Origin of the sequence: Chitinimonas arctica, from assembly GCF_007431345.1 — a bacterium.
In the GTDB taxonomy this organism is placed as follows: Bacteria; Pseudomonadota; Gammaproteobacteria; order Burkholderiales; family Chitinimonadaceae; genus Chitinimonas; species Chitinimonas arctica.
Window position 1 is genome coordinate 1261039 of record NZ_CP041730.1, and the last position, 57405, is coordinate 1318443.

The window sequence follows — 57405 nt, forward strand, 5'->3', positions numbered from 1 at the left end:
GATGGGGGTGGAATCGACCAATACCGTATCGCGGCTGGGATCCATCCGGGTGGTGATGGCCCAGATCACTTCCTTCCAGTCACGGGCATCCACGTCGTCGTCCACCACCACGATGAACTTGGTGTACATGAACTGGCGCAAGAAACTCCATACCCCGAACATCACGCGCTTGGCATGGCCCGGATAGGCTTTCTTGATACTGACGATGGCCATACGGTAGGAGCAGCCTTCCGGCGGCAGATAGAAATCGACGATCTCGCTGAACTGCTTTTGCAGGATGGGCACGAACACTTCGTTGAGCGCCACACCCAGCACGGCCGGCTCGTCCGGCGGCTTGCCGGTATAGGTGCTGTGGTAGATCGGGTCCTTGCGCGTGCTGATGCGATCCACCGTGAAGACCGGGAACCAGTCCTGCTCGTTGTAATAGCCGGTATGGTCGCCATACGGACCTTCCAACGCACATAAATAGCCGCCCACTTCCTTCATGGGCACGCCGGTTTCGCTGCTGCCGCTCCAGCCCTTGGCGGCGCTTGGAATATGTCCTTCCAGTACGATTTCGGCGCTGGCGGGTACCTGCAGATCGTTGCCCAGGCATTTGACCAGCTCGGTCTTGCTACCGCGCAACAGGCCGGCGAACTGGTATTCGGACAAGGCGTCCGGCACCGGCGTCACCGCGCCGAGGATGGTGGCTGGGTCGCAACCCAGCACCACCGAGATGGGAAAGGGCTGGCCCGGATGCTTGATGGCGTGCTCGCGAAAATCCAGCGCGCCGCCACGATGGGCCAGCCAGCGCATGATCAACTGGCGGCGACCGATCAATTGCTGGCGGTAGATGCCGAGGTTCTGACGTGCCTTGTGCGGCCCGCGGGTGACCACCAGGCCCCAGGTGATCAATGGCGCCACGTCGCCCGGCCAGCAGTGCTGGATGGGAATACGCCGCAGATCGACCTGTTCGCCTTCCCATACCACATCCTGACAAGCTGCCCGCTTGAGCAGCTTGGGCGTCATATTCAGAACCTGCTTGAGGATGGGCCACTTTTCCCAGGCGTCCTTGAGACCCTTGGGCGGTTCGGGCTCCTTCAGATAGGCCAGCAGCTTGCCGATCTCGCGCAAGGCGCCCACCTCTTCCGCCCCCATGCCCAAGGCAACGCGGCGGGGCGTACCGAACAGGTTGCCGAGCACCGGCATATCGTGGCCAGGGACATTTTCAAACAGCAAGGCCGGACCGCCGGCGCGCAACACCCGGTCGCAGATTTCGGTCATTTCCAACTGGGTGGAAACCGGTGCCTTGATGCGCTTGAGTTCGCCCATGGCTTCAAGCTGGGCGATAAAGTCGCGGAGGTCGTGGTATTTCATGCGGATAGTTTCATTCTCAGGGAGATATCAGTTTTAAGCAGGCAAGCACGGCTTTGCCACGGTTGGCCCTAGCGGGCTGCCCACTCCAGCAAGGCATCCAGTGCGGCTTGGCCGTATTCGGCGCGCGGATGATTGATCAGGCCGACGACGACCCAGTCGCGGCCGGCGCTATCGCGCACATAGCCGGCAACGGCTTTCACGTCGTCCAGGGTGCCGGTCTTGATACGGGCGGAGCCTGCCAGCGAACTGTTCGGCAGGCGCTTGCGCATGGTGCCGTCCAGTCCGACGATGGGCAGGCTGGCAGCGTACTCGGGCGCGAATGGGCCGGCATGCCCCAAAGCCAGCACACCGGCCAGATGGCGCGGGCTGATGCGGGCGATGCGCGAGAGGCCGGCGCCGTTGTCCATCACCAGTTCGGGGTAGGACTGGCCTTTTCGATTCAACCAAGCCTGCAAGGCCAGGTCGGCCGATTGCTGGCTGGACAGGGGTATGGCGGCGGGATTGGCACGGGCGTATTCGGCCCCCAGGGTCAGGTAGACTCCCCGGGCCATGGTGTTATTGGATAGCTTGTTGATATCGCGTATCAACTCTCCCAGTGGCGGCGAATACTGTTCCACCAAAAGACGGGCTTGGGATGGCAGCGGTGCTTCGCGGGTGCCGCCGACGATGGCGCCCCCCAGTTCCGTCCACAAGCCACGGACCAGCCGATCAGCGAACTCGGCCGGCTCCAGCAGCCCGAGATAGCGGCTGCCGTGGCAATGGCGTGGGAAGCGGCCCTGCAATGCGATGGCAAGCCGCCCGTCGGCATGTTTGACGATCTCCGGGCGGGCCCAACCTTGCGTCCAGCTCTCGCAGTCGCCATCCACCAGCTTCATGCGGCTTTCCGCCTGCACGCCCGCCAAGGGTGGATCGATACGCACGCTGACCCGCTTGGCATCGGCCGCGATATCGAATCGCAATGCCTTGAAGTTGAGCAGTAGCGCATCGGGTGCGACGTTGTAGGCGCGCTCGGCCTGCTCATCGATCGCGCCATCGGCCGCATCGGCATCCGGGCGGAAATAACTGCGATCCAGCAACAGCTCGCCACTCACTTGGCGCACACCGCGCGCCCGCAAGTCGCGCAGGAGCAGCCAAACGCGTTCATAGGTCAGCTTGGGATCGCCACTGCCCCGCAGATAGAGATTGCCGCGCAGGATATCGCCATCGAGCTGGCCGTCGGTATAGAAGGCCGTGCGCCATTGAAAGGTCGGCCCCAGGGTTTCCAGTGCCGCCAGGGTGCTGAGCAATTTGATCGTGGAAGCGGGATTGAAAGCGGTATCGGCCTGATGTTCCAAGCGTGCCGGCCCGCCATCCACCGGCAGCACCACCGCACCAAGCGCGCCGGCGGGTAGCTTGGCGGCCTTCAGGCCGGCCAGCACCGGTTCCGGCAACGCTGCCAGGCCGATTTGCTGCATCAGCAAACAGAGCCAAAGCAGGCCCATCAGCGGTTTGACCATCCTTCCTCCTATCGGCCCAGTCGGCCACGATTCGTCCGCCCCGTCAAAGTTCCAGCGGGTCCACATCGAGGGACCATCTTACCTTAGCGTTCCGCTCGCTTCGCAGGCGCGGCATCCAGGCGGCCAGGAACGCACCCAGCCGGCTGCGGCCGGCCGATTGCACCAGCAACTGGGCCCGTTCGCGGCTTGCCAGCCGCATCATGCTGGCCGCCACGGGGTCCCACACGGTGACCTCACTGCTTTCCGGCGCCAAGGCCACGGCGCGATTCAGGAAGGCGATGGCCTCGGCCAGGGTGTCGGCTTCGGCGCGCAGGACGGCTTGATGCAGAAAAGGCGGGAAGCCGGCCAGTTTGCGCTCGGCCAGCTCGGTAGCAGCGAAGGCGGCATAGTCGTCCGCCAGCAGTGCCTGGTACAACGGATGTTCCGGGAAATCCGTCTGGATCAGCACCTCACCCGGCTTGTCGGCCCGGCCAGCCCGGCCGGCCACCTGTGCCAACTGGGCATAGAGGCGTTCGCTGGCGCGGAAATCGGCCGAATACAAGCCGCCGTCGGCACCCACCACGGCCACCAGGGTCAACGCCGGAAAATCATGCCCCTTGGCCAACATCTGGGTACCGATCAGGATATCGATCTCACCGGCGTGGATAGCCTTGAGCGCGGCTTCGAAGCTACCCTTGCGCCGCATGCTGTCGCGGTCGATGCGCTGCACCCTTGCCTCGGGAAACAAACTTGCCAGGGTGGCTTCAAGGCGCTGCGTGCCCTGCCCCACAGGCTTGATATCGGCATTGCCGCAACCGGGGCAAGCGGGTGGAAAATGCTGCTCCCAGCCACAGTGGTGACAGCGCAGCCGCCGCTCGCGCAAGTGGACGGTCAGGCGTGCCGAACAGCGGGTACAGGCCGCCATCCAGCCGCACTCGCTGCAATGGATGACCGGGGCGTAACCACGCCGATTCAGAAAGACCAGCGATTGCTCCCCCCTCGCCAGGCGCTCGCCAATCGCGGCCAGGGTGGCGGCATGCAGGCCATCCTGCAGCGGCTGCCGACGCGTCGGCAATAGGCGCATGCTGGGTGGCTGGGCGCCGCTGACGGCGCGCTGGACCAGATCCAGGCGCCGGTAGCGGCCTGCCACGGCGTTCTGCCAGCTTTCCAGCGAAGGCGTTGCCGAACCCAGCACAATGGGCACGCCCGCCAGCCTGGCGCGATAGACAGCGATATCGCGGGCCGAATAGCGCAGGCCATCCTGTTGCTTGAAGCTGGCGTCGTGTTCTTCGTCCACCACTACCAGACCCAGCCGTGGCAGCGGCGTAAACACGGCCAGCCGCGTACCCAGGACGATTGCCGCTTCGCCACGGGCAGCCCGTACCCAACCGGCAGCGCGCTCGCCATCCGCCACGCCGCTATGCAGGCTGACGATCGCGGTGCCGGGAAAACGGTGCCGGAAGCGCGCTTCCAGCTGCGGCGTCAGATTGATTTCCGGTACCAGCACCAGCGCCTGCCGGCCGGCCCGCAGGATCGCGGCGATGGCGTGCAGGTAGACCTCGGTCTTGCCGCTACCGGTAATGCCGCGCAATAGATGGCAGGCAAAGCCTTGTCCGGCGGCAATGGCGGCAACGGCCGCCGCCTGCTCCGGGTTGAGCGCCGGGCCAGCCGCCACTTGCAGCGTCACCGCCGCCAAGGGCACCGATCGCAGCTTGTCTTGTGCCAGCCACGCCTGCGCCAGCTTCCAGGCGGACGGCGCCAGCGCGCGTAGTTCCGCTTCGCTGCGGGGCTGCGCCAGCAGGCCAGCCACGCGCCGCTGGGTTCGGGCCTGCGGCTTCAGCGAAGCCATCAGCGCATCCGGGTCACAGGCCTGGTAAGCGCAAGCCGGCGGCACGCGGAAATAGCCAACTTCGCGAAAGCGGCCCGGCAGCGCCGTGTGGACGACTTGTCCCAGCGGATACTGGTAGTAGTCGGCGCAAAAGCGCAGCAGGTCCAGCACCGCGGCCGACAAAGCCGGGAGATCGTCCAATACCCCCTCGGCCGGCTTGATCTTCAGCGACGGATCGGCCGGCAGTTCGTCCACTTCCAGCACCAGGCCCACCAAGCGACGATTACCGAAGGGCACCACGACCCGCTTACCCACCATGTCGAGCTCGGCGGTTTCGGCCATATAGTCGAACAGACGGGCAAGCGGAATATCGAGGGCAACGCGAAGGTAGGGCATCGGGCGGTATGGACCTTGGTTTGACGAATCGCGTGTCAAGAAAACAATTTTTAAAACCGATAAATCGAGTTAAATGCCCGTAGCTGCTAGGGTTTTTGGTCTGTCCACAATTCCTGTGGATAACTTTGTGCGCAAGTTTGGGGAAACGCGCTAAACCCCGGATGCATCAAGCGATGCATTGACTTGCTCAAAATTTGAGCAACAAAAAAACCCGTTTATTATCAATTAGTTGTCAAGTCGGTGGCATTTTACCCTCGTGCCATGCGGGACTTGACAAGCGAAAAAGCCAGATGGCATTTCATTGTGCATAACTTAGCCTGCATTGCGGTGGCGTCACTTCAAGAACATCGCCCAAGTCATTGTTTTCTCTGATCCGCGGCCCACCTTATCGGCGGCGGCGGATCAACTCGGGTGCCGCCGGTAAACTCAGCCGGCAAGGGGCGCGCGTGAAAGACGATGTACCGCCTCGCACAGGGCAGCCACATGCTCCGGCGGCGTGAACTGGGAAATACCGTGACCAAGATTGAAGACGTGCCCGCTACCCTCGCCATAGTTGGCCAGCAGGCGGCCGACTTCCGCTTCTATCGCCGCCGGCTGCGCGAATAGCGCATTGGGATCGAGATTTCCCTGCAGCGCTACCTTGTCGCCTACGCGACGGCGGGCATCGCCCAGGTCCACTGTCCAATCCAGTCCTACCGCATCGCAACCGGAATCGGCGATGTCTTCCAGCCACAGGCCGCCACCCTTGGTGAACACGATCACCGGCACCCGGCGTCCATCGTGCTCGCGCTTGAGCCCCGCAACGATGCGCTTCATGTAATCCAGCGAGAACGCCTGGTATTTGCCGAAAGCAAGCGTGCCGCCCCAGCTGTCAAAAATCTGTACCGCCTGGGCGCCTGCTTCGATCTGCGCGTTCAGATAGGCGGTCACCGTCCTGGCATTGATATCGAGGATATGGTGCAGCAGTTCCGGCCGGTCATACATCATGGTCTTGATACGGCTGTAGGTGGTGGAACCACCGCCTTCGATCATGTAGCAGGCCAAGGTGAAGGGACTGCCGGAGAAACCGATCAAGGGCACCCGCCCGGCCAGCGCCTGGCGTATGGAGCCAACCGCGTCGAATACATACTGCAGCTCGGTCATATCCGGGACGGCCAGGGCACGAATGGCCGCCTCATCGCGCAAGGGCCGCTCGAACTTGGGTCCTTCCCCTTCCTCGAAATACAAGCCCAGGCCCATGGCGTCGGGCACGGTGAGAATGTCGGAAAACAGGATCGCGGCGTCGAGCGGAAATCGTTCCAGCGGCTGCAGCGTAACTTCGGTCGCGAAATCGCGGTTCTTGCACAGGTCCAGGAAGGAGCCGGCCTGTTTACGCGTGGCGCGGTATTCCGGCAGATAACGGCCCGCCTGGCGCATCAGCCATAAGGGCGTGTAATCGGTGGGCTGGCGCAGCAGCGCGCGCAGGAAGGTATCGTTCTGGAGAGGAGACATCGTGTTCTTTCAATGCGCCAGGTAAAGGGGACCGAACGCCAGGCGTTCATGCCGCCACGATCCCGGCGGTGTCAATCAGGCCAGCCAGCCCGCGTCGCGGGCGGCTTCCAGCTTGGGCAAGACGTATTGCCATAGCGAAGGGGAAGCTTCCTGGATCGGCAGGTTCTTGCGCAGCACCTGCTCGAAGCGCACGCCATGCTCGCGCCAGCTTTGCCCCTGGTTGGCCAGGTTCTGCAGCATGGGCAGGAGCCGGTCGCAGGCATAGGCGAAACGGCCATCGGCGGTATCTCGGTTTTCGTACTCGCGCCACAGCGCGGTGAACTCGTCGCGCTGGGTCGGCGGCAACAGGCCAAAGATACGGGCGGCGGCGGCTTCTTCCTTGTCGGCCTTATCCAGCGAGGCCGTCTCGTCATACAGGAAGGTGTCGTCCGCATCGATCTCGACGATATCGTGCAGCAACAGCATCTTGACCACCCTATCCACCTGGATGGCCGGTTCGGCATGCTCCGCCAGCAACATGGCCATGACGGCCACGTGCCAGCTGTGCTCGGCCGAATTCTCCAGCCGGCTCATGCCGACCGGACGGGTGCGGCGCAAGATGGCCTTGAGTTTGTCGAGCTCGAGCAAAAAGCTCAGTTGGGATTCAAGCACGCTGTTACTTTCCGATTTGATCGTTGACCCATTCCACCGACGGACGAATCAAGCTGACTTGGTCCAACTGTCTTTCAGGCCGACCGTACGGTTGAATACGACCTTGCCACCCGGCACATGATCGTGCCGATCGGTAACGAAATAGCCCAGCCGTTCGAACTGGTAGCGGGTCTCGGGCGCTGCGTCGCGTACCGCCGGCTCGACATAGGCCGTCAGCACCCGCAGCGATTCCGGATTGATGAATTGCTTGAAGTCGACGTATTGGCCATCTTCGCCGCGCACCGCATCCGGACGGGGCTCGGTGAACAGGCGCTCGTACAGCCGGACCTCGGCTTCTTGCGCATGCTCGGCACTGATCCAATGGATCACACCCTTGACCTTGCGACCCACCGGGTTCTGACCCAGGGTGGCCGGATCGAGCGAGCACTTCAATTCGACCACCGTACCGGCGGCATCCTTGATCACTTCGTCGCACTTGATCACATAGGAATAGCGCAAACGCACTTCGGCGCCCAGGGTCAGGCGCTGCCAGCCGGCCGGCGGCACTTCGGCGAAATCTTCGCGCTCGATATAGATATGGCCCGAAATCGGTACGTCGCGCTCGCCGAACTCCGGGTGCTGCGGGTGGAATGGCGCCGAGCGCGATCCGGTGACACCCGCTTCATAGTTGCTCAGTGTGACCTTGATCGGATCCAGCACCGCCATCACCCGCGGCGCTTCTGCTTCCAGCGTTTCCCGTACGGCGCCTTCCAGCAGACTGTAGTCGATCACGTTCTCGCTCTTGGAAACACCGCAGCGTTCGGCGAACAGCCGGATGCCCGCCGGGCTGTAACCACGGCGGCGCATACCGATCACGGTGGGCATGCGGGGATCGTCCCAGCCGCTGACCAGGCCGTCGGTCACCAGTTGGTTGAGCTTGCGCTTGGAGGTCAGCGCATAGAGCAGCTCCAGGCGGGAAAACTCGATCTGCTGCGGATGGCAGCCGATGCTGATATTGGCCAACACCCAGTCATACAGTGGACGGTGATCGGCGAATTCCAGCGTGCAGAGCGAATGGGTAATACCCTCCAACGCATCCGAGATGCAATGGGTGTAGTCGTACATCGGGTAGATGCACCATTGATCGCCCGTACGGATATGGTGGGCACGGCGGATCCGATAGATGACCGGGTCGCGCATATTCAGATTGGGCGAGGCCATGTCGATACGCAGGCGCAGCGTCTTTTCGCCATCGGCGAACTCACCCGCGCGCATGGCACGGAACAAGGCCAGGTTTTCCGCTACGGGGCGGTCGCGGAATGGGCTGTTGCGGCCCGGCTCACCGAAATTGCCGCGATATTCGCGCATTTGTTCGGCGTTCAGTTCGCAGACGAAGGCCAGCCCCTTGCCGATGAGCTCCTCGGCATATTGATATAGGCGTTCGAAATAGTCGGAAGCCCAGCGGACCTGACCGTCCCATTCGAAACCCAGCCAGTGCACGTCGGCCTGGATGCTCTGTGCGTACTCTTCCGATTCCTTTTCCGGATTGGTATCGTCGAAGCGCAGATTGCACTCCGCCGCCAGGCCGCGTGCCTTGTAGTCTTCCTTGATGCCGAAATTCAGGCAGATCGACTTGGCATGACCCACGTGCAGGTAGCCGTTGGGCTCGGGCGGGAAGCGGGTGACGGTACGCTGGTGCTTGCCGGAGGCCAGATCGGAATCGATGACGGTACGGATAAAATTGGTGCCCACGGGGGCATTGGTATCGGGAGCGGAAGAATGATTCGACATAAGCGCGGCAAGCCATTGTATTTGTGCGAACGACGATTTTAACCGATTCGCAGGGCTACGCTCTAAACATGAAATGCATCGCCCTCATCAAACACAGTCCAGCCCAGCGTAACGTTACCAGGCACACACCTTTTGCAGCGCTTCCCATAAACCCCAGACATGCGCTCAACCGGGCGGGGACATTTCCTACCCCCGCCGGGTACTTTGCCACCCACCTCACTCCCACGCGGCCCCCTGATGGCACCGTGGAAATCGCGTAGCACCGAGGCGTAAGCAATTTGTACCGTCTGGTATGGCCCTTGCTCAAGCCTCCCTCCGGCGGACAGCTCCGCTGGCCGTGGCAAATGAAATGGCGAGGCAAGCATCATGTGGGCAGGTCGTGGAAATTCCGGGAAATCATCGGACGGGTCAAACGGTTCGGGTGGGTCGAGCGGATCAGGTGGTGGCGGACGAGGCCGGGGCGGCGGCAGCCCGCAAGCCAGCGGTGGAGGCCAGACTGGACAACAATCTCTAGCACAGACAACTACGGGTAGCGCATCCCCCCGGGCAACGACTGTCGGCGGGCCGGGCGGCGGTACCGCCGGCTCCCCTAACCAGGGCGTCGGCGCCGAACCCAGTCGGATGAGCTATGCAAGGGCCGCTTCCAGCCCAGGTTCAGGCGGCCCGGGAGTATCCAGCATGGGCGGGGTTGGTTTCGGTGGCGGCGGCTCCCGCGGACGGAGTAGCTCGCCAGGCCCACAGCCTTCGCTATCGTCAGCCGGCGGCAGCTCCCGGCCCAGCTTTGTACCGCCGGTGAGCAGCTCGGCAGGCTCTACGCTTGCTGCGAGCAGTAGCAGCACACGCACCAGTTCGCCGAACTCCGGCGTCAGGCGCGGCAGCGGTGCAAGCAGTTCGGGCGGCCCTGGAGGTGGCATGGAAAGTTCGGGCCAAGGCACCCTTTCGACTCCATTGACTGCGCCGCACCAAGCGAGAGCATCGCGGTGGCCGCAGGTGGGCAGTGGATTGCTCACGCCAATGCACGGCATGGGTGCTGCCCCCAGTAGCGGCAGCATGGCAACTGGCAGCGCCGGAGGCCTGTCCAGCATGGACGGGGTTGGTATCGGTGGTGGTGGCGCCAGCGGACGGAGTAGCTCGCCCGGTCCACAGCCTTCGCTATCGTCAGCCAGTGGCAGCTCCGGGCCCAGCTTTGCACCCCCGGTGGGCAGCTCGGCAGGCTTTATGCCTGCCGTGAGCAGTAGCAGCCCTAGCACCAGTTCGTCGAGCTCCCGTGTCGGGGGCGGCGGCGGCGGCGGTGCAAGCAGTTCAAGCAGTTCAAGCAGTTCGGGCTACCTAGCGTTCCCTCAACACGGCTTCCCAAATGCTCAGACATTTCGTGATGCAACACGGCCATTGGCGCAGCTGGCGCGAGACGGCATCGTGTTTGTTTCTGGCAGCTCTGTCACCGGACGGAGCTTCCGCAGCGGAAACCCTTTTCGAGAGGGCGGTCCCCGCAACGAGCGCAGCGACATCGACGTAGGTATCGCCTCGCCCACGTTGTACAGCAGTCAAGATGTAGACAAAAGAAGACGCACAAACGGCTTCCCTTTGCGAGACACCCCGCTTGGCAATGTGGAATTCCAGACCAATCATGCTTACAGGCCGCACCCGATCGGCCTGAGGGTCTATAACTCCGCGACCGTCGAAGGCGCGGTTGGTGATCGGCCCGTATTGATCCGCGCCCACACCCCTCCCCATTTGCGCGGTGACGAAAGCGGTGGAAGTGGGAACAGTGGCAGCAGCTCCGGTGCGAGGCCAGCGACCATGGGGAGCACCAGCAGCGGAAGCGGACGTGGCACGGCCGGCAGGTCGGGCGGCAGCACAGCGCTATCGCCCATGACAGGTGCCGGCCAGGGCGGCGGCGGGGCTGTTCCGGTTAGCACGCCGGTTAGCACGCCGGTTAGTGCATCGAACCGTTGGAACAGTGCCGCTAGCGTGCGCGTGCTCAGCGCCACGCTTGCCGGCGGCGCGGTAACCGGGGGCGCATCGAGCCATACCGGTGCAGGCGGCTCCAGTAGCTCGGGCGGCGGCCACACCCAACAGAGTGCAGGGCCTGGCAGCCATTCGGGCGGCGCTGGATAAAGGGGCGCCTCGGCCGAGCATAAGGCAAAACATTGCGAGTACGCGTCGGCCACAGCGCAAAGATTCGATTCATAGCCCGGCGGGTTTTAACCGATTCGCAGGGCTACCCTCTAAACATGAAATAGACAGCGCCCATCAAGCACAGGCCAGCCCAGATAAAATCCCACTTGAATGGCTGGCCCATGTAGAACATGGCGAACGGCACGAAGACCGCCAGCGTGATCACTTCCTGGATGATCTTGAGTTGCGCCAGGCTATAGACGGTGAAGCCGGTGCGATTAGCTGGCACCTGCAGCAGATACTCGAACAAGGCGATGCCCCAGCTGGCGAGCGCAGCGATGTACCACGGCTTGGCGGCCATATCCTTGAGATGGGCGTACCAGGCGAAGGTCATGAAAATATTGGAACAGACGAGCAACAATACGGTCTGTAGGCCGGCGGGTAGATTGGCAAGCATCGTTAGGGAACGGCCAGGGCGGCGAGTCTGATAAAATGAGGAGTTTGCGTTCCCACTCAACTTCCGTCCAGCCGATGCCCGCTTTCCGTTTTATATCTTTACTGCTGAGTATCACCCTATTGGCAGGTGCGCATGCCGGCGAAGCCGACGATATCGCCGGCAGCCTGACGCGCGGCCAGGCCGACGAGGCGCTGCAGTCGGCGGACCGGGCATTGCTCAAAGCCCCGCGCGATGCGCGGCTACGGCTGTTGCGCGGCAATGCGCTGGCCCAGCTTGGCCGTAGCAACGAAGCCATCCAGGTCTTTAGCTCGTTGACCGTTGACTACCCCGCCCTGCCCGAGCCTTATAACAATCTGGCGGCGGTGTACGCCCAACAAGGCCAGCTGGACCGCGCCCGCACTACACTGCAGATGGCCTTGCAGACCAACCCGGCCTATGCCACCGCCCATGCCAACCTGGCCGACGTATACGCCAAGCTTGCCGCGCAGTCTTATGAAAAGGCCTTGCAGCGCGACGTGGTCGAACGTCAGAACGGCCAGGTCAGCACACCGGCCAGTCCCGCCTCCTCGCGCCTGGCGCTGGTGCAGGATCTGGTCAGTCGCAGCGCGGCAACGGCCAGCAGGCCGGCCGAGACCAGACCGCCGGTCCCGCCTGCGATCGTTACCAAACCACTCCCCACACCAGTTGTCGTTGCTGCCACCAAACCGGCGGCCACCCCGGCGGTTGGGGTAATCGTGAGCAGACCGGAGCCGAAACCGGAGCCGAAACCGGAGCCGAGACCGGAACCGAAACCCCTCCCCAAACCGGAACCCAAGCCCGCTACCGTCGCACCCGTCGCCAGCCCGAACGCCGGCAAGGAAGCCGAGGCGCAGATATTGGCCGCCGTGAATGGCTGGGCGGATGCCTGGTCGCAACGGCGGGTCGGCGGCTACCTGGCAAGCTACGCGAAAAGCTTCAAGCCCGGCGGCATCGGTCGCAGCGCTTGGGAGCAGCAGCGGCGCGAACGGATCGAGGCGGCCAAACGGATCGAAGTGAAGCTGGCCAACATTCGCGTCAAGCTGGAAGGCGACACCGCCACGGTGCGCTTCGTACAACGTTACAAGTCGGACAAGCTGGAAAACTCGACCACCAAGACCTTGGTCATGGAGAAAAACGGCAGTCGTTGGCTGATCAGAGAAGAACGGGTAGGATAGATCTCCATGCGCCGTTCCTGGCTGAAAATCGCCACCTGCCTTTTTGCTGGCCTCTATCTTGCGCCCGCCGCCAACTCGATGCAGTGGCCACGCGGCGCGGCGGCGCCGCTGTCGCTATTGCAAAGGGCCCCGGCACAACTGGCGCAAGCCAAGCCGGAAGAAGTGATCGTGGCGGCCCTCAATGCTATCCGCCAAAACCGGCTGAGCGAGGCTGACCGCCTGGTCGATGCACTGCTCGACGTCCGCCCCAACTATCGCCTGGCCCACCTGCTCAAGGGCGATTTACTGATGGCCCGTGCCCAGCCGCTGGCAGGCATAGGCAGCGCCCCCATCGTCGACGACAAGCTCAACGACTTGCGTGAAGAAGCCAGCGTGCGGATGGCGCGCTACAACGCCCCACCGCCGCTGAATGAAATACCTTCCAATCTGTTGCAGCTGACCAACGGCCAGCGCTTCGCCGTGGTTGTCGATGCCAGCAAGTCCCGCCTCTATCTGTTCCGCAACGACGGTGGCGTACCGCGCTACGTGCTGGATTTCTACGTCACCATCGGCAAACTGGGCTTCGACAAGTCGCGCGAGGGCGATCAACGCACGCCGCTAGGGGTGTATTTTGTCACTGGCCATTTGCCGCGTGAACAACTGGACAAGAATTACGGCCAGCGCGCGCAACTGTATGGCGTAGGCGCTTGGCCGATCAGCTATCCGAATGACTGGGACAGGCAACAGGGCCGCACCGGCAGCGGTATCTGGCTGCACGGCGTGCCTTACGACACCTATAGCCGGGCGCCCAAGGCATCGAACGGTTGCGTCGCCATGTCGAATACCGATATGACCGCACTCGGTAGCTATCTACAGGCCAATACACCGGTCGTGATCGCATCGTCGGTGGAATGGCTCTCCAGCGAGGTCTGGCAACAGCGCCGCGAAGCCGCCCTGAACAAGCTGGAGAACTGGCGCCGCGATTGGGAAAGCCTCAATGCGCCCCGGTACCTGGCGCATTACGCCGGCGATTTCCGCAGCGGCAACAATGACCTGGCCAGATGGAAGGCCCAGAAGATCGCCGTCAATGCCGGCAAGCAGTGGGCCAGGATCCGCCTGGAAGACCTCAGTGTATTCAGCTACCCCAGCCGCGAAGGCAATCTGCTGATGGCCGATTTCGCCCAGGATTACAAAAGCAGCAATCTGGAGAACCGCAGCCAGAAGCGCCTGTATTTCCGTCGGCAGGCGGATGACTGGAAGATTATCTATGAGGCAGCGGCGGGCTGAGTGTCGGCCCGGCCTTGGGAATCAGTGTTTCCCTAACGACCGTTCTTCGTAATCTGTAAGGTGAAGAACTGGTTAAACTGCCTTTTGTCGGAAATTTAAGTGCGTTTGTTAAGCTTTGTGCAAAATGACCTGGCCTCCGGAGCTTCTCACCCGACAGCAGGCTTCCATTTCACTTTACACAAATCTTATTTCAATATATGAAATCCATTCCCAGACGCGCAGCAATTTTTGCTCTGGTTGGCATACTTGCAGGGTGCGCAACAAACAGCTTTAGTACTAACGCCACTCACGGTCCATCAATTCGAGGTTCGAAGGTATACGCATATTCCTTCCTCGATCTGCGTGATGGGGACCTCGGACCGACGATGGTTGCTCAATTGCATTTACAGCTTACCCAGTCGCTAGCGAGTGCGGACGTTTCCCTAAAAGTTATTCGCTTAAAGGATAGTGAAGCCGGCAGGTCGTTCGCCTTCGCGCATTCAGGGTCCAGTATTGAGTCGAGCTTTGCTATACGACGAACGATAGAGAGCAATTTGCTTGAAGAGAGAACGCACGGTACAGATTACAGATTGATTATCTTCCCGAGCAGCATTGAACTTAGCGATCGCTGGAAGCGCTACACTATCAACTGGGATCTTATAGACGTCAAGACGGGAAGAAGAGTGTGGAACAGTTCGTCGGTGGGGAGGCACTGGACAATGTTGTCGATCGATGAAGACCCCGAAGTGCGCGCCAAAATAATTGTGGATGGCGCCATTGCAGAGTTCAAGAGAAGCGGGTTGATTTAACGCCTGCAAGGGGTGCTAACAAGCAGCCGACCGGAAACCTGAGTACTTCCCCCCAGCTCATACATCGCCATTAAAAATAGTTATCACTTGTACTGGAGCAATTCCGACCGCGCAGCGGTGTCAATACCCCCTCTCTGCACCCGTCTTCAGCGCAATAGATCAACGATGGCGCTTTCAACAAAAAAGCCCGTCGTGTGACGGGCTTTTTTGTTGAGCAATGGCTGGGTCAGATCACCAAACCACCATCCACCGACAGCACCGCGCCATTGATGTAGCTGGCATCATCGCTGGCCAGGAAGAGGTAGACCGAGGCGATTTCTTCCGGCTGGGCCAGACGGCGCATCGGTACCTTTTCTTCCATGGCCTGGATCACCTTCTCCGGCATGTCCTTCAGAATCGGCGTCGCGACGAAGCCAGGGCAAACGGCGTTGGTGCGGATGCCGCGCTTGCCCAACTCCTTGGCCCAGGTCTTGGTGAAACCGATCACGCCGAATTTGGCGGCGGCATAATTGGTCTGGCCGAAGTTGCCGTACAGGCCCACCACGCTGGAGGCGTTCAGAATCACGCCGGCGGCCTGTTCGATCATGGTATCCACCACTGCCTTGGTGCAGTTGTAGACGCCCTTGAGATTGATATCGATCACCCGGTCGAACTGGTCTTCGGTCATCTTGGTCAGCTGGGCATCGGCGACGATGCCGGCGTTGTTGACCAGCACATCGATGCGGCCCCACTTTGCCTTGACGCCGGCGACCATCTCGGCGATCTGTTCCTTGTTGGTGACATTGACCACATAGCCGATGGCTTCGCCGCCAGCCGCCACGATTTCGCCGACCACGGTGTCGATGCCGCCTGCGTTGAGATCGCAGACCACGACACGGGCGCCCTCCTTGCCGAAACGCAGGGCGGTTGCATGGCCGATGCCGCTGGCGGCACCGGTGATAATGGTTACTTTGCCGGACAAACGCATAATTTTCTCTCCTTGGAGCTGGCCGTAAGGGCCGGAAACAAACCGTTCAAAAGCACAAGGGGAAACGCAGCACCCCTTCTGGGGCACTGCGTTTCTGTCTTCTCCATGCTTCTTCTTTGTCTTTATCCGGTTGAGCGGCCTTTGCGGCGACTCGGCGAGACGGTGGCTGACGATCGCCACCGGCCTGATTGCCCGTTATTGGTTCACGAGCGCACTGAAGATGTGCGCGCATGATAGTACGACGAAACTAGAGTGACAACTCTAAGAAAGATTCTTTTCATAAGCGTTGCCATCCTGTACGCAAAACACAACAGTATAGTTAAAAACTATTATTGCAGACCCTGGCTGGCCAAATACTCTTCATACCCACCGGTGTAGTGAACATAGCCACCATCACCTTTCAATTCAAGTATTTGGGTCGCCAGCGACGACACGAACAAGCGGTCATGCGATACGAACACCAAGGTACCCTTGTACAGTTCGAGCGCCAGGTTCAGCGACTCGATGGACTCCATATCCATATGGTTGGTCGGTTCGTCCATGACCAGCACATTCGGCTGCTGCAGGATCAGCTTACCGTACAGCATGCGGCCCTTTTCACCGCCGGATAGCACCCGCACGCATTTCTTCACATCGTCGCCGCTGAACAGCAGCTTGCCGAGGATGCCGCGTATCACCTGGTCGTCGTCGCCCGGACGGCTCCACTGCTTCATCCAATCGAACAGGGTGTCGTCGCTGTCGAAATCTTCTTCATGGTCCTGTGCAAAGTAACCCGGCTCGGCCTTCTCCGCCCACTTCACGCTACCGGCGTCCGGCTTGAGCACTTCGACCAACATCTTCATCAGGGTGGATTTACCCACGCCATTGCCGCCGATTACGGCCAGCTTCTGGCCCGCCTCGAAGATCAGGTTCAGGTTCTGGATCAGCGGCTTGTCGAAGGACTTGGACAATCCAGCCGCTTCGAAGGCTTGCCGATGCAGTTTGAGCTTGTCGTCGAATTCGAACCGGACATAGGGATTCTGGCGCGAGGAAGGCTTCACCTCGACCATGCCTTCCTTGATCTTGTCCGCCAGCTTCAAGCGGCTGGTCGCCTGGCGCGACTTGGACTTGTTGGCGGCGAAGCGGGATGCAAAGGCTTGCAGTTCGGCCACTCGTTCCTTGGCCTTGGAATTGGCGCCCAGCTGGCGTTCGCGCGCTTGCGTGCTGGCCAGCATGTAGTCGTCGTAGTTGCCCGGATAGATCTGGATGGTGCTGTAGTCCAGGTCGGCCATATGGGTGCAGACCTGGTTCAGGAAGTGACGATCGTGGGAAATGATGATCATGGTGGAATTACGCTCGTTCAGCGTCTCTTCCAGCCAGCGAATGGTGTTGATATCCAGATTATTGGTCGGCTCGTCCAGCAGCAGCACATCCGGATCGCTGAACAGCGCCTGCGCCAGCAGCACCCGTAGCTTCCAGCCCGGCGCGACTTCGCTCATGGGGCCGAAATGCTGTTCGATAGGCACACCCGCGCCCAGCAACAAGGCGCCCGCGCGTGCCTCGGCATCGTAGCCGCCCATCTCGCCGAACTTCACTTCCAACTCGGCGGCACGCATATAATCATCTTCGGTGGCGTCGAGATTGGCGTAGATCGCATCCTTCTCGTGCCGGCAGGTCCATAGCTCGCCGTGCCCTTGCAGCACCACGTCGATCACGCGCTGATCTTCATAACCGAATTGGTCCTGCCGCAACTTGCCAAGCCGGACGCCGGGGTCGAGACTGACATTGCCTGCCGACGGTTCGAGGTCGCCGCCGAGGATCTTCATAAAGGTGGATTTGCCCGAACCATTGGCGCCGATCAAGCCATAGCGGTTGCCGCCGCCGAACTTGACGGACACTTTTTCGAACAAGGGCTTGGCACCGAATTGCATGGTGATATTGGCGGTGTTGATCACCTTGGAGTACTCCCAGAAGGCGCCCTGATCGGCGCCTGATACAAAAATAAAAAACCACGCATAGCGCGGTGCGGCAAAATTGCGTAATTTTACCACAGCAGCCCAATCCGACCGTCCGGTGTAAATCGGCTGCCGCCCAATAAAAAACGCCCAAGACATGTTCGATTTCAAAGGCCTTATCGACGCGCTGATGCGCCGCGCGCGCGAAGATGAAGAGGCCGGCCCTACCGCCACCCGGATGCTGATCAATTTGCCTCGCCACGAGACATTGATCGTACTGACCGAGATCATCAAGGCGCTTGCCGCCCTGAACCGCAATCCGCGCATTGGCCTGAAGGACCGCTACCGCGCGGTGCAGGCATTCGACGAGAAGGCGCGCCCCCTGGCCGCCCTGCTGGTGAAGGTATTTCGCGGCGAAGAACACATAGACACCATTCTGCCCCAACAAATTCAGCCGAGTTTGCTGGCTTGCTGGAAAGAGCTGGCGTCCGCCTACAAGCTTTGCCTGAAACAGCACGCCCAATCGCCTAGCGCGCGCTTCGCAGGCGACGCCGAGCTGATCACCCTGCGTGCCCTCGCCTATTACGCCGAACAGGCCAAATGGGCCTATATGCGTTACTACGATGCCGAGCCGCGCATATGGCGCAGCTTGAACCGGCTCTACCAGATCGCCGAAGCGGCCGGCTTTTCCAGCAAACCCATCGCGCCCTATCCGGACGTTGCCCCGCTCAGCGTCGGCCGGGTCTATCGCCATGCGCTGCTGCTCAAACTGGCCGAACCGGAACGGCGTCGGGTCGAAGAGCTGTGGATGATAGACGGCTGGGTGGACGGTTGGCTGGAATATGCCGCCCTGGAAAAAATCATCCGTCCGCGCGACCAGACCTTCGCCATCAACCTGGACGAGCCCAAGCCGCCGATGAAGCTGCGCCGCAATATGGTGGGCGAACGCTATCGCTATCTCGATACCGAACCGCTAGCCAATTACCTGGGCGAGCTGGCCAGGGAAGCCGGCCGCGGCGGCAAGCACCATGACCCGGCCGAGGGCGACTCGCTGACCCGCCTCTATACCGACCTGGCGGTGGTCTATTCACGCGAGGGCCAGGCCCGCTCGCGCCGCAGCGAAAGGCGCCACAAGGAACGGGAAGCCGGCGCCGCCGTCGGCATGGACCATATCGGCCGGCTCCTGCGGGAGAACAGCCAGACCGGCTGGGAAAGCTGGATGCTGGGCGATGAGAGCGCCAACGGCCTGGGTGCGCACTATAAAGCGCATTTCGACGACAAGATGACAGTGGGCGAAATCCTCGCCTTGAAAGACGAACACGGCATCTGCCTGGCCGTGGTGCGCCGCCTGCACAAAACCCGCGAAGGCCAGATCAAGGTGGGCGCCGAACGCCTGGCGAGCAAACCCGCCGCCGTGCTGCTGGAAGGCCCAGCCGGCAAGCTGCCCGCCCTTTACTGCGCCGAATCGCCGCACGGCCGCATGTTGCTGCTGCAACGTCATGGCTACCAGGTCGGGCAGATCGTCAACTTGAGCGCTGGGGGTAAAAGCTTCAGCATTCAGTTGGGGCCGACGCTGGAGATACTGCCGGAATATGTGCTGTGCGGTTTTACGGTGCTGGCCAAAACCTAAGTGTTGGGTTCGGTGTTCCGCACAGACTTACTCGTCCCAAGCCACCACCCGATCCCGCCCGGTATGCTTGGCCCCATACAAGGCCTGGTCGGCACGGGCGATCAAGGTATCGATTCCCACCTGCGGTACCCATTGCGCCACGCCGAAGCTGGCCGTCATCGCGATCGGGCCGGCGGGCGTGGCGATGCGCAGCGTGGTGATCTTGGCACGCAGGCGTTCCGCGACCTCCATGGCCGTGGCCAGGTCGGCGTCGGGCAGGAGGGCGACAAACTCCTCGCCGCCGAAGCGCGCCAGTACGTCCATTTCGCGTAGTTCGCCGGCCGCCGTACGCGCCAGCATACGGATGGCCTCATCGCCGGTTTCGTGGCCGTACCCGTCATTGATGCGTTTGAAATGATCGATATCGAAGATAAACACCGACAAGGTTGCCGATTGCCGATCCAGACGCTTGAACTCGATATCGGCCCGCTCCTGGAAGGCACGCCGATTCAGCAATTGCGTCAGGCTGTCGGTATTTGCCAGCTCCTTCAGGCGATCCACCAACTGCTGCCTTTCTTCCAGGGAGTCGAACAGAAGGCGATTGGCGGTATCCAGCATAAGCGTACGGGCGCTGACCTGCTCTTCCAGCGCAGCATTGAGAACCCCGAGCTTGGTCTGTTCCGCCCGCAGCGTGTCAATCAAGCGCCGGAACGAGCTGGATAGCTGCCAGGTCTCTCGGAATGCCGTTTCCGTGGGGATGGCGGCATCGTCCTCGCCACGGCGCAGCCGGTCGGCTGCATCGCTCAGTTGCATCATTGGCCGAGCCATGCGGCCCGCCAGCAAAACGCCGAACAAGGCAGACAGTACCGCCATGGCGACACCGGCCATCAGCACGATGCTTTGCAGACACCCCACCGGCACGTTGGCCAACCGTTCCAGGGAATGGGACAGTAGCAACGACATCAGCACGGATATCGAGGCGAAAGACAGGGCCAGCGTGGTGCGTAAGGATAGTTTCGGCATGGACTCCCGCCGCGAGGGCGTCGTCTGGTGGCAGGCTACTTATATAGACAAGGGATCGAACAGGAGTTTGCCCATCCATACTTCGTCGACCACCCGGCCGTCGCAATGCAGGGAGCCACGCTTCACGCCCTCCTCCACGAAACCCGCACGTCGATACAAGGCACGGCCGGCGTCGTTGTGCGCCATCATCGTCAGTTCCAGCCGCCATAAGCCAGCCTGCCGTGCCCAGGCTTCCGCGGTGGCGAACAGGGTCAGGCCTATGCCCTGGCGCCGGTGCGCTTCGGCAACGCCGGCCACGATATAGCCGCATCCCCAGCTCTTGCGCGCGGCGCCGCCTGCCACCGAGATAAATCCACCCAGTTTGTTGTCGACCAGGGCCAGCAGGAAGCGATGGTTGTCATGCTCGGCGAAACGCCGGAAATTGGCCGCGACCTCGACGACGGTACGCTGCGCATATTCTTCCGGCGTCACCAGCATGGTGTCGGCGCCGGCGATCAGTTCGGCGAAGAAATGGCGAAAATCCGCCGCGTCATCGGGCTGGGCGGGACGTATCAGCAACATGCGCTTCCTCCGGCTTGCAGGGGCAACTTCCTGCCACTTTTTTTGGGTGCCGGCTAAGACTCGTCGCCGGCCAGTAGCGCCATCAGTTCGCCGGCAGGCGGAAGCCAGAACGCAAAGGCAGCCCCTTCACCGGGCCGGCTCTGCGACAAGATACCGCCATGGTGGCGGTGGATCACTCGCTGGGCGATGGCCAGGCCGGTGCCGCCACCGGTAAAGCCGCCTTCGCCCTGAAAACTCTGGAAGGGTGCGAACAGCCGCTCGGCGGTGGGTGCGTCGAAGCCGCTCCCGTTGTCCTGTACCACGAATTCGCGGCGGCCCGCATTCTGCCGCTCGAACAAGGCAATGCTCGGCTTCGCCATATGCTCGGTGAAACGCCAGGCGTTACGCAGCAGGCAATCCAGCAGGATGCGCATCAAACCGGGATCGGCATGCACCACCAGATGGGGGCTGATGGTCACTTCCATTCCGCTATGCGGATGCTGGTTCTGCAGGTCGGCGACGATTTCCAGGGCCAGCTGGGTAAGGTGGACCTTGCCGACATTGAGCGGCCGCAACGATATCTTGGACAAGCTGACCAGGTCATCCAACAGCCGCCCCATCCGCTCGGCGGCGTTCAGGGTACGTTCCAGGTAATCGCGGCCGGCGTCGTCCAAACGGTCGGCATAATCTTCGCGCAGGATGGAACCGAAGCCATGCACCGCCCGCAGCGGTGCGTTCAGATCGTGCGAAACCGCATAGGTAAAGGCTTCCAATTCGCGCATCGTGCGCTTCACATGCTCGGTACGGGCCGCCACCCTGCCCTCGAGCTCGGCATTGAGCCGCCGTACCTCCACTTCGCGGCGCAAGCGCTCCAATTCCGCCGCCGTGCGCCCCGCGAACAGCTCCATCAGTCTGCGCGCCATGCTGCCATCTTCGTAGGGCTGATCGTGCAGCACGGCGATCAGGCCCAGCATCGTGCCATCGGATGCGACCAAGGGCACGCCCAGGTAGCTCTGCACCGCCAGGTCGCGCAGGAGAACCGCATCCGGGAACTGTTGCTGCACATCGCGCGGATACGAACCCTCGTGGCCGGCCAACACTTCGGCCGAAGGGGTGCCGGCGAGGGCAAACTCGCGCGGTTCACTCTCCACGCCCTGTACGCTCAGCGCCAGCGTACGGGCATGACTAGCCGAGCCGGCGGGAAAGGTCTCCAGCACCATGGCGTAGCGCACACCCAAGGCCTGGCAAAGCGCATTGGCCAGGGCGCCGAGAAAACCACGGCCAACCCGGTTGGCGGTACTGGCTTGCACCTGTTTGACCAGCAGGTCGAAACGGTGGCTGATGCTGACATCCTGGTTGATACCGGCCATGCGCAGCGGCTGGCCGGCGGCATTGCGCTCCACCCAGGCGGTGCCGTGGATATGGCGCCAACCGCCATCGGGCGCGCGCACCCGAAACACGGTGTCGTAGGGCCGCTCGCCCCGCAATGCGGCGCCCACTTCCTCGCTGACCTTGAGCAAATCGTCGGGATGCAGGAGCGCCAGCCAGGCATTGCCGTCAAGCTGGGCGCCATGGGCCAGGCCGTAGGCGCGGTACATGCCATCATTCCAGATCAAGCGTCCGGCGCTGACTTCCCAGACGAATACCCCGAGCTGGGCCGACTTGGCCGCTTCCAACAAGGCGTCGGCGATCCCGCCGGGGTCGTCCAGTTCCTCGGCGGAACAGATGAACAGCTGGTGGAAGTCGGGCAAGGACATCAGTGTCGTACCAGGGGGTAACGCTACAGTCTAGCGCAGGGCGACAGTGGCTGCGCGGCCTGCCAGCCGGTGGGACGATGGCTGGTTACCAGCCTATTACCTGCCCTTTTCGTACCAGCCCAGATCCATACCGGCGCGATGCGTTTCGCCAGGTAGCAGCGTAACCGTAGCAGCGCCTATATTGCCCCGTTCCACGCAGACATATTCCGGCCAGTGCCGCCCAATATCCGCGACGGTTTCCGCCGCGGCGCCAGGGTTCCAGACCACTGCGCTACGCATCCCCTCGGCTGCAATCTCGATGGTGCGGTCACCGTCATGCAGCGCCAACGGGTCGGGTGCCGATTCGAAATTGGCGTCTATCGGAAGCGCCAGCGCAATACTGCCGGGCTGCGGCGTGGTGACATGGCCCACCTCGCGGCGCAGCCGTCCGGCCAGGCCGTCCAGGCTGCATTCGCGGCAATCGCCCACTGCGAAGTAGCTATGCAGGGCGTAGCTGAAATCGAACGACTGGGTATCGCGATTCTCCACCCGGAAGTCGAAATGCAAGCGGCTATCGAGGGTGATGGCCAGCGTCAGGCGGAAAGCAAATGGCCATAGCGCCCGACTGCGCGGGTCGTCGCGCAATTCGAAGCACACCCGATCGGCGCGCTGCTCAAGCAAGTTCCAATCATGGTTGCGGGCAAAGCCATGCGCCGGCAAACCCGCCGGATGCTTGCCGAACCAGGGAAAACAGATCGGCACGCCGCCCCGGATCGCCTTGCCGGCTTCGAACAAAGCCAGCGGCGACAACCATAGCAAGGGGCGGCCCTGCAACTGCGCGTCCAGCACTTGTGCGCCCTGACGGCTGACCCGTGCCCGGCCATGAGGGGAAACCAATTCGATCAGATCGGGAGAAGAGCTCATGAGGTGCCCGCCAGGCGCAAGGAGAATAGACAGTGATTATGACAGCCCCGCCCCCCTCTGCTATCTTCGTTGGGACATATAAAACAACCAGACAAAACCCCAAGCCATGCCAGACGACCGCATCTTTACCATTACCGAGCTGGCCCGAGAATTCGATCTCACCCCGCGCGCCATCCGCCACTACGAACACGAGGGCTTGCTGGCCCCGGGCCGCCAAGGCCGCAACCGGGTCTTTACCCGGGCCGACCGTACCCGCCTCAAACTGATCCTGCGCGGCAAACGGTTGGGTTTTTCCCTGCAGGAAACCTATGAGCTGTTCGCCCTGTATGACGCAGCGCGGGACGAACGGCCGCAGCTGGTCAAGCTGCTGGAATTCCTGCGGCCCAAGCGCGAGGCGCTGGTGCAGCAAAGGGCCGATATCGATGCCATCCTGCTGGAAATGGACAAGCTTGAGCAGGAAGCCGAGTGCCTGCTGCGCGACTAGCTGCACCGTTCCGCCGGAGCAATTGACGTTGACGTCAACGTAACTTACAGTATCGAGCAATTGCTTGAGCCCGTCTGCCGGGCTCGCCCGGCATCGGCTGTCGCGCCGATGCGCCGACGCCCTTCAGGAGACGACACCATGCATATCCCCGCCCTCAACTTCGGCCTAGGCGAAGACATCGATATGCTGCGCGCCGCCGTGCAGACCTTTGTCGCAGCAGAAATCGCGCCGCACGCGGCAGCCATCGATACCGACAATCTGTTCCCCGCTCCGCTTTGGCGCCAACTCGGTGAGATGGGCCTGCTGGGCCTGACGGTGTCGGAGGAGTATGGCGGGACCAATATGGGTTACCTGGCCCATATCGTCGCCATGGAGGAAATCTCCCGTGGCTCGGCGTCGGTGGGCCTGTCCTACGGCGCGCATTCCAATCTATGCGTCAACCAGATCAATAAGAACGGCACGGAAGCGCAAAAGCGCAAATTCCTGCCCAAGCTGGTATCCGGCGAGCATGTCGGCGCCCTCGCGATGTCGGAGCCGAACGCCGGCTCGGACGTGGTCAGCATGAAGCTGCGCGCCGACAAGAAAGGCGACCACTATGTCTTGAACGGTTCCAAGATGTGGATTACCAACGGCGGCGATGCCGACGTATTGGTGGTTTATGCCAAGACCGATGTGGATGCCGGCGCCCGCGGCATGACCGCCTTCCTGATCGAAAAGGGTATGGCCGGCTTCAGCCACGGCAGCAAATTGGACAAGCTGGGCATGCGCGGTTCCAACACCTATCCGCTGTTCTTCGACGATGTGATGGTGCCGGAAGAAAACGTGCTGGGCGCCGTCGGCCGTGGGGTCAATGTGCTGATGAGCGGGCTCGATTACGAGCGCGCCGTGTTGTCCGGCGGCCCGCTGGGCATCATGGCCGCCGCCATGGATGCGGTGGTGCCTTTCGTGCACGAGCGTAAACAGTTTGGCCAGGCCATCGGCGAATTCGAGCTGATGCAAGGCAAGCTGGCCGATATGTACGCCACCTGGAGTGCCTGTCGCGCCTATGTCTATACCGTCGGCCGTGCCTTGGACCGTGGCGAGACCACCCGTAAGGATGCCGCCGGCGCCATTCTGTACGCCGCCGAGAAAGCCACCTGGATGGCTGGCGAGGCGATCCAGACGCTGGGTGGCAACGGCTATATCAATGAATACCCGGTGGCGCGCCTGTGGCGCGATGCCAAGCTGTATGAGATCGGCGCCGGCACCAGCGAAATCCGCCGCATGCTGATCGGCCGCGAGCTGTTCAACGAGACGAAGTAAGGCTGTCCAGATAACGCGCGCGAATGTCGCTGAGCGTACCGCGCCGCTCCAGCCGGACGATGGCCCGGTTCAGGGCGGCCAGGTCGCTCTCCTGCAAGCTGCGGCGGCTGAGCATAAAGTGGACCGGATCGTGATTGACGTTAAAGGGCAGGGACAGCAGTTTGATATCGTTCTGGCGGGCCGCATCCAGCAGGGCGAAGCGGTCGCCGATCAATACCTGTCCGCGATCGCCGCCCAACATGCGCATGGCCTGCGCGTAGCTTTCGTAGCGGGTCAGCAGCCCGGCCGCGGCGAACTCGCGCACCAGGCCGTCGAATGTGGCGCCGTACCAGCCGTCGCTGGGCGCGATCAGCCCATAGCGGCCTTGCAACGCCATGACCAGGCTGGTCAGGCGGCTGGCGGAATGATTGCCGCGCAGGGTAAAAGCCGCCACGTCCTCATTGCGGTAAGGGCGGGTAAACCAGGCGTACTGGCGTCGCTCGGCGGTATCGGAGGCGGCCAGCAGCAAGTCCAGCTCGCCTTGCCGCAGCATCAAGCCTCGGCGCTTGCGCGGGATATCGAATACGAACTTGACAGGACAACCGGCCTCGCGGGCCACCGCCGTCAACATCTCGACTTCCATGCCGGCGGGCTGCCGGCCGGAAGCCAAAAAGGCATACGGCGGCCAATCCTCGAATGGCACCCGCAAGACACGGCTGCACGCAGCCAAAGACGGCGCGCCGGCCAAAATACTCAGCAACACCAGCAGTACGCGCGAGCACATAGGGTAGACCGGAAATGAAGCGGTATCACCGTTGTTATAGCGATATCGCGCGATTTTTCCCCACCATTCGGGTGGCCGATCACGGCCACCATCCCCGTTGATAAGTCATACCATTCATCTTTCAGGAGCCATCATGTCCGAATCCATTGTCATCGTTTCCGCCGCGCGTACCCCCATGGCCGGGCTGCAGGGCGACTTCGCCAGCCTGACCGCTTCGCAACTGGGCGCGGTGGCGATCAAGGCGGCGGTCGAACGCGCCGGCCTGGCGGCCGGCGATGTGGAAGAAGTCATCATGGGCAATGTGCTGCCGGCAGGCCAGGGCCAGGCGCCCGCCCGCCAGGCTGCGCTGGGGGCCGGCCTGCCCCTGGGGACGAATTGCACCACCATCAACAAGATGTGCGGCAGCGGCATGAAGGCCATCATGCTGGCGCACGATATGCTGCGCGCCGGCAACAACACGGTGATGGTGGCCGGCGGCATGGAAAGCATGAGCAATGCACCCTATCTGCTGCAAAAGGCCCGCGCCGGCTACCGCCTGGGCCACGGCGAACTGAAGGACCATATGTTCCTGGATGGCCTGGAGGATGCCTATGACAAGGGCCGCCTGATGGGCAGCTTCGCCGAAGAATGCGCCGACAAGTATGGCTTCAGCCGCGAAGCGCAGGATAACTTTGCGCTCGCCTCGCTTTCGCGTGCCGTTGCAGCCATCAAGGACGGCTGTTTCCAGGCCGAGATCTGCCCGGTCCTGGTGGCCGGCCGCAAGGGCGATGTGACCATCGCACAAGACGAGCAGCCGCTGAAGGCACAGCCGGAAAAGATCCCCACCTTGAAGCCGGCTTTCCGCAAGGATGGCACCATCACGCCCGCCAATGCCTCGTCCATCTCGGATGGCGCCGCCGCGTTGGTGCTGATGCGCGAAACGGATGCCAAGGCACGTGGCCTCAAGCCGCTGGCCCGCATCGTCGGCCATGCCAGCCATGCGCAGGAACCCGGCTGGTTCACCACCGCGCCAGTGGGCGCCATGAAGAAATTGTTCGAAAAGACCGGCTGGAGCGCCGATAGCGTCGATCTCTATGAGATCAACGAAGCGTTCGCCGTCGTCACCATGGCCGCCATGCACGAATTGGCCTTGCCGCACGAAAAGGTCAATGTACACGGCGGCGCTTGCGCCCTTGGCCACCCTATCGGCGCGTCCGGCGCCCGCATCGTTGCCACCCTGATCCATGCGCTTCGGCAATACGGCAAGCAACGCGGCGTGGCCAGCCTGTGCATAGGCGGCGGCGAAGCCACCGCCTTGGCGATCGAACTGGTTTGATGCCATGACCCTCTATTTCGAAGATCTCAAGCCCGGCCGCGTCTTCAAGGCCGGCCCCGTGACGGTGGACCCGGCCGAGGCACACGACTTCGCCAGCAGCTATGATCCCCAAGCGTTTCATCTGGACGAAGCGGCCGGACTCGCCAGCGTGTTCGGCGCCATGGTGATCAGCGGCTGGCAGACCGCCGCTTACACCATGCGCATGCTGACCAGCAGCGAGTTGAGCCGGATCGCCAACGGCTTGGTCGGTCTGCAGCTGGATAAGGTGATGTGGCACCAGCCGGTCAAGCCGGGCGATACGCTGAGCGCCGAGTTCGACGTGATGGGCCGCAAGCACTCCCGCTCCAAGCCGGCCTTCGGCGTGGTGCAATTGGCCTGGCGCACCTTCAACCAGCATGGCGAGTTGGTAATGAGCCTGGAAAACGCCATCTGGGTAGCAGTGCGCGATCCCGACGGCAAAGCCGCGGCTTGATCGACGCAGCCCTAATCTGGGCGGACCGCCTGGCGACCCGCCCTTCCCCATTCCCTAGCGCCCGCCCCACAGGGCGGTGAACGGCGGCAAGCACTGGAGCAGGCATGATACTGAGCGAAGAACATCAGATGATACGGGACAGCGTGCGCGAGTTCGCCCGTGAGCGGCTGTGGCCGAGCGCAGGCTTGCGCGACGAAACGCATGCCTTTCCCTATGACGAAATCGCCCAGGCCGCCGAATTGGGCCTGTTCGGATTGACCGTGCCGCCCGAATGGCAAGGCGCCGGGCTGGACTACCTCGCTTCCGCCCTGGTGATCGAGGAACTGGCGGCCGGCGACGGCGCGTTCTCCACCATTGTTTCGGTACACAACTCGGTGGGTTGCGGTCCTATCCTGGCCTTCGGCAACGATGTGCAAAAAACCGAATACCTGACCAAGCTGGCCAGCGGCGACTGGCTGGCCAGCTTCTGCCTGACCGAGCCGCAGGTCGGCTCGGAAGCCAGCGCCATCAAGACCAGGGCGGTACGTGACGGCGACAGCTTCGTGCTCAATGGCGCCAAGCAATTCATCACCAACGGCAAGAACAGCCAGCTGGCCATCGTGATCGCCGTCACCGACCCGGCCGCCGGCAAGAAAGGCCTGAGCGCCTTTATCGTTCGCACCGATACGCCTGGCTACAATGTGGCGCGCGTGGAAAAGAAGCTGGGCCAGGCCGCCAGCGATACTTGCGCCATCGTGCTGGACGGCTGCCGTGTGCCGGCAACGAATCTGCTGGGCCTGGAAGGCGAAGGCTACAAGGTCGCGCTGGCCAGCCTGGAATCGGGCCGCATCGGTATTGCCGCGCAGGCCCTGGGGATGGCGCGTTCCGCTTATGAGTGCGCCTTGCGCTACAGCCGCGAACGCGTCAGCTTCGGCAAACCGATTTTCGAACACCAGGCGGTGAACTTCCGGCTGGCGGATATGGCCACACAACTCGAAGCCAGCCGCCAATTGATCTGGCATGCCGCCAGCCTGAAGGACGCGGGCCTGCCCTGCCTGAAGGAAGCCAGCATGGCCAAGCTGTTCGCCAGCGAGATGGCCGAGCGCGTATGCTCGGATGCCATTCAGATCCATGGCGGCTATGGTTACCTGAGCGATTTCCCGGTCGAGCGTATTTACCGCGATGTCCGTGTCTGCCAGATCTACGAGGGGACCAGCGATATCCAGCGTATCGTGATAGGACGCGCCATCGGCCAGGATATCTAGGATGTATTGAAGTGCCCACCGAAAGAAGACAGCAGTAATGCAAGAGCAAATTCAACGTATTCGTCCCGACCAGGCCGACGTCCTGCGCGGCCTGCGTCTGTCCGGGCTGCAAGAAGCGCCAGACGCCTTCGGCCGCCGCTATGCCGAAGTGGCCGCCCGGCCGGCGCAATATTGGGATGAGCACGTCCAACGCTATGCCAGCAGCAGCGATTCTGCGACGTTCGTGCTGTACCGCGCCGGCAAGCCGGTCGGCATGGCCGGCGCCTATCTGGAAGGCGGTCGGCGCGACCATGCCTATATCTGCAATATGTGGGTGGAACCGGCTTTCCGCCGTGGCGGCGCGGGTGGCCGCCTGGTCGATACGGCCACCCGCTGGCTGGCGGAGCAGGGTGCCGAGCGCATCAATGCCTGGGTGGTGGACGGCAACCAACCAGCCATGCGCTTCTACCAGACGCTGGGCTTTGTCCGCTGTAGCGAACAGCGTTGCCATCCCGCCCTGCCGGAAGTCATCGAGGCCCTGTTGGCCTTCGATACCGCCTTGCTATAGACAGATGCACGACCGAACCCCGGCAAACCCAAAGCCATTTACCGTTTTCAGCAGGCCTGAACCAGGAATCGCATGCAGACTTTCCATCTAGACGCCATCAGCCAGGACCGGCAGACCCATAGCCAGCCCTATCACGAGTTCCTGCGCGCCCGCGATATGAGCGCCGGCCTCTACCATTTGCAGCCGGGCAATCACGATGCCCAGGGCGCTCACCAGGAAGACCTGCTGTTCTATGTAATACGCGGTCATGCCACGTTGCAGGTGGACGACGATCGCATCGCCGTACAAGCCGGCAGCATCGTCCATGTCCCGGCCAAGGCGCTGGCCCGTTTCAGCGAGGTCACGGCGGCATTGGACGTACTGGTGGTGTTCGCGCCGGCCGAATCCGTCCCTACCGTCGAGACGCGCCGTTCGGTGTAAGCCCTCCCCTTCCACTCCGACAGTCCAGCCTGTCCCAGCCAGATCGCCCATGAATACGCTACCCAACACCATCAATCCCAAAGCCGAGCAATTCCAGACCAATCGCGCCGCCATGCAGGCCCTGGTGGACGATCTGCGCGACCAGGCCGCCCGCGTGGAACTGGGTGGCGGCCAGGTGGCCCGCGACCGCCATACCGCGCGCGGCAAACTGTTGCCGCGCGACCGTGTGGCGCAACTGCTGGACGTCGGCTCACCCTTCCTGGAGATCGGACAACTGGCGGCACATGGCCAATATGACGACCAGGTCCCCAGTGCCGGCCTGATCGCCGGCATCGGCCGGGTATCCGGCATCGAATGCATGATCATCGCCAATGACGCGACGGTCAAAGGCGGTACCTACTACCCGCTGACGGTGAAGAAGCATCTGCGCGCGCAGGAGATCGCCATGCAGAATCGGCTGCCCTGCATCGCCCTGGTCGATTCCGGCGGCGCCAACCTGCCCAACCAGGACGAGGTCTTCCCCGACCGCGACCATTTTGGCCGCATCTTTTATAACCAGGCCAATCTCAGTGCCCAGGGCGTACCGCAGATCGCCGCCGTGATGGGCAGCTGTACCGCCGGTGGTGCCTATGTGCCGGCGATGTCCGATTACAGCGTAATGGTGAAGGGCCAGGCCACCATCTTCCTGGCCGGGCCGCCGCTGGTACGCGCTGCTACCGGCGAAGTGGTCAGCGCCGAGGAATTGGGCGGCGCCGACGTGCATGCCAAGATCAGCGGCGTGGCCGACTACTACGCCCATAACGATGCGCACGCCCTGGACCAGGTCCGGCGCATCGTCGCCAATCTCAATTGGACCAAACCGATGACCGTGGCGCGCAAGCCGGTCGAAGCCCCCCTCTATCCGGGTGAAGAGCTATACGGCATCGTCGGTGCGGACCTGAAGAAACCGTTCGATATCCGCCAGGTGATCGCCCGTATCGTCGACGGCAGCAAGTTCGACGAGTTCAAGGAAACCTACGGCACCACCCTGGTCACCGGCTTCGCCCATATCTACGGCATGCCGGTGGGCATCATCGCCAACAATGGGGTGCTGTTCTCCGAGTCGGCCCAAAAAGGCGCGCACTTTATCGAGTTGTGCAGCCAGCGCGGCATTCCGCTGGTTTTCCTGCAGAACATCACCGGCTTTATGGTGGGCAAGAAGTACGAGGCGGAAGGCATTGCCAAGCATGGCGCCAAGATGGTGACGGCGGTCGCTACCAGCAAGGTGCCGAAATTCACCCTGGTGATAGGCGGCAGCTACGGTGCCGGCAATTACGGGATGTGCGGGCGCGCCTACAGCCCTAATTTCATGTTTATGTGGCCCAACGCCCGCATCGCCGTGATGGGCGGGGAGCAGGCCGCCGGTGTTTTGGCGCAGGTACGCGAAGAAGCCTTGGCGAAAAAGGGCCAGCAACTCTCAGACGCGGAACGCGAGGGCATCAAACAGCCCTTGCGCGACCAGTTCGAGACGCAATCGCACCCCTACTACGCTACCAGCCGCCTGTGGGACGACGGCATCATCGATCCGCGCGACAGCCGCCGCGTGCTGGGGCTGGCCATTTCCGCCAGCTTGAACAAACCAATAGAAGAAACCCGCTTCGGCGTGTTCCGGATGTAAGCCATGCAAATCTGGGTCGATGCCGACGCCTGCCCCGGCGTGATCAAGGAGATCCTGTACCGCGCCGCCGAGCGCTGGCAGGTGTGCACCACCTTGGTCGCCAACCAGTTGCAGCGCGTACCGCCTTCGGCCTATCTGCGCAGCGTGCAAGTGCCGTCCGGTTTCGACGTGGCCGACCGGGAGATCGTGTTGCGGGTCGAACCGGGCGACCTGGTCATTACCGCCGATATCCCCTTGGCGGCACAGGTTATCGACAAGGGTGGCCATGCCCTCAATCCTCGCGGTGAAGTCTATTCGGCCGAGGACATGGCGGAGCGCCTGAATATGCGCGACTTCATGGAATCGCTGCGCAACAGTGGGGTAGCAACCGGTGGACCGGCGCCATTCAGCCAGTCGGACCGGCAGGCTTTCGCCAAACAGCTGGACAAGTTTTTGCAAAAGTACCGGTCATAGACAAGGAGACAGCAAAATGAGCAACGCCCTTACCCGCCATATCGCCGCCAATGGCTTGGCCACCCTTACCCTCACCCGTCCAGAGCGACATAACGCCTTCGACGATGGCCTGATCGTGGAGCTGACCGCCGAACTGGCCAAGCTGGACGCCGACCCGGCCGTCCGCGTGGTTATCCTGGCTGCCGCCGGCAAGAGCTTTTCCGCCGGCGCCGACCTGGCCTGGATGAAGCGGATGGCCAGCTACGGTGAATCGGAAAACCTGGAAGATGCCCGCAAGCTGGCCAAACTGATGCATACGCTGGACACACTCAGCAAGCCCACCGTGGCGGCGGTGCAGGGACCGGCCTATGGCGGCGGCGTAGGGTTGGTGGCCTGTTGCGATATGGTATTCGCCGCGCCGGAAGCCATGTTCGCGCTGACCGAAGTCAAGCTGGGACTGATTCCCGCCGTGATCTCGCCCTATGTAGTACGCAAGATAGGCAACAGCCAGGCCCGCCGCTACTTCCTGTCGGCCGAGCGCTTCAGTGCCGACACCGCGCTGCGCCTCGGCCTGGTACACGAGATCGCCCCGCAGGACGAGGTCACCGTATTGGCCACCAGCTGGGCGACCCAGTTGCTCAACAATGGCCCGGCTTCCATGCTGGCCGCCAAGCGGCTGGTCGCGGAAGTATCCAACCGTCCGATCTGCAGCGAGTTGAACGATCTGTGCGCCCAGCGTATCGCCAGCCAGCGGGTCAGCCCCGAAGGCCAGGAGGGACTGACCGCCTTCCTGGAAAAGCGCCCGCCCAACTGGGTCAAGCACTAAAGCCCTTACCCACGCCCGCGCGCCGTTCCCTATCGGGGCGGCGCGGCCACCCTTATCTCGCACATCACAACAAGCTTTGCCGAGAGCGCCAATGTTTAAAAAGATACTGATCGCCAACCGTGGTGAAATCGCCTGCCGGGTTATCCAGACGGCCCGCAAGCTGGGCATCAAGACGGTGGCGGTCTACTCCGACGCCGATGCCGGCGCCCGCCACGTCAAGCTGGCCGACGAAGCTTTCCGGCTGGGGCCGCCGGCACCGCGCGATTCGTACCTGCAAACGGAACTGATCCTGGCCATCGCCAAACGTACCGGCGCGCAAGCCATCCACCCCGGCTACGGCTTTCTCAGCGAGAACGAACACTTCGCCGAGGCCTGTGCCCAGGCTGGTGTGGTCTTTATCGGCCCGCCCCCCGCCGCCATCGCGGCCATGGGTTCGAAATCGGCCGCCAAGACCCTGATGGAAGGCGCCGGGGTGCCCTTGGTGCCCGGCTATCACGGCAATGAGCAGGATGCCGCCTTCCTGCAGCAGCAGGCCGATCGCATGGGCTACCCCGCCTTGATCAAGGCCAGCGCCGGCGGTGGCGGCAAGGGCATGAAGATAGTCGAACGGAGCGAGGATTTCGCCGGTCAATTGGCTTCCGCCAAGCGGGAAGCGACCGCCAGCTTCGGCGATGACGAAGTGTTGATCGAAAAGTACCTGACCAAGCCCCGCCATATCGAGATCCAGGTGTTCGCCGACACCTTGGGCGAGGCGGTCTACCTGTTCGAACGCGATTGCTCGGTACAGCGCCGCCACCAGAAAGTCCTGGAAGAAGCACCCGCACCGGGACTCAGCGCCCAGTTGCGCGCCCAGATCGGCGAAGCAGCGGTACGGGCCGCCAAGGCGGTCGGCTATGTCGGCGCCGGCACGGTGGAATTCATCTTCGACACACTGTCGGACGATTTCTACTTTATGGAGATGAACACCCGCCTCCAGGTCGAGCACCCGGTCACCGAAATGATTACCGGCACCGATCTGGTGGAATGGCAACTGCGGGTGGCCAGCGGCGAAGCCCTGCCAAAACGGCAAGATGAATTGCGCATCCATGGCCATGCCTTCGAAGCGCGGGTCTACGCCGAAGACCCTGCCCGCGACTTCCTGCCGCAGATCGGCCGGCTCACCCATCTGAAGCAGCCGGCCGAATCCGTCCATGTGCGGGTGGACACCGGCGTAAGCAGTGGCGACGAAATCTCACCCTGGTACGACCCGATGATCGCCAAGCTGATCGTTTGGGACGAAAGCCGCGAGCGTGCATTGGACCGTCTGTCCGCCGCCCTGGAGGAGTACGAGGTGGTCGGATTGCCGACCAACCTGGACTTCCTGGGCCGCCTGGCCGGGCACCGGGCATTCCGCGCCGCCGAACTCGACACCGGATTTATCAAACACCATCACAACGAGCTGATCCCGGCTGCCGCGCCCATCACGGCCGAGACGCTGGCCCTGGCCGCCTTGGCCGAACTGGCCTTGCTGGAAGCGCAAGTGGGCATCGCCCGCGACCGCTCCAACGATGCCGACTCACCCTGGTGGCACACCGACGGCTGGCGCCTTAACCAGGACAATCGCCATGCCCTGCACTTCCGCTGCGGCGAGGACGAGCACGCCGTGATCGCCCACTACCAGGACGATGCCTATCTGCTGGAAATCGGCGGCGACCGCCTGGTGGCGCACGGGACACTGGACGGCCACCGCCTGGACGCCACGCTGGACGGCTACCGCCTGGCCGTCAGCGTGGTCCGCCAAGCCGATACGCTGACCTTGGTCCACGACGGCCGCAATACCGTACTGCACCCGTTCAACCCGCTGCTGGCCGGCCTGGAAGCCGCCGAAGCGGGCGGCGGCCTGACCGCGCCCATGCCAGGCACCGTCGTGGCCGTCCATGTGCGCACGGGCGATACGGTGGAGAAAGGCCAGCCCTTGATGATCCTGGAAGCAATGAAGATGGAACACACCATTCTGGCTCCGCAGGCGGGACAGGTCGCCGAGGTGTTCTTCCAAAAGGGCGAGCAGGTGAAGGAAGGGGCAGCATTGCTGGAGATTGCGGCGGCTGCCGCGTAGGTGCAAGCGGGCTTGATTGCATAGCCGCTTCAGAAAGGCTTCGTTCATTGGAGCCTTTAAAGGGTTGGGACCGAGGGTGCAATGCCCTCGGCCTGCTCGCCTAGCTCAGCAGGGCATTTGTAGTCGAACTGCCATAACCAGATACCGGGTAGGCATATCGCGTATGCCGCGAACTTGAGTATTAAATTTCCTGATTGATAGCTTTGGTATTTTTCGTGGCGCCTAAAATATAATTGTCGAAACATGAAGTTACGCAAGCTTTACAATAGCCAACTGCTTGGTTATCGGGGAACATTAAAGAATGGAGTTTTATTGCGCCTCCTGGCAAAGAACAGCAATACCTTATCGCCGCCAATTGCCAGACCGCTCGAGAGCGCCGAATAAGTACATTCAAAAGGATCGGGGTTATGAATTTTATTTATTATTGCTTTAGCTCATGCTTTTCATCCAGAAAAATAGAAGCACCAACTCAAACCAGCACGCTAATCCGCGGCCCTTCTTACTCCATTAACAATCCTGAGCAATCTCCCAAAGGAGAATCAAAAGAACTCAGTAATCAGCAGACCTCCATCTCTAAAAGATTCTGGTCATTTTTGCAAAAATTTAACTTCGCCTCAAGGAAACCAGCTTCCACTCAGCACAATGGATCAATCCAAAATAATATTCCTATTATAGAACACAATAGCCTAATAACGCATTTAACACCAACCTCACCAAATCCTACGCCGCCAGAAAGTAAGCTCGTTACAGTGCGTAACGAACCCAATACCGTCTTCGTCCCGCAAGCAAACAGCCTCGGAATTTCCCATTCCGTCCCGAAGAAGGTGTCCGACTTTCTATTAGAGATATTGCTGCATTGTAAAAAGTGCGCCCAAGAGCAATTTGGCACAGTGACAGAGATAGAATACCGCGGATTAAAATTCTATCGAGAAAGGTTCGGATTTAAAAGCACCAATCGCCTTGTTCCTATTGACACGCCAGCAGTCTCCCTTGAATCTCTTTCTTTGAGTTCAATTTACATTGAATGGAGTAGAAATCCGGAATTCTCTATACTTGCACAATATGAGAAAGAGGGGAGCTACGTGAATTTTATGTTAACCCCGAGTAACAAGCTGGCCATTGCACTTGAAGGTGCGCCATCGCCGCCGCAGCGGAAAACTGCCGTTCTCGCACCGGGGGATGCCTCAGAGATCGTAAAGTTGCCAATAGGAAACAATCCCAGCAATCACCGCGACGTACCGTCGGTATTGGTCAAATTTACCAAAGAAACCATCTCGGAGGTCAATAAATGCCGTCCAGAGGATTTTAGCCAGATAGAAATGATTCGAGTGGATGAAATTGACTTCAAGCGCACCAAGCACGACACTACCACGGAGGGGTGGATCACTAGCGAAAACTACCACTTCACCCCCGTGGATACATCGGCCTCTGCATATGCGGCATTAACGCTAAAGGGAATTTGTGTAAGCGTTACCAAAACGAACGCGCTGGTTACGGTAACAGCGAGTCAAGATAATACCCGGGTAAGTCTTCGTATGAAATCGGGTAAGCTTTTGATTGTGGAATAAAGGCAATCCCTGCCCGAAAGGGCAGGCGGCTTGTTACATCTCATCCCGCGCATCGGTAGCGCCATGTCTGCGGCCCAAATATACAGACCGCCTGCACACTCCCCACTCTTTCGATAGGAGGCCATGAGATTTTTCAAATTCGTCAGAGTGAAGAATGTCGCTGAATATACCTCCCCATCCTCCAAGGAAATTTCCACATCAACGTTGCCATCGTCAATGTTTACTTCACTCTCTCGAGATAATATCTGCACATCAAAAGCTTGCATTGACTAGCCTCCAAAAAGCTCGTGTATCTCATTGATAACGCTCTGCTGGTTATCTTTTGCGGATTTACCTAGAATTTCTATTTGATCCCTCACCATCCTGAAATAGACCCGCGCACCATCTCTAGCTCGCACCTCAGAAATGCCAGCCCCTATTGGCTTACCACCCCTCGGACTTTTAGTAGCTGCGATCGCAGATACTGCTTTCGTACAAGCGCAACCGCCATTTTTGTGAACAAGCACCTACTGTTTACCAGCAAAATAGGTGTGATGACTGAGTAATGGCCTCAACTGTCCACTTCTATGTAGCGGCTCTAGGCTTCTTGGGCCTTTTCATATAGTCGGAAGCGCTCATCCGGAACATCCAGCCTATCAAACTCCCGCGCAAAAGCTTCCAACTCTACACTGACAGGCAAACCGTATTTCCACATAGCAGTCGCGACTATCTCTTGAAGGAACGCTAGTGCTTCAATCCTGTCACTGCACTGGCTATAAGGAAGGCCATGCATGCCTTCCATTAATTCAAAGTACAGCCGCGTTAACCACTCCCCGCATTCACCTGCAAAAAGCTCAGCATAGGTGCCTGGCTCATTTCGGCTGTCGTCATCAGAAATACTTTGAGCCTTACCCAAAGCATTTTCTAACCAACTCACCCTTTGTCGAGCCTTAGAAAGGGACAAAGAGTAAATAAGTAAAAGCCATTTTTTGCGCATGGTTTTATCTGATTGGCTGTATGTGCCAAACTTCCTTACTCATTGGATTGTAAATCATCTCCATTGACTGGTTTATATAGCGGTAGCAACCAGGCATAATCCATGCGCTTTTGAAGCTAGGACGATTGTATTATTGCTTTGACCTCGTTACAGGCAAAACAAATAAACACATAAACCATCCCGCAGTCCGCTATGCAAAACTCGTCATTTATCGAGTCCAGCTGCCCATAAAAGCTCATGCCATCGCCACAACAAATGCAAACCGGGAAGTCTTCCTGCTGCAATAAATCAGGAGTGCCTCCCAGTTTATGGCGCGTGCCAACTTCACTCGCGGCCCATTTAAATTTTGGTAACGCTCTGGCGTCGGCATCTAGCGGCACCGGAACCAATTCAAACAGAGGTATCTTTTTCATGGACTTCTACAAATGCAACTTGAATTTCTTTGCCTGTTCCCTAGACAGCTCGACACGAACGCCAACCAACTCCATCCCATTTAATAGAAAAACCATCTTCCCATGCCGTATAGCCCTATTGTAACTAGAAATCCCAAATAATTCAATTTCTACGAAATCGTCCCGCAGCCCAACGGAGAGCGGGCAGTGTTGATCAAACCCAAAACCACTCTCCAGCCTCTTAAAATCATCACTTCCAAGATCAAAAATTGGGAGCCCCTGTTCTGTTACTCCCTCTTCTGGAATATTCGAAGTATGCATTTTATCAAACGTCGTCAGCGTGATTCCCCGAACCACTCCCGACTCCGGGCTCAGCAAAAGCTCCAAGAGATTAGTCTTGGAACCCCCTAATCTTAAATACAACACACCACCCAGCAGCCCGGAATAAGTCCTCACAGAGAGAGGTATATAGTCATCAACTTCTATCACTGGATCTGGATATGTGCATTGATCCACAGATAATATGGTCAACACAACTCTCTCCTATTTAACCTGCATTGCATGAATAAGCGCCGGATATTTATCGGTCGCTCATTGAGAAAATTTCAATCCCCAACCACCCGTCTTCACTAAGGTATTAAGTGGCGCGCCGTTTGCTATCGCACGAGTAACAGTTAACTGCAAATTGGACAATTGCACCTCGCTGGCGAGATTAACCGCTTCTGGAGACAGGCCGCGCCGTGCCATACCAGCGGCATACCCGGCAAGGTGTTCCGTCGCATTGCCATGCACCTGAACCGTTTCCCCACCCGCTTTTAATACAAAGGAGCGCGGAATAGCCGTCCCCTCCCGAGTAGGCTCTGTTGCTTCAATCGAGTCCCAAACCGTTACGGTAAATATCTTACCGCTCTTGAATGCTGCACCCCCAGCAAACACATCCTTAAGCCCCATCCAACCATAGGATGGTCACGCAGCCAGGCCGTGTTATCGCTCAACCATAAAATGGGGAGTAGCAAGCAAAGTGCCTCCACAGATAGCCCCTTATGCCCTTTTGTTGATCAATCCTTGAATTCCTTATAGGATGGCGGCATTTTCCCAGACTTTGTTAGCAAATAGCCATGCCCGCCAATAGCATCAAAGTCCGCATCAAGCCTCTTAAGATAGGAAAGAATCATTGCATTGGTCAGACGGTCTTTAATAGACTTGAGCTTATAGGCCGCGACATCCTCGAACTCAAATGGGTCACCAGACTCGCCAAACTTCCATTTCCCACCATCATTTGCTGAGAATACGTGGCGCCGATCAACACCTTCAGAGTAACACTCAAAGATAGATGCCCGATATTGCATCACTTGACCAGAATCAGGGTTCTTGACCTCATCAGCCATTGTGATTCGCAAAGAATCAACTTTCAGCCGTGATGAAAGAACGCTCATAGGGGAAGCGGCATCCGTCCCATTCGCTCCATTGTCAAAATAGAGTGTCCATTTTTCATTAAGCGTCCAAAAAACGTACCGCGTTGAGATTGGTGCAGTTCGGGGAGAAAGCGCCCGTACCACATCCACCGCACCACCCTCAAGCGCTTGCGCCTTAATTGCAAACCCCCATTCCTTCAGGATGACCTGCTGCCATAACAGAAACTCATCAGCAGCTATTTTGCACGGGCACTTTATCAATCCAAATGAAGCCGAAAGCCTACCAAAATCTGAAATAGCCATTTTCAATCTACCGTTCTTATATTAATTTTACAGCTCAAAGTGCTCCCGCCGGCCTGCTGGGCTTGTACCTGAATATCAGGCCTATTCACACCTGCTCGCTGACCTGCAGCATTAACTTGATGCTGGTTCACGCGGATATCCATATATCCTTTTGCCTTTAGCTCCGCAACGATTCGTTGTGCTTCGGCATTTTGAGTTGCACTTGTACCAATGGACCGATTTGTCGGCAGGGCAGCCGGTGCTACCGGGCTCACTGCTTGGTCTTGCGGCAACCTGCTCAGGGAAGAACTCGACTCGGTTTTTGTGGCCATGATGGCCGACCCAAAGCCCAGCCGATACCCAAAGTTATGCCCGTTCCGGAAAGACTCCGCCAACTTCGGGTCGCTATACAACGTGCTAACCATGTCATAGAACATGACTTGAGGAGCCGCCACCATATGATGCAGGAAGTTTTGAAGACTGCGCCGATTCTTGCCCGTCGCCTTGGGCGATTGACCAGGGCTGCACGGGGAATTTTGATGGAGATACCAATCTTGGTCGGTGCTTTGAATGAGCCACAGCTAAAGTAGTTGCTGAACTAACCGCTTCCCCTTCGATTCCATTCTATTCGTAGAATTTAGCAGCAAGCATCATTTCCGCAATCGTCTTCCATTCTGGCGATGTCGGTATAGGCAAATTATTATTCAGGTAATACCCATCCATATCCTGCACCCAAGCGGAGAGCGCTTCCAGAAAGTCATCCAGCGATGCGTTTTGCCATTTTGTACGATTAGTTGAGAGGTCAAGCCGTAACGCATCAACGAATTCAATAAAATCATCACGCGATGACACGGTGTCAGTTTTAAGCTTCAAATCCATTTCATTCTCCTCGGATGCGCAACGATGCGCCATCATTTTTTGACGTAAATTTCTACCCTTCATTAATGGCTTCCTCATGGGTTGCCATCCTGTAAGGGATATTCATACCTGCACGGCGAAATGCCTCTAGCCTTCGATTGTCAAGCGTGTACAACCTCCCATCTTTCTCTACCAGTCTAATGGGAGGTACTTGATCAGCATTCAGCGAGCCACTTTTTAGCGCTTCCAGCTCAACTCGGTACGCGGATCACGTGCATGGTCAGCTTCATTTTTAGCGCGCTTTGCGGGGTCACGCTCGCAGACGATAGAGTTCGTGCAGCCACCTCCGCTACCGGTGTTTCCATTGTTTGCGGCATCAGGTGCTCCCACCACGTCGTGTCGTACCGAAACTGCTGAACCCCAGATGCAGCGCGGCTTCCCACGCATCACACAGGCAGCATTTTCCAGTTTAAAGAGCGAGCCTCCCAACGTGCGTTTCCAGCGGGTAGAGGGTAAGGACCAGGCGCGCATTATAGCGTGACCGCGAGTGAACGCTGGCGGCCATGGGGGGATGACGCCAACGAGCAGGACCCCCACCTTATGAAGCGGGGTATTGGGAAGCCTGCGCCGACTCAGGCCCGCCACCTTGGTTGAATGACCAGGGCGACAGGGAGTATTTCAACGCCGATTAATCCTCGGATAAAGGACAGGGCTTATTGGTCCGTAAATCCAGATCCTCCCACATGTATTCGTATTTTTCGGCCACAAGGAACCGCCAACCAGGTGGCACCCCTAAATACTTAAGGACCAGTGGTGCCCATTCATTCAAATGCACAGCATGCAATGGAACAAAGAAGTCCGGCGCGTCAGACCAAACCTCCCCAGCCGCACGTATCCCCTTCCGGCCGAATGCGTAGCCCGTTTAACGGCCGCAGCCCACTGAGCACGTTTTTTGAGATGCCCACTTTCATGTGCGGATCACATGAAGTAAAGGGCACCCCCATCGCTTCGCAAACTTTCTTCTGCTGGTCTACAGGTTGCATGTGAACTAAAAATGCAGACTGCGACAGGGGTTCGACTATATTCACGATCCTTTTTTCTGGTACTCATCAACATAATAAGCCACAGGATGTGCCGTACCGAACACATGAACCTGCTCACTATAGCGATCAACGATGAGTGGTGCATTCCCAACCAGAGCACAATTTATTTCACCGTCGTCAACATAGGCAGTAGCATTATAAGAAAAGACCCAGCCGGCTGGCACTTCCAAGACTTCCACAAACTTCAACGGCAGCTCGACTTGCAGCTCCATATCATGCAGATATGACAAAGCAATCTCCTCCGCGCGCACGAAATTTATCACTTTAATAGGCGGCGCTGGCGGTACCCGGCGCGCTGCCGCTGGTGGCCAAGGCCAGATTGCTGACGGTGTAGCCGCTACCGCTGGCGGTACAGCTCAGTGATACGGCGGTCGCGTGGGTGGTGGACCAGCTGGAGGTGTACGCCTGCCCGACGATCATCGTCGGGGGGGGTGCGCTGCACATTGATGGTCGGCGGGGCGGCCAGGACCGTGACACCCACCAGCAAGGCACCTAACCGTGCCAGCCAATCCGTACCACGTGGGTTGCCCAGTACCGCCAAACGATGTGCCACGCCTGCTTTGCGCATTTTGTTTCTTTTCGATAAATCAATGTGATGACGCGCATAACGGGGACGACGGCACGCCCGGCCAAGCGCCGGGGCGCGGAATATATATGAGCGGGGTTGGGGCAGGCAAGTGAATTATTGCGGCGCAACATTCCGCAATGGGATGGCTACCAAGCGGAAGAGGCCTGCAGACTGGGTTTGCGCGGAACAACACGAGTTGGCCTTGAATGGCGACTTGCCAATGCGGTTGTTCCAAGGCCCGGTCAATGGATCAAAGCCCGATCAAGAATTTATACCCAATTTGGCATGTGATGGGCACGCGTCATCCGATCGAACCTAGCTCAACGGCAGCAGGTAAGCCTCCAGGCTGGCCTTGTCCAAGCGCCCCGGAACCGCGGCCACCTTGTTACCCTTTGCATCCAGGATCAAGGTAAAAGGCAGCGCGCCGATGCGGTTGCCTTCCCGCTTCATCAAATCCAGCGCCTCTTGCTCGCCGACCAGGATCGGATAGGGGATGGCGAATTCCTTGACGAATTTCTGCACGTCGGCCGGGTTGTCGATGGCCAGGCCGACAAAGCGGACCTTGTCGCCCAGGGCAGCCTGGGTGGCGACGAATTCCGGGATTTCTTCGCGGCAGGGAGCGCACCAGGTAGCCCAGAAGTTCACCACCAGGGGCTTGCCTTGCCATTGGCTGAAGGCTTGCGGCTTACCTTGCAGATCCTTGAAGCTGGATTGCCACAGACCGGGCGTGGCCGCCGCGACGGCCGGCGCGGTGCTTACCGAAACAGCCTGGCTGTGATGCCACCAGGCGGCGCCGGCACCGGCGGCAATGGCCAAGCCGGCGACGGTGAGATAGAGAGCGGGTTTATTCATGTTCTGCTTCGCATACAACACAATAAAGGGGGGCGGTCTATAAACCGGCAAGTCGACGCTGGAACGCCGCTGCGTCCTCGAATCCAATCAAACGCTGGCCTATTTCCGTACCGGCCGGGCCAAAGAAAATGGTGCCCGGCGGGCCGAACAGGCCGAAGCGCTTCAACAAGGCCTTGTGTTCGTCCGTACCGGCGGTAACGTCCGCCTTCAGTAGCACCATACCGGCCAGCTTCTGCTGGACGGCGGGATCGCTGAAGGTGAAACGTTCCATCTCGTGGCAACTGACACACCAGTCGGCGTAAAAATCCAGCATGACCGTCTTGCCGGCAGCCGCGGCAATCGCGCTGTCCAATTGCGCGGAACTGGCCACCGGCTGGAAGGGCAAGGCGGGAGCCGTAGCAGCCGCTCGCCCGCTACCGCCAAAGGTCCGCAAGGGTTGCAAGGGGTCGCGCGCACCGGCCAGCAAGCCGATCAATTGCGCCACGCCCAGCAGGAGCAGCAATACCCCTGCCGCCTTGGCCAGACGCTTGCCCGGCGGCGCTTGCGGCGGCAGCGAATCCAGGGCCGACAGGCTGACGCCGGCACCGATGGCGAGCACGGCACAGGCCAGCATAAACAGCCAATCCGGCAGCACCGGATGCGCGATCCACAAGGCCACCGCCAACATCACGGTGCCGAATACATTCTTGACCAGGGTCATCCACGGCCCCGCCTTGGGTAGCACATGGCCGCCGGCCACACCCACCACGATCAGCGGCAAGCCGATCCCCAGCGCCATGGCATACAGCGCCAGGCCACCGCGCAAGACATCGCCGCTGGCGCCGATATAGCCCAGCGCGGCTGCCAGCGGCGGCGCCACGCAGGGGCCGACGATCAGCGCCGACAGCGCGCCCATGCCGAACACGGGCAGCCAACGACCGCCCGGCAATTTATTGGAGACATCGTTCAGGCGCGATTGCAGGGCGCCCGGCAACTGCAATTCGAACAAGCCGAACATCGACAGCGACATCAGCACGAAAAAGGACGCGAAGACCCCCAGTACCCAGGGATTCTGCATGGCGGCCGACAAGAGCGTACCGGAGAGCGCGGCGGCCACGCCGGCGATGGCATAACTGAGCGCCATGCCTTGCACGTACACCATGCTGAGGACGAAGCCGCGCAATTTACCTGTTGCCCCGCCCTGCCCCACCACGATGCCCGAGACGATGGGAATAAGGGGATACATACAGGCGGTAAAGGCCAGGCCCAGGCCGGCCAGGAAGAAAAAGGCCAGCAATCCGGCCAGGTTGCCGGACGCGAACAGGGCGCTGCCGTCGCCGGTACCGCCAGCGGGTGCGGCCGTGGCGGGCACGGGGCTTGCCGTGCTCCCCAGCAACTGCGTCAGCTTGTCCGGCGCGGCACCGGCCGGGGCGTCGGCCAGGGCCAGCTGCACGGTCTGGGGTGGGTAGCAGACACCGGCATCGGCGCAGCCTTGGGAGACGATTTCCACTTGGGCGCCCGGGGGAAACGCTGTATCGCTGCTGAGCGGCAACTCGACCGCATGGCGGTAAGTTTCCACCTCGCCAAAATATTCGTCATGCTTCTTCTTGCCTGCGGGAAAATCCGCCTTGAGGGCGCCTTGTCCCACCAGCGAGAATTTAAACCGCTCCCGGTACATATAGTAGCGATCGGCGATCTCGAATTTTACCGTGGCGGTTTTTTCACCGGTTTTTTGCAGCGAAGGCTTGAAAGCCTGCTCCGGCGGCAGCAACTCATCGGGGTTGGCGGCGAATGCGCCAATCGAAAGGAACCCTGCCGCCAGCAGCGAGACGAAGTGTTTCATGCCGCCGCCCTCCAGACACTGCTCGATGGGTAGGCAAGGATCGCTGGCGTCAGGGATGGCGCCGGTCCGGAGGGTGTGCCGCGACGGGCTGCAGGGATTTTGGTCGGCATGGCAATTTCGTCGATGGTTATGATTTGGCCTGGCCGATAGTCGGGATACCGGCGAGCGACAGGATATTGACACAAGCGTGGTGCGGGGCGAATGGAGACGCCAACTTATTTGTCGGCTCACGTTCACGCACATGACACCGTAGTACCCCATTGGAACGGGTTATCCACATGTTGATCAGACTTCTACCTTTCCTCGGCCTGCTGCTGCTGGGCCTGCCCCTGATGGAGCTGTCCGCTTCGATCTGGCTGGCCAAATACATAGGCTGGTGGCTCGCGTTCTGGTTGTTCGCCAGCGCCATGATAGGCGTGGGCATTCTCAAAAGCTGGCGCTTTACCACCGCCTGGGCCCTGGTAGACAGCATGCGCAGCGGCGAAGTGCCGCTGGGGCGATTATTTTGGGTCGCCCGCAGCCTGGTAGCCGCCTTGCTGTTCATCTTTCCCGGTCCGGTCAGCGATGTGTTCGCGCTATTGTTACTGCTGCCCTGGCCGGGCATCCGCAGCGTGCGCTTCGATACCCGCCCCCCGCCGCCGCCGCCCAGGAGGGCGTCTTCGAAGGCGAGTTCACCCGCGTGGACGATTTGGTACGGCCACTGCCGGATAAGCCTCGCCACTAGGCCAGCAGCTCTGCCGGTGAACGGGTGCTGCCGATTATCCTGATACGTTTGTGGCGCGACAGTTCACCACTTTCGAGCACCACGCCGTGCCGCGGTACGGCGAACCAGTCCGCCAGCCAAGCCAGCAAGGCCTTATTGGCCTTGCCCTCCACCGGCGGCGCATTCAAGCGCAGCTTCAGCTCGCCGTCATGCAGGCCGGCCACCTCGGTCTTCCTGGCGCCCGGTTGCAGATAGAGCTGCAATAGCCAATCGCCGCCGTCCGGGCGCATCCATGCCTGTTGCCTGTCCGGCGCCGTACTCATATTGGCCTAGGCAAAGGCGATATAGTTGAACAAGCGCTGTTCGATGGGCGCCAAGCCGAAATTCAGGATCATCTGCAGCAAAAGTATCAATACCAGGGGGCTCAGATCCACGCCGCCAATGGTGGGGATCAATTTGCGCAACGGCCGCAGAAATGGCCGGCTCAAGGTTTCCAGCAGGGGAGCCAGCGGATTGTAGGGGTTCATCCAGCTCATGACCGCCTGCACCAGCACCACCCCGAACAGCAAATAGAGGGTCAGTTTCATCAACTCCAGCACGGCCAGCATCATCAGCCCCCCCATCGCGGCAGGTGCGAGCAGATTGAGCGGCCAGGGCGACAGCAAAAGCAGAATGAAGTGCATCAGCACGGCGGTGAACCAGGCCAGCAGCATGGTGGCCGAATCGTAACCGCCTACGCTGGGCACCAGCCGGCGAACCGGCAGCACGGCAAAATTGGTCAGCTTGACCGTGAATTGCGCCAAGGGATGGCCAAACGGTGCGCGTGCCACCTGCAGATAGAAACGCAGCAGCAGGTTGAGGATAAAAAAGCTGGCGAGATTGCGTATCAGAAAGGCCAGCGCTTCTTGCAGCATGTGCGTGCTCCACTTGGATTGAACGGCATGTTCAGGTTGTTTGCCGGTGCAGGATTCAGCTGTCCCGACCCAATTCGTCGGCCAATTCGGTCGCCCTGGCGCGCGCGGCCTGGGCGCCGGCAACGATTGCGGCTTGGACCCCCAGTTCGGCCATCTTGTTCAATGCCGCCGCCGTGGTACCGCCCTTGGAGGTGACCTTCTCCCGCAAGGTCGCGGCATCGTCGTGGCTGTCCAAAGCCAAGCGAACCGCACCTTCGAAAGTGCCATAGGCCAGCTGCCTGGCCGTGGCGGCATCGAAGCCTTGCAGTTCGGCGGCCTGACACAGGGATTCGATAAAATGGAATACATACGCCGGGCCCGAGCCGGAAATCGCGGTGATGGCATCCAGGCGAGTCTCTTCCTCCACCCATACCACGCTGCCTACGCTGCGCAGGATGCGGTCAACCTGCGCCTGGTCTTCCGCCAGCGCGTGCGGCCCCAGCCAAGCGCCGCTTACCCCGGCTCGAACCAATGCAGGGGTATTGGGCATGACCCGCACCAGGCGGGCCGGGCCGTTCGGCGCTTCGCACTTCAACCAGCGTTGTAGATCGGCCATCCGGATACCGGCGGCAATGCTGATCACCAGGCGTCCGGCCAGCTCGGCGGCGCGGGCTTTTGCCACCGCCGCCAACTGCTGCGGCTTGACTGCGAGGATAACGATATCGCAGTCGGGAAGCGGGTCATCCAATGCCCAGGCACCGACGCCGAAGTCGGTTTGCAATTGCTCGCGCCTGGCGGCATCCGGCTCGACCACATGCAACTCATTGGCGGCGAAACCCTGTTGCAGCATGCCGCCCAGCATGGCGGTGGCCATATTGCCGCCGCCGATAAATACGATACTCATTGTTGTTCGCTTTCCTTGCCGAAGCCGATAGCCGGCCGGCGCTTTTGCAAAAGATGTTTGAGCAAGTTGCTGTACAGTTTGTCCAACTCCGGTTGACCGGTATACGGCAGGACCAGCTTACCCTGGCGATGCGCCAGGGCGAGGGAGACCAGCTTGCCGTCGGCCAGGCGATAATCGAGGCTGACGATATCGTCGAGAGCCAAGGCGGTAGTGGGCGGCACGCCGACGCCACGGAAGCCAAAGCACACCCGTGCGTCATCCACCTCCACCTGGGTGAGCCAGAACCAGCCGCGCAAACGCCAAGCCACCATAAGGGCCAGTACCAGCGCAGCCAAGGCGATGGCCAGCACAACGCCCGAGCGGGTCAATACCGCCTGCAGGGAAAGCAAGACGATGATGCCCACCGCCATGCCGGCGCCCAATTTGGCGGTGAGCCGATCCGGCGCACCGTCCGGCAAGCGCTGCCAGGCCGACGCCAACTCCAATCGGTCCCGCCCGTCGCCCTCCTCCACCCGTAGCCACCGAGCCAGCTCGGCGAGGCTCGCTTGTTTAGTAGATTGATTCAAATCCTGTCCTTTATGTCATCTCCAACGAGCACGGGAGGCCGTCGGCCAAACAAGGCGGTACCGACCCGTACCATGGTGGCGCCCGCCGCCACGGCGATCTCCAGATCGGCCGACATGCCCATCGAAAGGGTATCGAGCGGCAATCCCTCCACCCGCAGCGAATCATGCAAGGCGCGCAGGATGCCGAACTGGCCGGCCAGGTCCACGCCCGCCGCGTCCGGCTCGGGAATGCACATCAAGCCCCGCAGGCGCAGGCCCGGCAGCCGCGCCACCGCGTGGGCCAGCGCCTTGGCTTCGGCCGGTGCGCAGCCCGATTTGCTCGCTTCGCCCGATACGTTGACCTGCACGCAGACATTTAGCGGCGGCATGGCGGCCGGCCGCTGCGCGGATAGCCGTTCGGCTATCTTCAGGCGATCCACGCTATGTACCCAATGGGCCGACTCCGCCACCGGCCGGGTCTTGTTGCTTTGCAATGGGCCGATAAAATGCCATTCGATATCAGTCAGGTCGCGCGTGCGCTCAAGCTTTTCCAGCAGCTCTTGTACGTAGTTCTCGCCGAAGGCGCGCTGACCACTGGCATGGCAGGCGCGTACATCCTCGACGGGGAATGTCTTGCTGACCGCCAGCAAGCCGCACCCGCCCGGTTCGCGACCCGCCTGCCGCAGTGCCTCGTCAATGCGCTGCAACACGGCCAGGCGCGTATTTTCGATTTCTGGCATTTATCCCAATCCAATTCAATCCGATGCCGTTGAGCGATGAATTATATGTGGAAGCATCGCCGCGCTATTCATGGAGATACACTAAATAATCGCGCATGCTCAAACCGCAGATCACCACCCGGCAAAGCCGGGTGCTAACGGTACGTGGCATCTGAACCGCCCCTCGCTTGGTATAGTCCGACTCCCCCCGCCCTCGCCGCCGCGAGGGAGCCTCGCTATCGCTCGTTAATGCATTACCACTGGCAGTAAAATATCGGGCTGCGATAGCAAACTCCTGCAACCCAGTCCAAATGCTTCTACAAAAAAGGGGTAAACGGCTAGTATCCAACCTTGACGGTGGCATAATTGCTTGTTTTCGCGGTGTCCATGCAGACAGCGAATTCAAGCGGATCAACAGCTTAAGCAAAGACAGCGAGCGAATACAATGGAAATCTCGGAACTCCTGGCCTTCTCGGTCAAGAACAAGGCCTCGGACTTGCACCTGTCATCCGGCTTGCCACCCTGCATCCGGGTGCACGGCGACGTACGGCGCATCAATCTGCCGCCGATGGAGCACAAGGACGTGCACGACATGGTGTACGACATCATGAACGACGGCCAGCGCAAGACCTACGAAGAAACCCTGGAGTGCGACTTTTCCTTCGAAATCCCCGGCCTGGCCCGTTTCCGGGTCAATGCCTTCGTGCAGAACCGGGGTGCCGGCGCGGTATTCCGTACCATTCCGTCCAAGGTGCTGTCCCTGGAGGAACTGAACGCCCCCAAGGTATTCAAGGAAATCGCCGAAACCCCTCGCGGCATCGTACTGGTGACCGGCCCGACCGGCTCGGGTAAATCCACCACCCTGGCCGCGATGGTCAATTACATCAACGAGAATGAATACGGCCATATCCTGACCGTGGAAGACCCGATCGAATTCGTGCACGAATCGAAAAAATGCCTGGTCAACCAGCGTGAGGTCGGCCCTCATACCAAGAGTTTCGCCAACTCCCTGCGCGCGGCGCTGCGGGAAGACCCGGACGTTATCCTGGTGGGTGAAATGCGTGACCTGGAAACCATTCGGCTAGCGCTGTCCGCAGCCGAAACAGGTCACTTGGTATTCGGCACCCTGCACACCTCGTCCGCGGCAAAGACCATCGACCGTATCGTGGACGTATTCCCGGCGGCGGAAAAGGAAATGGTCCGTTCGATGCTGTCCGAATCGCTGCGCGCGGTCATCTCCCAGACCCTGCTCAAGACCAAGGACGGCACCGGCCGGGTCGCCGCGCACGAAATCATGATCGGCATTCCCGCCATCCGTAACCTGATCCGGGAAAACAAGATCGCGCAGATGTATTCGACCATTCAGACCGGCCAGCAGCACGGCATGCAGACGCTGGATCAGTGCCTGACCGAATTGATACGCCGCAACCTCATCACCCCTGCGGAAGCCCGTGGCAAGGCGATGAACCCAGACAACTTCAAATAAGGCGGCACGCGCCCTCTTCGCGCAACGCCACGGAGCAAGCCATGGAAAAGGAACAAGCCACCAAGTTCATGCACGATCTGCTGCGCCTGATGCGGCAGAAGAATGCATCGGACCTGTTTATCACCGCCGATTTTCCGCCGGCGATGAAGATCGACGGCAAGATGACGCCGGTGTCCAGCCAGCAACTCAGCAGCCAGCACACCAAGGAATTGTGCCGCTCGGTCATGAACGACCGCCAGGCGGAAGAGTTCGAGGCCACCAAGGAATGTAATTTCGCCATCAGCCCCGGCGGCATCGGCCGCTTCCGCTGCAATGCCTTCCAGCAGCAGGGCCGCATCGGCCTGGTACTGCGGACCATCACCACCGAAATCCCCAAGTTCGACGAACTGGGATTGCCACCGGTGCTGAAGGACGTGGCACTGGCCAAGCGTGGCCTGGTGATCTTCGTCGGCGGTACCGGCTCCGGCAAATCGACCTCGCTGGCCGCCATGATCGGCTTTCGCAACGAGAACAGCTACGGCCATATCATCACCATCGAAGACCCGGTGGAGTATGTGCATGAGCACCGCAACTGCATCGTCACCCAGCGTGAAATCGGGGTGGATACCGATAGCTGGCACAACGCCCTGCGCAATACCTTGCGGCAGGCGCCGGACGTCATCCTGATCGGCGAAATCCGTGATCGCGAAACGATGGACTACGCCGTCGCCTTCGCCGAAACCGGCCACCTGTGCATGGCTACCCTGCACGCCAACTCGGCCAACCAGGCGCTGGACCGTATCATCAACTTCTTCCCGGAAGAACGCCGCGCCCAGCTGCTGATGGACTTGTCGCTGAACCTGAAGGCCTTTATCTCGCAACGGCTGATTCCCCTGCGTACCGGCAAGGGCCGGGCGGCAGCGGTGGAAGTGATGCTCAATTCCCCGCTGATTTCCGACCTGATCTTCAAGGGCGATGTGCATGAGATCAAGGAGATCATGAGCAAGAGCCGCGAGCTGGGCATGCAGACATTCGACCAGGCGCTGTTCGATCTGTACGAAGACGGCAAGATCAGCTACGAGGATGGCCTGCGCAATGCCGACTCGGTGAACGACCTGCGGCTGAAGATCAAGCTGCAGTCGAAGGAATCCAAGGGCCGGGACGCGATGGCAGGCCTGGATCACCTCGATATCGTATGAGCCATGGCGGGACCGCCGGCCGGTCCCGCTCCCTTACAAACTAAAAAACCGTTTGATCCTGTCGCGTAGTTCGGCCGGCGGCGGCGTGGCCTGGACATTGCCGGCATCGCGCCGGTGCAATTGGTTCTCCGCCAGGCGCTGGGCCAATATGCTCGACAAGGCATCGGCCAGCGCCGGCCGGGCGGTCAGGATGGCCTGGAAACCCGCCCGGTCGAGCCGATAGCACTCGACATAGCTGCCCGCCACCACCGTGGCCGAGCGGGGGGCACCCGTCATCAAGCCCATTTCACCGAAAAAGCCCCCCGCCTTGAGGTGCCCCAGTAGCTCCGCCTGCGGCGTATCGTAGTGATTCCAGACATCCACTTCACCTAGCGTCAGGATGTACAGCCAGTGTGCCACCGCACCCTGCCGGCTGATCACGTCGCCCGCCTCGAACGGCGCGAAGCTCAATTGCTCGGCCAGGTGCTCCCTTTCTTCCGACGTAAAATCGGCGAACAAGGCGACGCATTCCAATGCGGTCAGCCGCTTGCCGATATCCAGCGCCTGCCGCTGGGCGGCGGTCTTGTCATTGTCCTTGGTCATCAGCACATTGTGGCTGGGCGCCGCCAGGGGCACGCCGTGCCGTACCAGGGCGGTGATCAGATGGGCACGCACCTGTGAATCGGTCGGGTCGTCCTGGGCGAAGTCGGTCAGCCAGTAGCGCAGGGCATAGCGGGCGATACCATCCCTGGCTTCCATCAACACGGCCTGCGGGGCCGGATCGAGCGCCACGAAGGCAATCCTGGCCTCGCGCACCGCGTGTTGCATCAACTCGATCACCCGGCTGGGCGGCTGCTCCCATGCCACTTCCAGCCACACCCAGCGCCGCCACTGCAGCGTATGGCTGCTGAAGCGCTTGCCGATGACCTGGAAGCTGTTTTTCATCAACCAGGCATTGGGCACCACCACGGTTTCGCCGTTACGGGTTTCGATCAGGGTGGAGCGCCAGCCTATCTGCAGCACCCGTCCGGAGAAATCATGCAGCTTCACCCACTGCCCCAGGTCGAGCGAGTCGTCCAGTTGCAGGGCGATGCCGGACAGGATATTGCCCAGCGTATCCTGCATGGCGAAGGCCAGCACCGCGGTGATCACCGCCGAGGTGGTAACCAGTTGCGACAGGTCCAGGCCGGCATACCGTAGCCTGACCAGGCCCCAGCCCAAATAGCAGAGCATCACCAGCACATCTTCGAGGATGCGCGGCGGCTCCACCCCGATGGCGGACAAGAACAGCCGAAACAGCACCAGGCCGAACAAGCGGATGATGACCAGCCCCAGCAGGATGGTGAATATCTCGTTCAGTATCTCGCCGGCCTGCAAGCCATGCTGCCGCAACAGGGTAGCGAGCAGCAGGCCCAGCGCACTCAGCATCAGGTACAGCAAGGTCAGCGCCACATTACGGCGTTCGGCCGGGCGATAGCGGTAAAGGGCGGCCAGCATGCCGGCACAGAGCGCCAGCAGATAAGGCCATTCCAGGCGGGCCAGGTTTTCCAGGGAGGGCATGAGCGTCTTGTCTGGTGTCTGATCCAAGCATAGACGAAGGGTTGGGGCTGCGCGGGTGGCTACATTTGCTACGATAAGATGAATCACCGATTGCGAACTCATGCCCACCCCGCAATTTTTTCTCGGCCGCCAACCGATTGTCGGACGCCAACGCGAACTGGTCGCCTATGAGCTGCTGTTTCGCACCAGCCAGGACAATAATGCGGAGGTGCAGGACGATGTGGCCGCCAGCGCCGCGGTCATGCAGCATGCGTTTTCGGGCTTGGGCCTCCATGCGGTGCTGGAAGACAAGTTGGGATTTATCAATCTATCCGAACCGCTTCTGCGCAGCGATGTAATCGAAATCCTGCCGCGAGAGCGCGTGGTGTTGGAAATCCTCGAAACCGTACCGCTCACGCCAGCCGTGATCGAACGCTGCCGGGCCCTGCGGGCGGCCGGCTATCGGCTGGCGCTGGATGACGTGATCCGCTTCGACGAAGCGCAAAAAGCCATTCTGCCGCTGATCGAAGTGGTCAAGCTGGACGTGCTGGCCATGCAGTCGCGCGAGACCGAGGCCCTGGTGCGCCATCTCAAGCCGTTCGGCGTGCAACTGTTAGCCGAGAAGGTCGATTCCACCCTGCAGCGCGATTTCTGCCATGAGCTGGGTTGCGACCTGTTCCAGGGCTATTACTTCGCCCGTCCCACCATCCTGAGCGGCAAGCCAGTCCAGCCCTCCGCCATGCTGTTGCTCAAGCTACTGAACCAGGTGGCCACCGATGCCGAGACCGAGGAACTGGAAGATACCCTCAAGCACGCACCTGACCTGACCGTGCATTTACTGCGCCTGGTGAATTCAGTGGCCTTCGGCCTGCCGCGCAAGATTTCCGGTGTGCGCACCGCACTGACCCTGCTGGGGCGGGCACAGTTGCACCGCTGGGTGCAGATCATGGTATTCGCCCAACAATCGGCCACCCATACCGCGGCCGATCCGCTGGTGCAGACTGCCGCTCTGCGTGGCCATCTGATGGAAAGGCTGTGCCAAACCCTGCAGCCCGGTGATGAAGCCATGGCCGACCGCGCCTTTATGACCGGCATGTTGAGCCTGCTGGATGCCCTGTTCGGCAAGCCGATAGCCGAGATACTCCAACCACTCAACCTTGAAGAGAAGGTCCAGGAAGCCTTGCTGCATCGCAGCGGCTGGCTGGGCCAGCTGCTGCGGCTGGTGGAGGGCATGGAACTGGCCGACCACGATGTCACCGCCACCCTGCTGGCGGGCTTTCCGCAGCTGCAATGGGACCAGCTGAATCGCCTGCAGATCGAAGCCATGAGCTGGGCGGCCAGATTGGGGCGGGAGGAAAGCGGTGTGGCCAGTTCGCGTGAACCCGCGTAACAATGGCCGAAAAAAAAGCGCAGTCCTGAGACCGCGCTTCTATCGCCAACAAAGATTACTTGGCGCCTATCGTTTCCAGCACTGTCCAGGCCCCGTTCTGCACCTTATAGACGGTGATGCCGCCATCCTTCAGGTCGCCTTTGTCGTCGAAGGCGATGGCTGAGGAGGTGACGCCGGCATAGCTGTTCTTGGCCAGCTCGGGCAGGTAGGCCTTGGGGTCGATGGAGTTGGCTTTCTTCATCGCCGCGATCATCTGCCGGGTAGCGTCATAGCCATAGGGCGTGTAGATCTCCATCTCTTGATACTTGGCCTTGAAGCGGGCTTCGAAGTCCTTGCCGCCGGGCATTTTTTCCATCGGCACACCGGCCAGCGAGGCGATGGTGCCTTCCGCGTCCTTGCCGGCCAGCTTGACGAAGTTATCGGTGCGGGTCATCTCGCCCGACAGCAGCGGTACGGTCAAGCCCAGCCGCTTCATCTGGATCACCATGGGGCCCGATTGGGTATCGGCGCCGCCGTAGAACACGGCATCGGGCTTGGCGCCCTTGATGGTGGTCAGGATGCTGGCGAAGTCGGTGGCCTTGTCATTGGTGAACTCGTGCTTGACGATCTCGCCGCCGGCCGCCTTGGCGGCCTTTTCGAATTCGTCCGCCAGGCCTTGGCCGTAGGCGGTACGGTCATCGATGATGGCGATCTTCTTGGCGCCCAGTTTTTCCACCACGAACTTGCCCATCACGCTGCCCTGCTGGGTATCGGAGGTCATGGACCGGAAAGTGGTCTTGAAGCCCTGATGGGTGAAGGCCGGCGCGGTGGCCATGGAGATCTGCGGCAAGCCCGCATCTGCATAGATCTTGGAAGCCGGGATGGACGTGCCGGAATTGAAGTGCCCGATCACGCCGGCCACCTGGGCGTCCACCAGCTTCTGTGCCACCTGGGTACCGGTCTTCGGATCGGCCTGGTCATCCTCGGCCATCAGCTCGAACTTGACCTTCTTGCCGCCGATGGTGGGCGGATTGGCGTTCTCGTCGTCCAGCGCCAGCAAAACGCCGTTCTGGTAGCCCTTGCCGTAATGGGCCTGCGGGCCGGTCAGCGGTGCGGCGAAACCCAGCTTCACCACCTGGACTTCGTTCGCGGCTTGCGGCGCGGCCGCATCGGCGGGAGCCGCCTCTTTGTTGCCGCAAGCGGCCAAAACCAGGGCGGCAACCGCCGTCAGGGCAAATACATGGGTCTTGTTCACAGTCGTCCTCATCTTTTCTTTGGGGGGCAGGCGCCGCGGCATCGATCGTCCAGGCGGTCGATGGCACGGTTGTCAACGGCATGGGCCGGTGACGCAGGATTGTAGTCGCGGACCGTCCCGTTAAGACTGGGGAATTCCCTAGGTCCGGCAACGGTTTGTCTTATTGCGACAAGGCCTTACACGGTCGGTTCGCCAGCAGGATGCAAGATCCGGCCAGATCAATAGTGGGCAAAAAACGGAAGAAACGAAAATTTTCTCGTCGCAACATGGAGCGTCTGTTTTTTTCATGGCACTTAGTTGGACGCTGCCACAAGCCCTATCCAGCTTGGTTCCATGGGCTCCCCCTGCACGGCGGACGACCCGCTGCCAAGCCAATTCAGTGCAGTGTGTTTTTCTTATACACAGTCTGTTGCTCTTTATCCCTAATGCTTTCTGGGTATTTGCATAGGTGTTTTCCCTTACCCCACTATGGCAGCCGCGCTTGGGAAAGCGCATGCAGTTGAAGCTGGTTTCTAATTACAACAAAAGAGGTAATAAACGTGATTGATATCCCGGTTAGTAAATGCATCTCCACGCTGCTGCTCGGCATGCTGCTGTCGGCAGCCGCCAGCGCGACCGCTGCCGAAGCGCCGGCCGCCGGATCGCCGGCCGCCACCTCGGGCGAAGCCGCCCTGAAGGTCTATCGCGACCCCGTCACCGGCAAGCTGCGCCAGCCCGAACACGATGAAGCAAGTGGCCCGGATGCCGCCACGCGCCGGCCACAAGCCAGTGCGCGCACCATCCCTGACCGCGTGGTCGAACCAAAAGTACAAAAGACCCGTAGCGGCGGCACCTCGATGACCCTGGGCGAGGAACACCTGAATTATTCGATCGCAGTAAGAAAGCCGGACGGTTCGGTAAAAGTGCATTGCGTGGAAGGCAAGCAGGCAGCCGATGCGCTGCTCAAGCAGGACGCCACCACCGCCAGCACACCGAAGGAACAAGCCAATGACCGCTAACAAGCAATTCGCACTGACCGCACTGGCCTGCCTGCTGGGCGGCGCGCCACTGGTGGCCAATGCCGCCGCCACCATCATCGTCGTGAACGCCGATGGTCCCGGTGAAGGTTTCAACGACCCCACCCCTGTCGCCCCCATTGGTGGCAACAGCGGCACCACCCTTGGCCAGCAGCGCCTGATCGCCTTCCAGACCGCAGCCGATCTGTGGGGCGCCAAGCTCAATAGCGCCGTGCCTATCCGCATCAAATCCAATTTCGACCCGCTCACCTGCGATGCCAACAGCGCCACGCTGGGCGCCGCCGGTCCATTGGAAGTGGGCTCGGACTTCCGTGGCGCACCACGGCGCGGCACCTGGTACCACGGCGCCCTGGCGAACAAGATCATCGGCACCGACGATTTCGCCGGCCGCCCGGTTATCCAAGCCCGCTTCAACTCCAACCTGGGCACGGAAAACTGCCTGGCGGGCGGCGGCTTCTACCTGGGCCTGGATGGCCAGCACAACGGCAAAACGGATCTGGTCGGCGTATTGCTGCATGAATTCGGCCATGGCCTGGGCTTCTCCAACCTGACCAACGGCCAGACCGGCCGTCGTCTCAGCACCGGCAAGCCGTCGGCGTGGGATTACCACATGCTGGACCTGACCACCAACAAGCTGTGGTCGGCCATGACCGATGCCGAGCGCAAGGCGTCGGGCATCAACTCCCGCAACCTGGTCTGGGTCGGCGCCAATGTCACCCGCGAAGTGCCGAACGTGCTGCGCAACGGTGTGCCGCAACTGCGGATCACCGCGCCCCTCACGCTCGCCGGCAACCTGTTGGCCGGTGCGGCCGACTTCGGTGCGCCACTGACCGCTAGCGGCTTGTCGGGCACCATCGCCAAGCTGAGCGACCAGGCCGACGGTACCGGCCTGGCCTGTACGCCG

The 57405-nt window shown here is 60.6% G+C and carries 54 protein-coding genes and 2 pseudogenes (2 of these 56 cut by a window edge); 23 read left to right on the forward strand and 33 right to left on the reverse strand.

Annotated features, from left to right (window positions below; all coding sequences use genetic code 11):
* The 8 genes from ubiD to FNU76_RS05605 all read right to left on the reverse strand — a co-directional run.
* Positions 1-1356, reverse strand: the 5' portion of a protein-coding gene (gene ubiD, locus FNU76_RS05570; RefSeq protein WP_143856783.1) for a 4-hydroxy-3-polyprenylbenzoate decarboxylase. The gene continues 168 nt to the left of window position 1, outside the view; only the first 1356 of its 1524 coding nucleotides appear in the window; its start codon is at positions 1354-1356; its stop codon lies beyond the left edge, outside the window.
* Between the two features lie 68 nt (positions 1357-1424).
* Complete coding sequence (gene dacB / locus FNU76_RS05575) at positions 1425-2852, reverse strand: D-alanyl-D-alanine carboxypeptidase/D-alanyl-D-alanine endopeptidase (protein ID WP_179958365.1); 1428 nt, start codon at positions 2850-2852, stop codon at positions 1425-1427.
* Positions 2853-2895: 43 nt separating this feature from the next.
* On the reverse strand, positions 2896-5055 hold the full coding sequence (locus tag FNU76_RS05580; RefSeq protein ID WP_143856785.1) for a primosomal protein N': 2160 nt from the start codon (positions 5053-5055) through the stop codon (positions 2896-2898).
* Positions 5056-5481: 426 nt separating this feature from the next.
* Positions 5482-6546 carry a uroporphyrinogen decarboxylase gene (gene hemE / locus FNU76_RS05585; RefSeq protein WP_143856786.1) on the reverse strand — a complete coding sequence of 355 codons (1065 nt, stop codon included), beginning with the start codon at positions 6544-6546 and terminating at the stop codon, positions 5482-5484.
* 75 nt (positions 6547-6621) lie between these two features.
* On the reverse strand, positions 6622-7197 hold the full coding sequence (locus tag FNU76_RS05590; RefSeq protein WP_223879237.1) for an HD domain-containing protein: 576 nt from the start codon (positions 7195-7197) through the stop codon (positions 6622-6624).
* 48 nt (positions 7198-7245) lie between these two features.
* Positions 7246-8967 carry a glutamine--tRNA ligase/YqeY domain fusion protein gene (locus FNU76_RS05595; RefSeq protein WP_143856787.1) on the reverse strand — a complete coding sequence of 574 codons (1722 nt, stop codon included), beginning with the start codon at positions 8965-8967 and terminating at the stop codon, positions 7246-7248.
* A gap of 626 nt (positions 8968-9593) precedes the next feature.
* On the reverse strand, positions 9594-9881 hold the full coding sequence (locus FNU76_RS05600) for a hypothetical protein (RefSeq protein ID WP_143856788.1): 288 nt from the start codon (positions 9879-9881) through the stop codon (positions 9594-9596).
* 1307 nt (positions 9882-11188) lie between these two features.
* On the reverse strand, positions 11189-11542 hold the full coding sequence (locus FNU76_RS05605) for a DMT family protein (RefSeq protein WP_143856789.1): 354 nt from the start codon (positions 11540-11542) through the stop codon (positions 11189-11191).
* 74 nt (positions 11543-11616) lie between these two features.
* Here FNU76_RS05605 and FNU76_RS05610 point away from each other — a divergent pair, with 74 nt between their 5' ends.
* The 3 genes from FNU76_RS05610 (at position 11617) to FNU76_RS05620 (ending at position 14789) form a co-directional block, all read left to right on the forward strand.
* Positions 11617-12735 (forward strand): YybH family protein, encoded by a 1119-nt coding sequence (locus FNU76_RS05610; RefSeq protein ID WP_143856790.1) that lies wholly within the window; start codon positions 11617-11619, stop codon positions 12733-12735.
* A 6-nt stretch (positions 12736-12741) separates the two neighbouring features.
* Positions 12742-14001 carry a L,D-transpeptidase family protein gene (locus FNU76_RS05615; RefSeq protein WP_143856791.1) on the forward strand — a complete coding sequence of 420 codons (1260 nt, stop codon included), beginning with the start codon at positions 12742-12744 and terminating at the stop codon, positions 13999-14001.
* A 365-nt stretch (positions 14002-14366) separates the two neighbouring features.
* A complete protein-coding gene (locus FNU76_RS05620) occupies positions 14367-14789 on the forward strand; it encodes a DUF4136 domain-containing protein (protein ID WP_143856792.1) in 423 nt (140 codons plus the stop codon).
* 226 nt (positions 14790-15015) lie between these two features.
* Here FNU76_RS05620 and FNU76_RS05625 read toward each other — a convergent pair whose 3' ends face one another.
* Positions 15016-15756, reverse strand: a complete 741-nt coding sequence (locus tag FNU76_RS05625; RefSeq protein ID WP_143856793.1) for a beta-ketoacyl-ACP reductase — start codon at positions 15754-15756, stop codon at positions 15016-15018.
* 329 nt (positions 15757-16085) lie between these two features.
* A complete protein-coding gene (locus tag FNU76_RS05630; protein ID WP_144280593.1) occupies positions 16086-17690 on the reverse strand; it encodes an ABC-F family ATPase in 1605 nt (534 codons plus the stop codon).
* Between the two features lie 157 nt (positions 17691-17847).
* Between FNU76_RS05630 and FNU76_RS05635 the strand changes: the two genes are divergently transcribed.
* On the forward strand, positions 17848-19320 hold the full coding sequence (locus FNU76_RS05635; RefSeq protein WP_143856794.1) for a cyclic-di-GMP receptor FimW-related protein: 1473 nt from the start codon (positions 17848-17850) through the stop codon (positions 19318-19320).
* A gap of 27 nt (positions 19321-19347) precedes the next feature.
* On the opposite strand, the gene FNU76_RS05640 is transcribed toward FNU76_RS05635, so the two are convergent.
* The 4 genes from FNU76_RS05640 to FNU76_RS05655 form a co-directional block, all read right to left on the reverse strand.
* On the reverse strand, positions 19348-20322 hold the full coding sequence (locus tag FNU76_RS05640; RefSeq protein WP_143856795.1) for a GGDEF domain-containing protein: 975 nt from the start codon (positions 20320-20322) through the stop codon (positions 19348-19350).
* 39 nt (positions 20323-20361) lie between these two features.
* Complete coding sequence (locus FNU76_RS05645; RefSeq protein ID WP_143856796.1) at positions 20362-20883, reverse strand: GNAT family N-acetyltransferase; 522 nt, start codon at positions 20881-20883, stop codon at positions 20362-20364.
* A gap of 53 nt (positions 20884-20936) precedes the next feature.
* Positions 20937-22619, reverse strand: coding sequence for a sensor histidine kinase (locus FNU76_RS05650; protein ID WP_143856797.1), 1683 nt, complete (start codon positions 22617-22619; stop codon positions 20937-20939).
* A 96-nt stretch (positions 22620-22715) separates the two neighbouring features.
* Positions 22716-23522 (reverse strand): D-hexose-6-phosphate mutarotase, encoded by an 807-nt coding sequence (locus FNU76_RS05655; RefSeq protein ID WP_143856798.1) that lies wholly within the window; start codon positions 23520-23522, stop codon positions 22716-22718.
* Positions 23523-23628: 106 nt separating this feature from the next.
* Between FNU76_RS05655 and FNU76_RS05660 the strand changes: the two genes are divergently transcribed.
* Both FNU76_RS05660 and FNU76_RS05665 read left to right on the forward strand, forming a co-directional pair.
* Positions 23629-24006: a MerR family transcriptional regulator gene (locus FNU76_RS05660; protein ID WP_143856799.1), complete on the forward strand. Its 378-nt coding sequence runs from the start codon at positions 23629-23631 to the stop codon at positions 24004-24006.
* Between the two features lie 138 nt (positions 24007-24144).
* Positions 24145-25308 (forward strand): isovaleryl-CoA dehydrogenase, encoded by a 1164-nt coding sequence (locus FNU76_RS05665; protein ID WP_143856800.1) that lies wholly within the window; start codon positions 24145-24147, stop codon positions 25306-25308.
* Here the strand turns inward: FNU76_RS05665 and FNU76_RS05670 are convergent.
* A complete protein-coding gene (locus tag FNU76_RS05670; protein ID WP_143856801.1) occupies positions 25292-26071 on the reverse strand; it encodes a substrate-binding periplasmic protein in 780 nt (259 codons plus the stop codon). The two genes, FNU76_RS05665 and FNU76_RS05670, sit on opposite strands and share 17 nt — an antisense overlap.
* 133 nt (positions 26072-26204) lie before the next feature.
* On the opposite strand from FNU76_RS05670, the gene FNU76_RS05675 reads away from it, so the two are divergent.
* The 11 genes and pseudogenes from FNU76_RS05675 to FNU76_RS05720 all read left to right on the forward strand — a co-directional run bounded on the left by FNU76_RS05675 (position 26205) and on the right by FNU76_RS05720 (position 36647).
* The gene (locus tag FNU76_RS05675) at positions 26205-27386 is read left to right on the forward strand and encodes an acetyl-CoA C-acetyltransferase (RefSeq protein WP_143856802.1); all 1182 of its coding nucleotides are present in this window, start codon (positions 26205-26207) and stop codon (positions 27384-27386) included.
* A 4-nt stretch (positions 27387-27390) separates the two neighbouring features.
* A complete protein-coding gene (locus FNU76_RS05680; protein WP_143856803.1) occupies positions 27391-27858 on the forward strand; it encodes a MaoC/PaaZ C-terminal domain-containing protein in 468 nt (155 codons plus the stop codon).
* A gap of 104 nt (positions 27859-27962) precedes the next feature.
* Complete coding sequence (locus tag FNU76_RS05685) at positions 27963-29102, forward strand: acyl-CoA dehydrogenase family protein (RefSeq protein WP_143856804.1); 1140 nt, start codon at positions 27963-27965, stop codon at positions 29100-29102.
* A gap of 37 nt (positions 29103-29139) precedes the next feature.
* The gene (locus FNU76_RS05690) at positions 29140-29649 is read left to right on the forward strand and encodes a GNAT family N-acetyltransferase (RefSeq protein ID WP_143856805.1); all 510 of its coding nucleotides are present in this window, start codon (positions 29140-29142) and stop codon (positions 29647-29649) included.
* 72 nt (positions 29650-29721) lie between these two features.
* A complete protein-coding gene (locus FNU76_RS05695) occupies positions 29722-30069 on the forward strand; it encodes a cupin domain-containing protein (protein WP_143856806.1) in 348 nt (115 codons plus the stop codon).
* A 49-nt stretch (positions 30070-30118) separates the two neighbouring features.
* On the forward strand, positions 30119-31726 hold the full coding sequence (locus FNU76_RS05700; protein ID WP_143856807.1) for a carboxyl transferase domain-containing protein: 1608 nt from the start codon (positions 30119-30121) through the stop codon (positions 31724-31726).
* A 3-nt stretch (positions 31727-31729) separates the two neighbouring features.
* The gene (locus tag FNU76_RS05705; protein ID WP_143856808.1) at positions 31730-32179 is read left to right on the forward strand and encodes a YaiI/YqxD family protein; all 450 of its coding nucleotides are present in this window, start codon (positions 31730-31732) and stop codon (positions 32177-32179) included.
* 16 nt (positions 32180-32195) lie between these two features.
* Entirely contained in the window at positions 32196-32984 is a 789-nt protein-coding gene (locus tag FNU76_RS05710; protein WP_143856809.1) for an enoyl-CoA hydratase/isomerase family protein, read from the forward strand.
* Between the two features lie 91 nt (positions 32985-33075).
* Positions 33076-34410 (forward strand): annotated as a pseudogene (locus FNU76_RS05715) (acetyl-CoA carboxylase biotin carboxylase subunit); the annotation flags it as partial.
* 48 nt (positions 34411-34458) lie between these two features.
* Positions 34459-35079: an acyl-CoA carboxylase biotin carboxyl carrier protein subunit gene (locus tag FNU76_RS25185; protein ID WP_444542084.1), complete on the forward strand. Its 621-nt coding sequence runs from the start codon at positions 34459-34461 to the stop codon at positions 35077-35079.
* 407 nt (positions 35080-35486) lie between these two features.
* Positions 35487-36647, forward strand: a complete 1161-nt coding sequence (locus FNU76_RS05720) for a hypothetical protein (RefSeq protein ID WP_143856811.1) — start codon at positions 35487-35489, stop codon at positions 36645-36647.
* A gap of 577 nt (positions 36648-37224) precedes the next feature.
* Here the strand turns inward: FNU76_RS05720 and FNU76_RS05725 are convergent.
* The 11 genes and pseudogenes from FNU76_RS05725 to dsbD all read right to left on the reverse strand — a co-directional run bounded on the left by FNU76_RS05725 (position 37225) and on the right by dsbD (position 44915).
* A complete protein-coding gene (locus FNU76_RS05725; RefSeq protein WP_143856812.1) occupies positions 37225-37623 on the reverse strand; it encodes a CdiI-like immunity protein in 399 nt (132 codons plus the stop codon).
* A 116-nt stretch (positions 37624-37739) separates the two neighbouring features.
* Positions 37740-38036 carry a DUF1963 domain-containing protein gene (locus FNU76_RS05730; RefSeq protein WP_143856813.1) on the reverse strand — a complete coding sequence of 99 codons (297 nt, stop codon included), beginning with the start codon at positions 38034-38036 and terminating at the stop codon, positions 37740-37742.
* Between the two features lie 6 nt (positions 38037-38042).
* Positions 38043-38549, reverse strand: coding sequence for a hypothetical protein (locus FNU76_RS05735; protein WP_143856814.1), 507 nt, complete (start codon positions 38547-38549; stop codon positions 38043-38045).
* 57 nt (positions 38550-38606) lie between these two features.
* Positions 38607-38966: a hemagglutinin gene (locus FNU76_RS05740; RefSeq protein ID WP_143856815.1), complete on the reverse strand. Its 360-nt coding sequence runs from the start codon at positions 38964-38966 to the stop codon at positions 38607-38609.
* A 107-nt stretch (positions 38967-39073) separates the two neighbouring features.
* Complete coding sequence (locus FNU76_RS05745; protein WP_143856816.1) at positions 39074-39733, reverse strand: hypothetical protein; 660 nt, start codon at positions 39731-39733, stop codon at positions 39074-39076.
* Between the two features lie 603 nt (positions 39734-40336).
* Positions 40337-40669 (reverse strand): DUF7660 family protein, encoded by a 333-nt coding sequence (locus FNU76_RS05750; RefSeq protein ID WP_223879238.1) that lies wholly within the window; start codon positions 40667-40669, stop codon positions 40337-40339.
* Positions 40670-41258: 589 nt separating this feature from the next.
* A pseudogene (locus FNU76_RS25385) lies at positions 41259-41613 on the reverse strand (immunity protein Imm33 domain-containing protein).
* A 41-nt stretch (positions 41614-41654) separates the two neighbouring features.
* Positions 41655-41936, reverse strand: coding sequence for a YrhB domain-containing protein (locus FNU76_RS05760; RefSeq protein WP_373279708.1), 282 nt, complete (start codon positions 41934-41936; stop codon positions 41655-41657).
* A 74-nt stretch (positions 41937-42010) separates the two neighbouring features.
* Positions 42011-42241, reverse strand: a complete 231-nt coding sequence (locus tag FNU76_RS24415; protein WP_223879239.1) for a hypothetical protein — start codon at positions 42239-42241, stop codon at positions 42011-42013.
* Between the two features lie 315 nt (positions 42242-42556).
* Entirely contained in the window at positions 42557-43093 is a 537-nt protein-coding gene (locus tag FNU76_RS05770; protein WP_143856820.1) for a TlpA family protein disulfide reductase, read from the reverse strand.
* 37 nt (positions 43094-43130) lie between these two features.
* Positions 43131-44915 (reverse strand): protein-disulfide reductase DsbD, encoded by a 1785-nt coding sequence (dsbD, locus tag FNU76_RS05775; protein WP_143856821.1) that lies wholly within the window; start codon positions 44913-44915, stop codon positions 43131-43133.
* A 278-nt stretch (positions 44916-45193) separates the two neighbouring features.
* On the opposite strand from dsbD, the gene FNU76_RS05780 reads away from it, so the two are divergent.
* On the forward strand, positions 45194-45682 hold the full coding sequence (locus tag FNU76_RS05780) for an FxsA family protein (protein WP_143856822.1): 489 nt from the start codon (positions 45194-45196) through the stop codon (positions 45680-45682).
* Here FNU76_RS05780 and FNU76_RS05785 read toward each other — a convergent pair.
* Genes FNU76_RS05785 through FNU76_RS05805 form a run of 5 tightly spaced genes read right to left on the reverse strand, consistent with a single transcriptional unit; the run spans position 45636 to position 48700 of the window.
* A complete protein-coding gene (locus FNU76_RS05785; RefSeq protein ID WP_143856823.1) occupies positions 45636-45941 on the reverse strand; it encodes a DUF167 domain-containing protein in 306 nt (101 codons plus the stop codon). The genes FNU76_RS05780 and FNU76_RS05785 overlap by 47 nt on opposite strands.
* Before the next feature lie 6 nt (positions 45942-45947).
* Positions 45948-46532, reverse strand: a complete 585-nt coding sequence (locus FNU76_RS05790) for a YggT family protein (RefSeq protein WP_143856824.1) — start codon at positions 46530-46532, stop codon at positions 45948-45950.
* Between the two features lie 55 nt (positions 46533-46587).
* Entirely contained in the window at positions 46588-47415 is an 828-nt protein-coding gene (gene proC / locus FNU76_RS05795; RefSeq protein ID WP_143856825.1) for a pyrroline-5-carboxylate reductase, read from the reverse strand.
* Complete coding sequence (locus FNU76_RS05800) at positions 47412-47981, reverse strand: hypothetical protein (RefSeq protein WP_143856826.1); 570 nt, start codon at positions 47979-47981, stop codon at positions 47412-47414. Before FNU76_RS05800 ends, proC begins: the two co-directional genes overlap by 4 nt.
* A complete protein-coding gene (locus FNU76_RS05805) occupies positions 47978-48700 on the reverse strand; it encodes a YggS family pyridoxal phosphate-dependent enzyme (RefSeq protein WP_143856827.1) in 723 nt (240 codons plus the stop codon). Before FNU76_RS05805 ends, FNU76_RS05800 begins: the two co-directional genes overlap by 4 nt.
* Before the next feature lie 424 nt (positions 48701-49124).
* On the opposite strand from FNU76_RS05805, the gene FNU76_RS05810 reads away from it, so the two are divergent.
* Positions 49125-50165 (forward strand): type IV pilus twitching motility protein PilT, encoded by a 1041-nt coding sequence (locus FNU76_RS05810; protein WP_143856828.1) that lies wholly within the window; start codon positions 49125-49127, stop codon positions 50163-50165.
* A 41-nt stretch (positions 50166-50206) separates the two neighbouring features.
* Positions 50207-51343: a PilT/PilU family type 4a pilus ATPase gene (locus FNU76_RS05815; RefSeq protein WP_143856829.1), complete on the forward strand. Its 1137-nt coding sequence runs from the start codon at positions 50207-50209 to the stop codon at positions 51341-51343.
* Between the two features lie 33 nt (positions 51344-51376).
* On the opposite strand, the gene FNU76_RS05820 is transcribed toward FNU76_RS05815, so the two are convergent.
* Positions 51377-52882, reverse strand: a complete 1506-nt coding sequence (locus FNU76_RS05820) for a mechanosensitive ion channel family protein (RefSeq protein WP_179958366.1) — start codon at positions 52880-52882, stop codon at positions 51377-51379.
* Between the two features lie 100 nt (positions 52883-52982).
* On the opposite strand from FNU76_RS05820, the gene FNU76_RS05825 reads away from it, so the two are divergent.
* Positions 52983-54251, forward strand: a complete 1269-nt coding sequence (locus FNU76_RS05825) for an EAL and HDOD domain-containing protein (RefSeq protein WP_143856831.1) — start codon at positions 52983-52985, stop codon at positions 54249-54251.
* A gap of 55 nt (positions 54252-54306) precedes the next feature.
* Here FNU76_RS05825 and FNU76_RS05830 read toward each other — a convergent pair whose 3' ends face one another.
* Positions 54307-55497 (reverse strand): branched-chain amino acid ABC transporter substrate-binding protein, encoded by a 1191-nt coding sequence (locus FNU76_RS05830; protein WP_143856832.1) that lies wholly within the window; start codon positions 55495-55497, stop codon positions 54307-54309.
* A 527-nt stretch (positions 55498-56024) separates the two neighbouring features.
* Here FNU76_RS05830 and FNU76_RS05835 point away from each other — a divergent pair.
* On the forward strand, positions 56025-56483 hold the full coding sequence (locus tag FNU76_RS05835) for a post-PEP-CTERM-1 domain-containing protein (protein WP_143856833.1): 459 nt from the start codon (positions 56025-56027) through the stop codon (positions 56481-56483).
* Positions 56473-57405: the 5' portion of a PA domain-containing protein gene (locus FNU76_RS05840; protein WP_143856834.1), read on the forward strand. 480 nt of this gene lie beyond the right edge of the window; 933 of the gene's 1413 nt are visible here — the first part of the coding sequence; it begins with the start codon at positions 56473-56475; the stop codon falls past the right edge of the window. The genes FNU76_RS05835 and FNU76_RS05840 overlap by 11 nt, the downstream gene beginning before the upstream one ends.

Coding starts and splice junctions, on each gene's coding strand:
- FNU76_RS05745 (WP_143856816.1), bottom strand. CDS start 39,733: ATGGCTATTTCAGATTTTGGTAGGCTTTCGGCTTCATTTGGATTGATA.
- FNU76_RS05650 (WP_143856797.1), bottom strand. CDS start 22,619: ATGTCCTTGCCCGACTTCCACCAGCTGTTCATCTGTTCCGCCGAGGAA.
- FNU76_RS05770 (WP_143856820.1), bottom strand. CDS start 43,093: ATGAATAAACCCGCTCTCTATCTCACCGTCGCCGGCTTGGCCATTGCC.
- FNU76_RS05685 (WP_143856804.1), top strand. CDS start 27,963: ATGATACTGAGCGAAGAACATCAGATGATACGGGACAGCGTGCGCGAG.
- FNU76_RS05625 (WP_143856793.1), bottom strand. CDS start 15,756: ATGCGTTTGTCCGGCAAAGTAACCATTATCACCGGTGCCGCCAGCGGC.
- FNU76_RS05610 (WP_143856790.1), top strand. CDS start 11,617: ATGCCCGCTTTCCGTTTTATATCTTTACTGCTGAGTATCACCCTATTG.
- FNU76_RS05700 (WP_143856807.1), top strand. CDS start 30,119: ATGAATACGCTACCCAACACCATCAATCCCAAAGCCGAGCAATTCCAG.
- FNU76_RS05740 (WP_143856815.1), bottom strand. CDS start 38,966: ATGGGGCTTAAGGATGTGTTTGCTGGGGGTGCAGCATTCAAGAGCGGT.
- dacB (WP_179958365.1), bottom strand. CDS start 2,852: ATGGTCAAACCGCTGATGGGCCTGCTTTGGCTCTGTTTGCTGATGCAG.
- FNU76_RS05670 (WP_143856801.1), bottom strand. CDS start 26,071: ATGTGCTCGCGCGTACTGCTGGTGTTGCTGAGTATTTTGGCCGGCGCG.
- FNU76_RS05660 (WP_143856799.1), top strand. CDS start 23,629: ATGCCAGACGACCGCATCTTTACCATTACCGAGCTGGCCCGAGAATTC.
- FNU76_RS05705 (WP_143856808.1), top strand. CDS start 31,730: ATGCAAATCTGGGTCGATGCCGACGCCTGCCCCGGCGTGATCAAGGAG.
- FNU76_RS05810 (WP_143856828.1), top strand. CDS start 49,125: ATGGAAATCTCGGAACTCCTGGCCTTCTCGGTCAAGAACAAGGCCTCG.
- FNU76_RS05790 (WP_143856824.1), bottom strand. CDS start 46,532: ATGCTGCAAGAAGCGCTGGCCTTTCTGATACGCAATCTCGCCAGCTTT.
- FNU76_RS05690 (WP_143856805.1), top strand. CDS start 29,140: ATGCAAGAGCAAATTCAACGTATTCGTCCCGACCAGGCCGACGTCCTG.
- FNU76_RS05640 (WP_143856795.1), bottom strand. CDS start 20,322: ATGCCGAAACTATCCTTACGCACCACGCTGGCCCTGTCTTTCGCCTCG.
- FNU76_RS05785 (WP_143856823.1), bottom strand. CDS start 45,941: ATGAGTACGGCGCCGGACAGGCAACAGGCATGGATGCGCCCGGACGGC.
- FNU76_RS05815 (WP_143856829.1), top strand. CDS start 50,207: ATGGAAAAGGAACAAGCCACCAAGTTCATGCACGATCTGCTGCGCCTG.
- FNU76_RS05750 (WP_223879238.1), bottom strand. CDS start 40,669: ATGAGGAAGCCATTAATGAAGGGTAGAAATTTACGTCAAAAAATGATG.
- FNU76_RS05830 (WP_143856832.1), bottom strand. CDS start 55,497: ATGAGGACGACTGTGAACAAGACCCATGTATTTGCCCTGACGGCGGTT.
- FNU76_RS05780 (WP_143856822.1), top strand. CDS start 45,194: ATGTTGATCAGACTTCTACCTTTCCTCGGCCTGCTGCTGCTGGGCCTG.
- FNU76_RS05595 (WP_143856787.1), bottom strand. CDS start 8,967: ATGTCGAATCATTCTTCCGCTCCCGATACCAATGCCCCCGTGGGCACC.
- FNU76_RS05730 (WP_143856813.1), bottom strand. CDS start 38,036: ATGAAAAAGATACCTCTGTTTGAATTGGTTCCGGTGCCGCTAGATGCC.
- FNU76_RS05695 (WP_143856806.1), top strand. CDS start 29,722: ATGCAGACTTTCCATCTAGACGCCATCAGCCAGGACCGGCAGACCCAT.
- FNU76_RS05725 (WP_143856812.1), bottom strand. CDS start 37,623: ATGCGCAAAAAATGGCTTTTACTTATTTACTCTTTGTCCCTTTCTAAG.
- FNU76_RS05720 (WP_143856811.1), top strand. CDS start 35,487: ATGAATTTTATTTATTATTGCTTTAGCTCATGCTTTTCATCCAGAAAA.
- FNU76_RS05675 (WP_143856802.1), top strand. CDS start 26,205: ATGTCCGAATCCATTGTCATCGTTTCCGCCGCGCGTACCCCCATGGCC.
- FNU76_RS05665 (WP_143856800.1), top strand. CDS start 24,145: ATGCATATCCCCGCCCTCAACTTCGGCCTAGGCGAAGACATCGATATG.
- FNU76_RS05605 (WP_143856789.1), bottom strand. CDS start 11,542: ATGCTTGCCAATCTACCCGCCGGCCTACAGACCGTATTGTTGCTCGTC.
- FNU76_RS05805 (WP_143856827.1), bottom strand. CDS start 48,700: ATGCCAGAAATCGAAAATACGCGCCTGGCCGTGTTGCAGCGCATTGAC.
- FNU76_RS05655 (WP_143856798.1), bottom strand. CDS start 23,522: ATGAGCTCTTCTCCCGATCTGATCGAATTGGTTTCCCCTCATGGCCGG.
- FNU76_RS05645 (WP_143856796.1), bottom strand. CDS start 20,883: ATGTTGCTGATACGTCCCGCCCAGCCCGATGACGCGGCGGATTTTCGC.
- FNU76_RS05825 (WP_143856831.1), top strand. CDS start 52,983: ATGCCCACCCCGCAATTTTTTCTCGGCCGCCAACCGATTGTCGGACGC.
- FNU76_RS05615 (WP_143856791.1), top strand. CDS start 12,742: ATGCGCCGTTCCTGGCTGAAAATCGCCACCTGCCTTTTTGCTGGCCTC.
- FNU76_RS05580 (WP_143856785.1), bottom strand. CDS start 5,055: ATGCCCTACCTTCGCGTTGCCCTCGATATTCCGCTTGCCCGTCTGTTC.
- FNU76_RS24415 (WP_223879239.1), bottom strand. CDS start 42,241: ATGCGCAAAGCAGGCGTGGCACATCGTTTGGCGGTACTGGGCAACCCA.
- FNU76_RS05680 (WP_143856803.1), top strand. CDS start 27,391: ATGACCCTCTATTTCGAAGATCTCAAGCCCGGCCGCGTCTTCAAGGCC.
- FNU76_RS05635 (WP_143856794.1), top strand. CDS start 17,848: ATGTTCGATTTCAAAGGCCTTATCGACGCGCTGATGCGCCGCGCGCGC.
- FNU76_RS05600 (WP_143856788.1), bottom strand. CDS start 9,881: ATGCCACCTCCAGGGCCGCCCGAACTGCTTGCACCGCTGCCGCGCCTG.
- hemE (WP_143856786.1), bottom strand. CDS start 6,546: ATGTCTCCTCTCCAGAACGATACCTTCCTGCGCGCGCTGCTGCGCCAG.
- FNU76_RS05620 (WP_143856792.1), top strand. CDS start 14,367: ATGGTTGCTCAATTGCATTTACAGCTTACCCAGTCGCTAGCGAGTGCG.
- FNU76_RS05710 (WP_143856809.1), top strand. CDS start 32,196: ATGAGCAACGCCCTTACCCGCCATATCGCCGCCAATGGCTTGGCCACC.
- dsbD (WP_143856821.1), bottom strand. CDS start 44,915: ATGAAACACTTCGTCTCGCTGCTGGCGGCAGGGTTCCTTTCGATTGGC.
- proC (WP_143856825.1), bottom strand. CDS start 47,415: ATGAGTATCGTATTTATCGGCGGCGGCAATATGGCCACCGCCATGCTG.
- FNU76_RS05820 (WP_179958366.1), bottom strand. CDS start 52,882: ATGCCCTCCCTGGAAAACCTGGCCCGCCTGGAATGGCCTTATCTGCTG.